This is a genomic window from Salinimonas profundi, assembly GCF_014750655.1.
Taxonomy (GTDB): Bacteria; Pseudomonadota; Gammaproteobacteria; order Enterobacterales; family Alteromonadaceae; genus Alteromonas; species Alteromonas profundi_A.
The window spans coordinates 115344-173014 of record NZ_JABBXD010000006.1; the positions used below are offsets into that span (position 1 = coordinate 115344).

50 protein-coding genes, 1 tRNA gene and 2 pseudogenes (2 of these 53 cut by a window edge) are annotated in these 57671 nt (G+C 48.3%); 16 read left to right on the forward strand and 37 right to left on the reverse strand.

Annotation, left to right across the window (positions count from 1 at the left end; translation table 11 throughout):
* Positions 1-3065: the 3' portion of a pullulanase-type alpha-1,6-glucosidase gene (pulA, locus tag HHX48_RS11705; RefSeq protein ID WP_191025309.1), read on the forward strand. 1087 nt of this gene lie to the left of the window's left edge; only the last 3065 of its 4152 coding nucleotides appear in the window; its start codon lies off the left edge, out of view; it ends in the stop codon at positions 3063-3065.
* Positions 3066-3125: 60 nt separating this feature from the next.
* Here pulA and HHX48_RS11710 read toward each other — a convergent pair whose 3' ends face one another.
* Positions 3126-4691 (reverse strand): phosphoenolpyruvate carboxykinase, encoded by a 1566-nt coding sequence (locus tag HHX48_RS11710; protein ID WP_191025311.1) that lies wholly within the window; start codon positions 4689-4691, stop codon positions 3126-3128.
* A 424-nt stretch (positions 4692-5115) separates the two neighbouring features.
* Here HHX48_RS11710 and HHX48_RS19150 point away from each other — a divergent pair.
* Positions 5116-5883 (forward strand): annotated as a pseudogene (locus HHX48_RS19150) (PAS domain-containing protein); the annotation flags it as partial.
* A gap of 177 nt (positions 5884-6060) precedes the next feature.
* Positions 6061-6408 (forward strand): methyl-accepting chemotaxis protein, encoded by a 348-nt coding sequence (locus HHX48_RS19155; protein ID WP_397541084.1) that lies wholly within the window; start codon positions 6061-6063, stop codon positions 6406-6408.
* Positions 6409-6508: 100 nt separating this feature from the next.
* On the opposite strand, the gene manD is transcribed toward HHX48_RS19155, so the two are convergent.
* From manD to HHX48_RS11745, 6 genes are read right to left on the reverse strand one after another with little or no spacing between them, the layout of a single operon-like run.
* A complete protein-coding gene (gene manD / locus HHX48_RS11720) occupies positions 6509-7717 on the reverse strand; it encodes a D-mannonate dehydratase ManD (protein WP_191025314.1) in 1209 nt (402 codons plus the stop codon).
* A gap of 21 nt (positions 7718-7738) precedes the next feature.
* Positions 7739-9016: a TRAP transporter large permease gene (locus HHX48_RS11725; protein WP_191025317.1), complete on the reverse strand. Its 1278-nt coding sequence runs from the start codon at positions 9014-9016 to the stop codon at positions 7739-7741.
* Entirely contained in the window at positions 9013-9480 is a 468-nt protein-coding gene (locus HHX48_RS11730; protein ID WP_191025319.1) for a TRAP transporter small permease, read from the reverse strand. Before HHX48_RS11730 ends, HHX48_RS11725 begins: the two co-directional genes overlap by 4 nt.
* Positions 9458-10501: a C4-dicarboxylate TRAP transporter substrate-binding protein gene (locus HHX48_RS11735; protein WP_191025321.1), complete on the reverse strand. Its 1044-nt coding sequence runs from the start codon at positions 10499-10501 to the stop codon at positions 9458-9460. The genes HHX48_RS11730 and HHX48_RS11735 overlap by 23 nt, the downstream gene beginning before the upstream one ends.
* Positions 10502-10512: 11 nt before the next feature.
* Entirely contained in the window at positions 10513-12672 is a 2160-nt protein-coding gene (locus HHX48_RS11740) for an alpha-glucuronidase family glycosyl hydrolase (RefSeq protein WP_191025323.1), read from the reverse strand.
* 56 nt (positions 12673-12728) lie between these two features.
* Positions 12729-15635, reverse strand: coding sequence for a TonB-dependent receptor (locus HHX48_RS11745; RefSeq protein WP_223858316.1), 2907 nt, complete (start codon positions 15633-15635; stop codon positions 12729-12731).
* Positions 15636-16049: 414 nt separating this feature from the next.
* Here HHX48_RS11745 and HHX48_RS11750 point away from each other — a divergent pair, with 414 nt between their 5' ends.
* From HHX48_RS11750 to HHX48_RS11770, 5 genes are all read left to right on the forward strand, one after another.
* On the forward strand, positions 16050-16772 hold the full coding sequence (locus HHX48_RS11750; protein WP_191025325.1) for a GntR family transcriptional regulator: 723 nt from the start codon (positions 16050-16052) through the stop codon (positions 16770-16772).
* Positions 16773-16903: 131 nt separating this feature from the next.
* Complete coding sequence (locus tag HHX48_RS11755) at positions 16904-17932, forward strand: LacI family DNA-binding transcriptional regulator (protein WP_191025327.1); 1029 nt, start codon at positions 16904-16906, stop codon at positions 17930-17932.
* Between the two features lie 90 nt (positions 17933-18022).
* Positions 18023-19441, forward strand: coding sequence for a glucuronate isomerase (uxaC, locus tag HHX48_RS11760; protein ID WP_191025329.1), 1419 nt, complete (start codon positions 18023-18025; stop codon positions 19439-19441).
* Complete coding sequence (locus HHX48_RS11765; RefSeq protein WP_191025331.1) at positions 19441-20904, forward strand: mannitol dehydrogenase family protein; 1464 nt, start codon at positions 19441-19443, stop codon at positions 20902-20904. Before uxaC ends, HHX48_RS11765 begins: the two co-directional genes overlap by 1 nt.
* 37 nt (positions 20905-20941) lie before the next feature.
* The gene (locus HHX48_RS11770; RefSeq protein ID WP_191025333.1) at positions 20942-21847 is read left to right on the forward strand and encodes a sugar kinase; all 906 of its coding nucleotides are present in this window, start codon (positions 20942-20944) and stop codon (positions 21845-21847) included.
* A 57-nt stretch (positions 21848-21904) separates the two neighbouring features.
* Here the strand turns inward: HHX48_RS11770 and HHX48_RS11775 are convergent, their stop codons facing one another.
* The 19 genes and pseudogenes from HHX48_RS11775 to mutY form a co-directional block, all read right to left on the reverse strand.
* A complete protein-coding gene (locus tag HHX48_RS11775; protein ID WP_191025335.1) occupies positions 21905-24010 on the reverse strand; it encodes a PQQ-dependent dehydrogenase, methanol/ethanol family in 2106 nt (701 codons plus the stop codon).
* A 173-nt stretch (positions 24011-24183) separates the two neighbouring features.
* Complete coding sequence (locus tag HHX48_RS11780; protein ID WP_191025337.1) at positions 24184-24870, reverse strand: sulfotransferase family 2 domain-containing protein; 687 nt, start codon at positions 24868-24870, stop codon at positions 24184-24186.
* Positions 24871-25178: 308 nt separating this feature from the next.
* Entirely contained in the window at positions 25179-25565 is a 387-nt protein-coding gene (locus HHX48_RS11785) for a hypothetical protein (RefSeq protein WP_191025339.1), read from the reverse strand.
* A gap of 160 nt (positions 25566-25725) precedes the next feature.
* Positions 25726-25833 (reverse strand): annotated as a pseudogene (locus HHX48_RS11790) (SDR family oxidoreductase); the annotation flags it as partial.
* A gap of 170 nt (positions 25834-26003) precedes the next feature.
* Positions 26004-26564: a hypothetical protein gene (locus HHX48_RS11795; RefSeq protein WP_191025341.1), complete on the reverse strand. Its 561-nt coding sequence runs from the start codon at positions 26562-26564 to the stop codon at positions 26004-26006.
* 443 nt (positions 26565-27007) lie between these two features.
* Positions 27008-27451: a hypothetical protein gene (locus tag HHX48_RS11800; protein WP_191025343.1), complete on the reverse strand. Its 444-nt coding sequence runs from the start codon at positions 27449-27451 to the stop codon at positions 27008-27010.
* Complete coding sequence (locus HHX48_RS11805; RefSeq protein WP_191025345.1) at positions 27448-28005, reverse strand: hypothetical protein; 558 nt, start codon at positions 28003-28005, stop codon at positions 27448-27450. The genes HHX48_RS11800 and HHX48_RS11805 overlap by 4 nt, the downstream gene beginning before the upstream one ends.
* A gap of 678 nt (positions 28006-28683) precedes the next feature.
* The gene (locus HHX48_RS11810) at positions 28684-28926 is read right to left on the reverse strand and encodes a hypothetical protein (protein ID WP_191025347.1); all 243 of its coding nucleotides are present in this window, start codon (positions 28924-28926) and stop codon (positions 28684-28686) included.
* Complete coding sequence (locus HHX48_RS11815; RefSeq protein WP_191025349.1) at positions 28926-29186, reverse strand: hypothetical protein; 261 nt, start codon at positions 29184-29186, stop codon at positions 28926-28928. The genes HHX48_RS11810 and HHX48_RS11815 overlap by 1 nt, the downstream gene beginning before the upstream one ends.
* A 30-nt stretch (positions 29187-29216) precedes the next feature.
* Positions 29217-29528 carry a hypothetical protein gene (locus HHX48_RS11820; RefSeq protein WP_191025351.1) on the reverse strand — a complete coding sequence of 104 codons (312 nt, stop codon included), beginning with the start codon at positions 29526-29528 and terminating at the stop codon, positions 29217-29219.
* A 133-nt stretch (positions 29529-29661) separates the two neighbouring features.
* A complete protein-coding gene (locus HHX48_RS11825; RefSeq protein WP_191025353.1) occupies positions 29662-29847 on the reverse strand; it encodes a hypothetical protein in 186 nt (61 codons plus the stop codon).
* A gap of 116 nt (positions 29848-29963) precedes the next feature.
* A complete protein-coding gene (locus HHX48_RS18750) occupies positions 29964-30509 on the reverse strand; it encodes a hypothetical protein (RefSeq protein ID WP_223858317.1) in 546 nt (181 codons plus the stop codon).
* Positions 30510-30608: 99 nt separating this feature from the next.
* Entirely contained in the window at positions 30609-30884 is a 276-nt protein-coding gene (locus HHX48_RS11835) for a hypothetical protein (RefSeq protein WP_191025355.1), read from the reverse strand.
* 90 nt (positions 30885-30974) lie between these two features.
* Positions 30975-31262, reverse strand: a complete 288-nt coding sequence (locus tag HHX48_RS11840) for a hypothetical protein (protein WP_223858319.1) — start codon at positions 31260-31262, stop codon at positions 30975-30977.
* 102 nt (positions 31263-31364) lie between these two features.
* A complete protein-coding gene (locus tag HHX48_RS11845; RefSeq protein WP_191025357.1) occupies positions 31365-33674 on the reverse strand; it encodes an AAA family ATPase in 2310 nt (769 codons plus the stop codon).
* Positions 33675-33829: 155 nt separating this feature from the next.
* Entirely contained in the window at positions 33830-34342 is a 513-nt protein-coding gene (locus HHX48_RS11850) for a hypothetical protein (RefSeq protein WP_191025359.1), read from the reverse strand.
* Positions 34343-34808: 466 nt separating this feature from the next.
* Positions 34809-34884 (reverse strand) — tRNA-Phe (locus HHX48_RS11855).
* Between the two features lie 138 nt (positions 34885-35022).
* Complete coding sequence (locus tag HHX48_RS11860) at positions 35023-35295, reverse strand: oxidative damage protection protein (protein ID WP_139754940.1); 273 nt, start codon at positions 35293-35295, stop codon at positions 35023-35025.
* 30 nt (positions 35296-35325) lie between these two features.
* Positions 35326-36369 carry an A/G-specific adenine glycosylase gene (gene mutY, locus HHX48_RS11865; protein WP_191025360.1) on the reverse strand — a complete coding sequence of 348 codons (1044 nt, stop codon included), beginning with the start codon at positions 36367-36369 and terminating at the stop codon, positions 35326-35328.
* Between the two features lie 83 nt (positions 36370-36452).
* Between mutY and HHX48_RS11870 the strand changes: the two genes are divergently transcribed.
* The 6 genes from HHX48_RS11870 to arcA all read left to right on the forward strand — a co-directional run bounded on the left by HHX48_RS11870 (position 36453) and on the right by arcA (position 43201).
* A complete protein-coding gene (locus HHX48_RS11870; RefSeq protein WP_191025362.1) occupies positions 36453-37160 on the forward strand; it encodes an alpha/beta fold hydrolase in 708 nt (235 codons plus the stop codon).
* A 92-nt stretch (positions 37161-37252) separates the two neighbouring features.
* The gene (gene trmB, locus HHX48_RS11875) at positions 37253-37972 is read left to right on the forward strand and encodes a tRNA (guanosine(46)-N7)-methyltransferase TrmB (RefSeq protein ID WP_191025364.1); all 720 of its coding nucleotides are present in this window, start codon (positions 37253-37255) and stop codon (positions 37970-37972) included.
* A complete protein-coding gene (locus tag HHX48_RS11880; RefSeq protein ID WP_191025366.1) occupies positions 37972-39054 on the forward strand; it encodes a class I SAM-dependent methyltransferase in 1083 nt (360 codons plus the stop codon). Before trmB ends, HHX48_RS11880 begins: the two co-directional genes overlap by 1 nt.
* 120 nt (positions 39055-39174) lie before the next feature.
* Positions 39175-40602: a glycogen synthase GlgA gene (gene glgA, locus HHX48_RS11885; protein ID WP_191025368.1), complete on the forward strand. Its 1428-nt coding sequence runs from the start codon at positions 39175-39177 to the stop codon at positions 40600-40602.
* Between the two features lie 102 nt (positions 40603-40704).
* The gene (locus tag HHX48_RS11890) at positions 40705-42348 is read left to right on the forward strand and encodes a sensor histidine kinase (RefSeq protein WP_191025370.1); all 1644 of its coding nucleotides are present in this window, start codon (positions 40705-40707) and stop codon (positions 42346-42348) included.
* A 145-nt stretch (positions 42349-42493) separates the two neighbouring features.
* Positions 42494-43201, forward strand: coding sequence for a two-component system response regulator ArcA (gene arcA, locus HHX48_RS11895; RefSeq protein ID WP_139754933.1), 708 nt, complete (start codon positions 42494-42496; stop codon positions 43199-43201).
* Between the two features lie 77 nt (positions 43202-43278).
* On the opposite strand, the gene pmbA is transcribed toward arcA, so the two are convergent.
* Positions 43279-44610, reverse strand: a complete 1332-nt coding sequence (gene pmbA, locus HHX48_RS11900; RefSeq protein ID WP_191025371.1) for a metalloprotease PmbA — start codon at positions 44608-44610, stop codon at positions 43279-43281.
* A 71-nt stretch (positions 44611-44681) separates the two neighbouring features.
* On the opposite strand from pmbA, the gene yjgA reads away from it, so the two are divergent.
* Positions 44682-45233, forward strand: coding sequence for a ribosome biogenesis factor YjgA (yjgA, locus tag HHX48_RS11905; protein WP_191025374.1), 552 nt, complete (start codon positions 44682-44684; stop codon positions 45231-45233).
* Positions 45234-45312: 79 nt separating this feature from the next.
* On the opposite strand, the gene tldD is transcribed toward yjgA, so the two are convergent.
* The 10 genes from tldD to HHX48_RS11955 form a co-directional block, all read right to left on the reverse strand.
* Entirely contained in the window at positions 45313-46755 is a 1443-nt protein-coding gene (gene tldD / locus HHX48_RS11910; RefSeq protein ID WP_191025376.1) for a metalloprotease TldD, read from the reverse strand.
* Positions 46745-47566 carry a carbon-nitrogen hydrolase family protein gene (locus HHX48_RS11915; protein ID WP_191025378.1) on the reverse strand — a complete coding sequence of 274 codons (822 nt, stop codon included), beginning with the start codon at positions 47564-47566 and terminating at the stop codon, positions 46745-46747. The genes tldD and HHX48_RS11915 overlap by 11 nt, the downstream gene beginning before the upstream one ends.
* Positions 47559-51437 carry a YhdP family protein gene (locus HHX48_RS11920; protein ID WP_191025380.1) on the reverse strand — a complete coding sequence of 1293 codons (3879 nt, stop codon included), beginning with the start codon at positions 51435-51437 and terminating at the stop codon, positions 47559-47561. The genes HHX48_RS11915 and HHX48_RS11920 overlap by 8 nt, the downstream gene beginning before the upstream one ends.
* A gap of 55 nt (positions 51438-51492) precedes the next feature.
* Positions 51493-52959 carry a ribonuclease G gene (gene rng, locus HHX48_RS11925; protein ID WP_191025382.1) on the reverse strand — a complete coding sequence of 489 codons (1467 nt, stop codon included), beginning with the start codon at positions 52957-52959 and terminating at the stop codon, positions 51493-51495.
* The gene (locus HHX48_RS11930) at positions 52956-53540 is read right to left on the reverse strand and encodes a Maf family protein (protein WP_191025542.1); all 585 of its coding nucleotides are present in this window, start codon (positions 53538-53540) and stop codon (positions 52956-52958) included. The genes rng and HHX48_RS11930 overlap by 4 nt, the downstream gene beginning before the upstream one ends.
* A 12-nt stretch (positions 53541-53552) precedes the next feature.
* A complete protein-coding gene (gene mreD / locus HHX48_RS11935) occupies positions 53553-54029 on the reverse strand; it encodes a rod shape-determining protein MreD (RefSeq protein ID WP_191025543.1) in 477 nt (158 codons plus the stop codon).
* Positions 54030-54040: 11 nt separating this feature from the next.
* Entirely contained in the window at positions 54041-54928 is an 888-nt protein-coding gene (gene mreC / locus HHX48_RS11940; RefSeq protein WP_191025385.1) for a rod shape-determining protein MreC, read from the reverse strand.
* A 39-nt stretch (positions 54929-54967) separates the two neighbouring features.
* On the reverse strand, positions 54968-56011 hold the full coding sequence (locus HHX48_RS11945) for a rod shape-determining protein (RefSeq protein ID WP_018984381.1): 1044 nt from the start codon (positions 56009-56011) through the stop codon (positions 54968-54970).
* Positions 56012-56267: 256 nt separating this feature from the next.
* On the reverse strand, positions 56268-56732 hold the full coding sequence (locus HHX48_RS11950; RefSeq protein WP_191025387.1) for a hypothetical protein: 465 nt from the start codon (positions 56730-56732) through the stop codon (positions 56268-56270).
* A 132-nt stretch (positions 56733-56864) separates the two neighbouring features.
* Entirely contained in the window at positions 56865-57431 is a 567-nt protein-coding gene (locus tag HHX48_RS11955) for a histidine phosphatase family protein (RefSeq protein ID WP_191025389.1), read from the reverse strand.
* Positions 57432-57461: 30 nt separating this feature from the next.
* On the opposite strand from HHX48_RS11955, the gene HHX48_RS11960 reads away from it, so the two are divergent.
* Positions 57462-57671, forward strand: the 5' end (the start) of a protein-coding gene (locus tag HHX48_RS11960) for a DapH/DapD/GlmU-related protein (RefSeq protein ID WP_191025390.1). Its footprint extends 342 nt past the window's final position; only the first 210 of its 552 coding nucleotides appear in the window; it begins with the start codon at positions 57462-57464; its stop codon lies off the right edge, out of view.

Genomic DNA, 57671 nt, shown 5'->3' on the forward strand with positions numbered 1-57671 from the left:
TTTACCAATACGAAATTGAAGTTTATCACCCTCGTACAGATGCTGTTGAAGTCCTGACCACCAGCGACCCATATTCGGTCAGCCTGTCAACCAATGGGCAATACAGTCAGTTTGTTGATTTAGCCGATACCGCATCACCGGATCTTGCTCCGAAAGGCTGGACCGAACGTATGCGCCCTGCGTTGCCCGCCCCGGAAGATGCGGTAATTTACGAAACGCACATTCGTGACTTCAGTATTCGCGATGAATCTGTCAGTCCGCAATACCGGGGCAAGTACATGGCGTTCACCGAGCAGGACTCTATGCCGGTAACCCACCTTAAATCTTTGACCGAAGCGGGGCTGACCCATATTCACCTGCTGCCCGCCAATGATATAGCCTCTATCAACGAAGACGAAAATACCCGAGTCGATTTATCCGATACGGTTGGCAAACTGTGCGGACAAGTTCCCGGTGCGCCGGTTTGTGGCGTGGAATCTGACAATGCGGTGCTATGGGATGTGCTGGAAAGCTATGATCCTGCATCCGGTGATGCCCAGGCATTGGTGAACAGTTTACGAGGGCTGGACGGCTTTAACTGGGGTTATGACCCGCATCATTTTGCCGCCCCGGAAGGCAGCTATGCCACCGATCCTGACGGTGAAGCCCGTATCCGTGAAATGCGCGAGATGGTGATGGCACTTAACAATATGGGACTGCAGGTGATTCTTGATGTGGTGTACAACCACACCGCGTCCTCTGGCCTGTTTGATACCTCGGTGCTGGATAAAACCGTACCCGGTTATTATCATCGTCTGAATGAAATAAGCGGCGGTATAGAGAACTCCACATGCTGTGAGAACACGGCTACAGAGCATCGCATGATGGCAAAGCTGATGAACGATTCGCTGGTGAGCTTTGCACAACACTTCGGTTTTGACGGTTTCCGCTTTGATTTGATGGGACACCTGCCAAAACAGGCGGTACTGGATGCGCGCGATGCGGTTCGCCAGGTTGATGCAGACACGCTGTTTTACGGTGAAGGCTGGAATTTTGGTGAAGTTGCTAATGATCGCCGCTTCGAGCAGGCCTCGCAGTTTGGCATGGCAGGCACTGAAATCGGTACCTTTAATGACCGGCTCAGAGAAGCAGTGCGCAGTGCTGAGCTGTTCAGGGAAAATGGCAGCCTGAACCAGCAGGATCTGATCCGGCTGTCTATGGCAGGCAGTCTGACAGATTACGAGTTTGTCACTGCAGGTGGAGAACTTACCCGCGGTGAAGCGTACGACTGGAACGGCCAAAGTGCTGCCTACGCCACCGACCCGGCTGACAGCATTCATTATATTTCCAAACATGATAATGAAACACTGTGGGACCAGCTTCAGTACAATCTGCCGGCAGATATGCCGCTGACAGAACGGGTACGCGTACAAAACGTGGCGTTATCCATTCCGCTGCTGAGTCAGGGTATTCCGTTTTTGCACATGGGCAGTGAGCTGCTTCGCTCCAAATCCATGGACAGAAACACCTACGATGCTGGCGACTGGTTTAATCTGGTTGATTTCACCGGCACGGATAACGCCTGGAATACGGGCCTGCCAATGGCACAGGATAACCAGAGTCGGTGGGATGAAATCCGTCAGGTCAGTGCCAACCCACACTCAGATATCGATGCGCAAGGCATGCAGGCGGCCAATGCCAGCTTTAAAGAATTTTTGCAAATCCGCAAAAGTTCACCGCTGTTCAAACTGCAAACCATGGAAGATATCCGCCAGCGTGTTGCGTTTCATAACACCGGGAATGAACAAACCCAGGGCCTGATTGTAATGAGCATTGATGATGGCACAGGTCTGCCCGATACTGACCCGCTGCATGATGCTATTTTAGTCGTCGTAAACGCGTCGGGTAACACGCAGACTATCGACGGCTTTGACGGTTTGTCGCTGCATCCGGCCCAAATGGCATCGGCTGATCCGGCGCTGACAAACGTAGTGGTGAATGACGAGAGTATCAGTGTGCCACCGCTGACCACTGCCGTATTCGTCAAAACTCAGCAAGGTGCTCAGGGCAGCGGTATTTCTGCACTGCCACCTTATGGTGACCAGCCTGTTTATTTACGTGGCGAAATGAATGGCTGGGGAACCTCAGATCCTTTTACCTACAAAGGAAACAATACCTACTCACTGGATATTTTTCTGGAAACAGGCACCTACGAGTTTAAAATTGCCGACGAAGGATTTGATAAAGCCAATATAGGCGGTGGATTTACGGTAACGCCCGGTGTGGATGCTACCTTACAAAACGGTGGCAATAATCTGCAGCTGACTGTTACACAATCAGCAGACTATCAGTTTGTGTTAACGGCTGATGATGCCAGCGCACCAATGCTGACAATTACTTCAGATGCTATTAATCCGCCAGACGATACTGGTCCTTATGCAGACCCGATATATATTCGCGGCATCATGACTGACTGGCAAGCCACTGCGCCCTACTCGTTATCTTACACAGCCAATGGTATTTACACCGCGTCGGTTACGCTAAGCGCAGGACAGCATACGTTCAAAATTGCTGATGCGAACTGGCAAAGCGTAAACATCGGTGCAACAACGTCCGGTCAGATTATCGAAGCGGACGTACCGTGGGATGTAATTAACAGCGGCAGCAGTCAGGATCTGGCGTTTGTCGCGGCAACCTCCGGCGCGTATGCGTTCCGGTTAGATGCGTCGAATCCGGCAAATCCCGTGCTGACGATTTATGCCGATGTACCACCAATGGCCGAAACCCTCTACCTTCGTGGCTCCATGAACGACTGGGGAACAACCAACCCGATGACGTATGAGGGACTGGGCGTCTATGCTGCCGATGTCGACACTCCTGCAGGCACAGCATATTTTAAAGCCGCTGTAGAGAACTGGTCGCTGAATTACGGCTCAGGCAATCAGTTTGACCTGCAGACCTGGTTCCCGGTGTACGAAAATGGTGGCGACTCTGTTATCAATGTTGATGCTGCCGGCACCTATCAGTATCGCATCGATACGTCTGCCACACCGGCACAGATGAAAGTGGAAGCGTTGAATAACTAAGCGTTTGGATCTTAATTTAACGTTGAAAAAACGCCCGCATCCGCGGGCGTTTTTTTATACTTATTGCAGGCGGGGACCGGCTGCTACAATGTCTTCGTCAACATCATATTTTTTGAAGTTATGATTAAACTCTGCAATCAGATTAGCAGCAAACTCCTCGTATTTTTGCTTATCGTCCCAGGTGTTTTTCGGGATCAACAGCGTATCGTCGACGCCCGGGACACTTACCGGCACATCCAGGTTTAGCCCGTCAATGTGTACGGTTTCCACACCAGCCAGATTACCATTCACAATCGCATCAATGATGGCGCGGGTGGTAGGAATATCAAATCGTTTGCCTGTACCAAACGGACCGCCAGTCCAGCCAGTGTTTACCAGATATACCTTTGCGCCAAACTCACGAACACGCTTTTTCAGAAGCTCTGCATATACACCTGCTGGTCGGGGGAAAAACGGCGCACCGAAACAGGTAGAGAATGTTGACTCAATATCCGAGGTGGAACCGATTTCCGTCGACCCTACTTTGGCTGTGTAACCGCTGAGAAAGTGATAGGCCGCGGCCTCTTCGCTCAGTACCGAAACCGGCGGCAGAACCCCACTGACATCACAGGTCAGAAATACTACCGCGCGTGGCTCACCGCCGCAGTTCTCAATGACCCGTTTGCCGATATGCTCCAGAGGATAGGCGGCGCGCGAGTTCTGAGTCAGACTGGTATCTGTATAATCCGGCGTGCGCCTGTCATCCAACACCACATTTTCTAAAATAGTGCCAAAGCGAATCGCATCCCAGATGACCGGCTCGTTCTTTTGCGATAAGTCGATACATTTTGCATAGCAGCCGCCTTCAATATTAAACACACTCCCGGGGGCCCAACCATGCTCGTCATCACCTATCAGATAACGATTTGGATCGGCGGACAACGTGGTTTTACCGGTGCCGGACAGCCCGAAAAATAACGTAACATCACCCTGCTCACCAATATTGGCAGAACAGTGCATCGGTAATACCTCTTTGGCCGGCAGTAAAAAGTTTTGTACCGAGAACATCGCTTTTTTCATTTCACCAGCGTAACGCATGCCTGCCAGCAGTACCTTTTTATGCGCAAAGTTAATAATAACGGCACCATCGCTGTTAGTGCCATCCCGCTCAGGTTCACAGCTAAAGCCCGGCGCATTCATCACTTGCCATGCCTGTTCATCATTTGGATTCCAGATATCCGGGCAGATAAATAAGTTACGGGCAAAAATATGCTGCCAGGCGGTTTCTGTACGCACCTGAAGAGGTAAGGCATGTTTGGCATCTGCACCGACTTGCAGGTGCGATAAGAAATGCTCGCGGGATGACAGATACGCCTCGACGCGGCTCCATAACGCATCAAACTTCTCTTCATCAAAAGGACGATTGACTGCTCCCCAGTCAATATCGTTCTGCGTGCTGGGCTCTTTTACGATAAAGCGATCGGCAGGAGAACGGCCGGTCCGGTGGCCGGTTTCTACAACCAGGGCTCCGTTGTCAGCGAGCTTTCCTTCTTTGCGCGCGAGTGCAATTTCCACCAGCTCAGCTGATGTTAAGTCCTTTTTGGGTTCATGTGCGGCGGTGGGGTCAAGCGCCTTGGCAGCAGTCATTCTGTAATCCTTAATTAACTATTTCAGTTTAACTTTCAAAAAGCAGCAATGTGTAGAAGTCTATATAAATTAAGCCATAGAGCAAGGCTGACCAGATTGGCGAAGCGCGTTGTTTATCAGGGAAATGTAAAATTATCAGTACTCAAGTAACCTAGAAAGGCTGTTAACAAACCCAAACACAAACAAGTAATTGATTTTAGTAGAATATAGAATCAGAAAAAACTGAAAGCAAAACCGATTGGTTACAAACAAACTTTCTATTAACTCGAAAACTGCTTAGTTATTTGGACATGGTTATCAAGCCGGATGTGGGCGCCACTTAGACTATACCAATGTTTCTTTACATATAAGCAATAAGCAATATTTATGATTGCGCTGATATTAGGCATTGGTATAACTTGTTCGAGAGTAAATGGAGATGCCGATGCTATTTTTAAGAAAAAAGGAACAACCACCCGCCCCCCGCGATACCCTGGTGCAAGAGCGAACGGAAAACTTTTTGGCCATTGTCGATCATATGGGAATGATTGCCTTTGAGCTGGATGGTACCGTACTGGATGTGAACGATGCGTTTTTAGGCGTGGTTGGATATGCACGGCACGAAGTGATCGGTAAGCACCACCGAACATTCTGCAAACCCGGTCTGGTTAACTCTGAGAAGTACAAAAATTTCTGGCAGGACTTAAAAGCCGGTAGATCGTTTAAAGGTCAGTTTGAACGTGTCAGCAAATCAGGCACGACACTGTGGCTTGAGGCAACCTATTTTCCGGTTAAGGACGAATTCGGTAATGTCACCCGGATTATTAAACTTGCTACCGACATCACCAAAGAACACCTTAAAGCTGTGGAAAACGAGGCACTGTTATCTGCCCTTGGACAGTCGATGGCCGTAATTACATTTACCACTGATGGACATATTCTTAATGCTAACGAGAATTTTCTTAAGACGATGAAAGTCTCGCTTAGCGATATCATTGGTAAACATCACAGAATATTCTGCGATGACGCGTTTTATATGGAACAACCGGACTTTTGGCGAAAGCTGGCCGCCGGTGAATACCAGGCCGGCAGATTTCGCCGGTTTAATGGTAATAAACAGGAAGTGTGGCTGGAGGCTACCTACAATCCAATTCGCGATAACGAGGGCAACATAGAACGTATTGTTAAATTTGCCGCCGATATCACACCGCGAATACAAGCTGCCACCAATGCTATTAACCTGGCGTCAGACACGTCTGCAACCACTTCACAATATACAGATGAAGCTATTTCTTCGCTCGCCGCAGCGCAGGATATTTCAGTTGCTATTCGTCAGCAGGTTACAGTCGCAAATGAAAGCAGCGAAAAACTTGCAACCCAGGCCACTGACATTCGCAACATCGTAGGCACCATCCGAAGTATTGCCGAGCAAACAAACCTGCTGGCATTAAATGCTGCAATTGAAGCCGCCCGGGCTGCTGAGGCCGGTCGCGGCTTTGCCGTGGTTGCTGATGAGGTGCGTACCCTTGCCGCAAGAGCCAGTGATGCCACGCAGGATATTGAAGACGTGGTTACCACGAATTCCGGGCTTATCGACGACATCAACGCACAAATGAATGACATCGACAAAAGCGCCGCTCAGGGGCATGACGCCGTATCCTCCGTTTCAGGCAGCGTTGAACAGGTTAAATCAGGGATGCAAATGCTGGTACAGGCGGTTAAAAAACTGGTCCAGTAACTTGCAACGCCTGTCATAGTCAGGCTTATTCCTGATGCTTATACTCATTCACACCTGTAGCTTAGAGGATTCAGATAAAGCGACACGTATTTATCAACATTTACCAATTCCAGAGCGTACCGTCTTCCAGCCGGTTAACCGGTAAGGCCGCGCGCTTGTAGGGATATTTACTTGCCAGCTTCTCGTCAATATCCACGCCATGCCCTGGTGCTTCTCCGGGAGTGAAAAAGCCTTTGTCAAACGTATAATCAAATGTGAAAACTGATTCCATTTCCTTTGAGTGCGGCATGTGTTCCTGAATCCCGAAATTTGGTACCCAGTAATCAAAGTGCAATGCTGCTCCCATGCAAACCGGCGATAAATCGGTGGCACCATGAAAGCCAGTGCGTACATTGAACAGCGCGGCAAAATCAGCGATTCGGCGGACCTGGGTTATGCCACCGGCGTGTGCGATGGTTGAGCGGATGTAATCAATGTATTGGTTTTGTATTAGCTCACGACAATCATGAACAGAGTTAAATACCTCGCCTACCGCCAGCGGCGTGGTCGTGTGCTCCCGAATAAGTCTGAAGCTTTCCTGATTTTCAGCAGGCACACAATCTTCCAGCCAGAATAACTTAAAAGGTTCCAGCTCTTTTCCTAGCCGCGCCGCTTCGATGGGAGTGAGCCTGTGATGAACATCATGCAGTAAGTGCACATCAAAACCATATTTGCTGCGAACGGCATCAAATAATTCAGGCATGAAATTAAGATACTTTTCGGTTGACCAGACGCTTTCTGAAGGCAAATCTGCATCAGCTGGTTCATATTTATGACCGTCTTTGGCAACCCCATATGTGCTGGCCATTCCTGGTATGCCGGATTGAACGCGCACAGCTTTGTAGCCGGCCTCTACCGCCTGACCGACAGCCTCCAGGGTCGATGCCATGCACTGTCCATTCGCATGGGTATAGGTCATAATCCGGTCACGACTGCGCCCACCCAGCAACTGGTAAAGCGGCAAACCCGCTACCTTGCCTTTGATATCCCACAACGCAACATCGACGGCTGCCAGTGCGGTCATACCGACCGGGCCACGACGCCAGTATGCACCGCGATAAAAAAACTGCCAGATATCTTCGATTCGATGTGGGTCTTTGCCAATAAGTGCCGGTACCACATAATCGCGCAGATAGCTGACTACCGACTTTTCACGTCCATTAAGTGTGGCATCACCAATTCCGTATACCCCCTCGTCGGTCACAATTTTTAGTGTCACAAAGTTACGCCCCGGAGAGCACACAATCACTTTGGCATCAATAATTTTCATGATGGATTTCCCCGTTTGGAGTTAGTAAATCAGTTCAGGCAAAAACAGGACGATAGAGGGGAAAAGAGCCATTAGCGTGATCAATCCCATTACCGCCAGATAAAACGGCCAGGCCGCGCTGACATATTCGTCTGTAGGGCACTGCATGATGTTGCACACCGAATACATCGCAATACCTACCGGCGGTGTTGTCCCTCCGAAGGTAACAATGATCATCATCAGTACACCAAAATGAATCGGGTCTATGCCCACCGCCTGGACGACCGGCACAAGAATCGGCGTCAGTAGCAGCACAATAACCGTTCCTTCCATTAACATGCCTACAAAGAGCAAAAAAATCAGACATAACAACAGCACAAGAATTGGCTGACTGGTCAGGTCACTGACAGCCTGCGCCAACGATACAGGGAGCTGCTGATAGGCGACAACATACCCCACCACCCCGGCGCTTAAAATAATCAGCATAATCATACCGATATCATCAATACTGTCTTTCAAAGATGTAATAAGGCTGTCAAACGTAAGCTCCCGATAGCACCAGAAGCCGATGATACCGGCGTAGACTACCGCAAAGGTGCCCGCTTCTGAGGGCGTAAAAATACCAAAGCGAATAGTGACAATCAGAATGACGGGGAACAACAGTGCCCATTTACAAGCGTTCATTGAACGCAATATTTGTCGCAGATCAGGTCGCTTCTCGCCCTCGGCTTGCTCCGGATAATGCTTTTTAACCTGGAAAAAAACAGTGAGCATCAGCGTCACTGTCAGCAAGATGCCCGGGACAATTCCTGCAATAAATAATTTGCCGATAGATACATTGCCCACAAAGCCGTACAAAATAAGGCCGATACTGGGTGGAATACAGGCTGTGATTAATGCACTGATGGTGACAATGGCGGCACTGAATCCTTTGCCCAGCCCGGACCTCTGCATTGGTGTTCCCAGTATACGAGCCTGCATCGCCGCATCAGCAATGGCTGAGCCCGACACTCCGCCCATCAGTGCGCTGAGAATAATGGTGACATGGGCCAGGCCGCCGGCAATCCAGGCCACCAGCAAATTTGAAAAACTTATCAGCCGCTGCGTGATGCCGGAATGATTCATAATATGTCCGGCCAGAATGAAAAAAGGCACTGCCAGCAACGGAAAGCTTTGACTACTGGCGACCAGCCGCTGCACAGCCACTGCCATGGGCAGGCTATCTGCGTTTACAAAATAGCTCAGCCCGGCAATGAGAAGACAAAATGCCAGGGGAAGCCCAATAGCCAGCAAAAGAAGAAACAGCAACAGCATCATCATAATCCTGCCTCCGGATTCTCACGATGATGACGCCCTGTCAGGCGGCTAACCAGAGTCAGAATCATTAGTACAGCGCCTACCGGTACACAAAGTGTTACCCAGCGATAGGCAATGCTGGTGCTCCCCAGTGTTCGCTGCGGATTTGCCATAAACAGCTCAACTCCAAACCAAACAAGAACACCAAGAACGACGATCATCAGCACATCCAAGCCAGAGAAAAGCAGTTCTCTGTAGGCCGGATGTAGACGCCGGGTAAAAATATCCACACTCGCGTGTTGTCCGTGATGAAATGTCTGATTGGCCGCAAGCATTGCCAGCCAGGCGAACAGTAACTGTGCAACATCTACCGACCAGATAATCGGATAGCCAAGTGTTCGCATAATGGCAGCGATAAACACCAGAAACACGATGGCAACCAGCAACAGCACACACAGCCAACGCTCAATGCGATGAATCATTTGCATCGTCAGCCTCCTGTAACAGTGTTTGGATATCCTGGAACAATGCTGCGTAGCCTAGATTTTTATAAACCACCTTGGCAGATTGCCGGAACGGCGCAGTATCAGGCTCTGCAATCACCACCCCGTGCGCTTTAAGCGCCTCTTCAATTTTTACCTCTTCAGCGCGTACCTGCTGCGACGCAAAACTGCCTGCCTCTATGGCCGCTCGCGTAACAATTTTTTGCTGGCGTGGAGTAAGTGACTGATACCAGCGCTCACTTCCCACCAGACCGGAGATGAGCTGGATGTGCCCGGTTTTGGTGACATGCGTTATAACTTCATATAAGCGCGCGCCCCACATACCGGTATATTGCGCCTCTGCTGCATCTATAACCTGCTGCTGAAGACCGCTGTACACCTCCGCCCAGGCCAGTGGTGTGGGTGTGGCGCCCATCGCTTCGATAGTTTGTATCCAGACCGGTGCGCCGATAGTGCGCATTCTTATTCCTTGCAAATCCGCTGGTGCAGACACCGGTTTTTGGGTCAGCAGATGTCTTGCACCCTGCCACCAGTTAAATGAAAAAATATGCAGTCCGTGGCGCGTAGCCAGGCTGTCTGCCCATTCAGAAAAAAGAGGCGAATCAACCAATACATTGAGCTGCCCGTAATCTTCAACAAGGTAAGGGGCCCCAAGTATGCCAAGCTCATTCTGGTAAACCGCCAGCCTTCCTCCATCGGCAAGTACGGCCACGTTGGCGCCCAGCATCGCCTGTTCGAGCATATCGCTGTCATTGCCCAGCTGCGATCCCACAAAAATGCGCACAGAAAGACGCCCCTGTGACGCCGTCTCTACCTGATTTTTAAATTTCACCAACCCTTCGTACATAGGATCGTTGGTACTTAGTGATGTGATGACATTCAGGGTAGAGTCAGCAGCCACAGGCATCGCTAACAATAAGAAGGCAGCAACACTCAGAACACGTTTGCGCAGACACGCGGTTACCCATGTTCTGAATGTTTTGGCGATTGATGCAAGTACGGACATACCTTGCTACGTTATCCCTGCCCGGGGGCATGAGGAAACGACATTTTTTGGTATTGCTTTAACGATTTTTCAGGTTTTGGCAGACCATCGGGAATCGGCATGTCAGAGAACTGCTGAAAATAGAGCACACACGCATTGCGCCACCACAGAGCTTCTTTTACATGAATATCCATCGCCATCTGTACCTGGTGAAATTGCAGCGGATCTATTTCTCCTTTGAGACTGTCCCACTGCTGCTCCAGCGCTTTAACATCGTCGGCGCCTTTGTAGTAGCGGTGTACCAACTCATTCCAAAGCGTGCGCCCGGATGATTTAATCTGATAGTCCCACGGCAGATGATGGAACCAGAGCAGGTATTTCTCTGGTGTGGTGGCGGGATCGGCCAATTGCTCTTTAAGCGGTGAGAAATACTGCTCCACCGCATTGACGCCGGAAGGTGAGCGGTCAAACCCGATGCCCTCATCGTCGGCGCGATGATAGTACACCGAATTCCAGTCAGCACGCCCCAGTGAGTCTACCCAGGGAGCGGGACCATAGTGGTGTCCGGCGCCCATGATGTGATGCAAACCTAGCGGAGTCATAGTATTAACTGTGATTTCGTGACTTTTCATCATCATGTCAGTCACTGTGGCAACCACCTCGTTATCATTGCTTAATGTCATGCGAACCCACTCGTCAGCAACCTGCTCGGCGGAAATTTCCGGGTTCCAGGCCATTCTGCCGAAGACGTACCAGTTCGATTGCAGGATAATGTGCCCGGTCCAGTTGCGATCGGAACCAATGTTCGCCACACCCGCCATTCCTGAGATATTGTTATCAAACAAACTACCATCAATCACTTTGGCTACTGTGGAGCCTTCTCCCCTGGCATAGGTATCAGCGCTAAGCACTTCCTCATACATGGGCCCCAGATAAACAAAGTGCGTGCTGAATCCCAGGTACTCCATGGTTATCTGAAACTCCATCATCAACGGGGTCTCAGGTGTCGCGCCAAACAAAGGACTGAACGGCTCGCGGGGCTGAAAGTCGATGGGCCCGTTTTTCACCTGCACCAGCACATTGTCATCAAACTTGCCATCCAGCGGTTTAAATTCAGAATAGGCTTGTTTGGAACGTTCTTCGTTCTTTTCATTGGCATACACAAATGCACGCCACATCACTGTGCCACCGTGAGGTGCAAGGGCACTGGCGAGCATGTTCGCGCCTTCGGCATGGGTGCGTCCAAAGTCACCCGGGCCAGGTTGCCCTTCAGAATTGGCTTTAACCAGAAAGCCACCAAAATCCGGAATGTGTTTATAAATGTCGTCAACTTTGGCTTGCCACCATTGCTGTACATCTTCATCCAGCGGATCGGACGTATCCAAGCCACCAATTAACTGCGGCGAGCTGAACTTTACGGAGAGATAAACCTTGATGCCATAAGGCCGGAACATATCTGCTAGTGCTTTCACTTTTTCCAGATAATGATCGGTTAGAATCAACGGGTCAGCGTTAACATTGTTAAGTACCGTCCCGTTGATGCCGATTGATGCATTCGCCCGAGCATAGTCAACATAGCGTTGATAGCGATAATCAGGCAGCTTATGCCAGTCCCAGATAGACTCCCCCGCATAACCGCGCTCTACATGACGGTCCAGATTGTCCCAGTGATTAAGCACCCGCAACTGGATATCTGGTTGTGACACAATTGCCATGTCTGCTAGTGGCTGACGGGTTTGCAACTGACGCAGCAACCGGTAGGTGCCATACAATGCCCCCACCTCTGTATTTGCCAGTATCATCACCTTTTCGGCATTACCATGCTTTACCTGATAAACCAGATACCCCTCATCGCCCGCCGCCTTTAAATCAAGCTTATGGCGGGCCGCCAGTGCACTTGCCTTATCGCCGGCCGCAACAATCAGCCCGGCCTGCGATGCGTTTACCTGCTTAGCCTGCGCAAGCATACCGTTAAGGGCAAAGATAAGTTCCTCACCAATGACCTTCATGGTGTCCGAATCGCCGCTAAGATAAAACGACGAGACCTGCTTGGCATAAGTTGCTTTGAGGTCATCGTCGTTAATCGGATCGTATTTTAGCCACAACCGGTAGCCGTCTTCGCCATCAACAATTGAAGCGCCAGCCGCGCCATAGGTGATTAGTAACAACCCAATCAGGAATATATATTTCATGGTTACCCTCTTACCGGGCCGGCATAAAAAACCGGCCCTTAGATTAAGATGTGAAGTTAAAATGACCCTCGAAGGCCCAGCGTATAAGTCGCTCCCGGATAGAAGGCATTAAACGCAATGCCCTTGTACTCGTGCCAGTTGCCGACCGGTTCGTTGGTCAGATTATAAGCGTCCAGCGTAACGGTCATATTCATATCCACCGGCAGGTTATAGCTTGCTGATACGTCAATCTGGGTGCGATCAAACGAAAAGACTTCTTTGCCTTGTGTATAGTAGCTTGCGGCCCCGTCCTGATGATTAACTGTCAGACGCGTCTGAAACGACTCATTTTCATAAAACAGCGTCCCGTTGTAACTTAAATCAGAAATACCGGTGATAATGGCATCATCATCGCTGGCGTCCTGACGGATTGTGGTGGCACTGATATTAAAGCCCATGCCTTCAAGCACGATATCCAGTGGCTGCACCCAGACCGCCTCAAAACCGGTAAGTGTGGTGGCACCGTCAATATTATTACGCGTATTCACCGTAGCGGTACATTGTGAAGGCCCACCGCACTCCAGCAGCGCCTGCTGACGGTCATCACCAATATCATTGATATCAATACCATACTGGCCAAGGTCTTCAAACGCGACGGTGATGCTGTCTGAGCGGGTAAACCCGGTCACTTCTTTTTCAAAGAAAGTCAGACCAATATAGCCAAGCTCAGAGAAATACCACTCACCACCGATATCAAAATTAGTCGCCTCGAAGGGGGACAGATAAGGATTACCCGCATTTACGGTTTCGATACCTGAACCACCCCACGAAGCATTGGGGAAAAGATCGGATGGATTAGCCCGGGTCAGGCTGCGTGATGCACTGGCCCGGATCTTCACATCTTCCATCGCGTCATACACTAAACTCAATGACGGCAATAGCTTGCTGTAACTGGTGCTGGTACTGCTTTCAGAGGTTGCCACGCTTTGCTCTGTATCCACCCAGCGAACGCCGGTATTTACACGAAGCAGTTTACCCGCCACCTCGGTTTCAGTATTGGCCTCAATATAGATTCCCAGCACTTCTTCGTTGATATCACCCACGGTGGCACCAAACTGGTCCCCCTGAGAGGGGACTGCCTCAAAACTGTCGTAATTGGTGGCTGCCTTGATGCGGTCCCAGTCAACCTGGGCAATGCCGGTATAGCCATTGTAGCCATCAATGCCCGTCCCCAAATCATCCACAATTGACGGCGACAGGTATTCCGCAAAATTACCGTAGGCAGCAGAATTCATCACATTATTTTCGGTAAACTCAGCGGTACCACCGAAGGCATCCATGTTGGATGTATTTTCATCCCAGGCAATACCAAACTTGAAGCCGTTATAATCAGGTGCTTCACCGTAAGCAAAATCCAGGTGGAAGCCTTTCGTTTCAGTTTCGCGATGGTTACGCTGGATACGGAACATGTCGCCAAACTTTTCATCCTCGCTGATCACTCCATCTTTATTTTGGTCATACTCCTGTTGCCAGGTATAGCCAATGTTCGGATCAGCAGGGTTTTGACTGAAATTGAAACTAGGCACATCGCCATTGGTAAATTGCATGGTGCCAGCAGGTGACATATACAGCACATAGGGCTCATCACGATCGAATTCTGACTTTGTTAAGCTGGCAGAAACATCAACAGTCAGCATATCTGATGCAATCCAGGACACACTGGGCATGATGCTGTAAAAATCCAGGTCTTCCTGATAATCGTGTGAACCAACCCAGATGTGGGAGTTATAAAATGTTCCGTCGGTCACATAACCGTTATTATCTACCGTTACATCTTCAGGGATGATCGCGCCACCCTGATGCAGATAGTTACGTCTTCCCCACCACATCGCTTCGGTTCTGACAAAATCTTTGGACGCTTTTGCATACATGGTATCCAGCACCGCATCTACACGATCATTAGGACGATACTGCAGTGAAATGATGCCCGATACGCGGTCCCGATCACCATAGGTAAACATGGGTCGGCCCAGATAAGGAAGTAAGGCTGTATCTAGCGTGTCAGCAGCCAGTCCGGATGTCGCAACTGGGTCCACCGGATCACCGACACTCACTCCCGGATTTGCCGCAGCGTAATCCGGTGTTGCTTCCGGGCTCCAGAAAAAGTGGTTCAAGCCCTGACTACCCTCTACACATCCCGACGCGGTATGCTCCGGATTATCCCACTGCGCCACACAGCCATCGGTAAACAGCGCCACCGCTTCATAACCGTCAACCCGTGACTTTGTATTTGCACCTGCAACGCCGACCAGCACACCGAATTTATCATTAACTGTCTTTTTATAGATGGCTGAATAACGCGGACTGATATCCCCACGCAAGTCGCCATAAGCGCCTTCAAGTGAGTATTTGAACGTCTGGTCACCTGCATCAAATGGACGTGCAGTGCGCATATTCACAAAGCCAGACACGCCGCCTTCAAGTTGATGGGCTTTGGCGGTTTTAGAAACAGACAGACTGCTGAACAGTTCAGTGGGGAAAATATCCAAATCCACCTCACGGTTACGGTTGCCCGATCCCAGACTTCCGTCAGAGGCAATGGAAATGGAGTTACCATTTAGCGCTATTTTGGTGAAGCTGGGGCCAAGTCCGCGCACCGAGATTTGTTGCCCTTCACCGGTCACTTCGCGGTTGATTTTAACGCCCGGAATCCGACTTAATGATTCAGCCAGGTTCTGACTGGGCATTTTACCGATATCATCAGCAAACACTTCATCTACGAATCCCTGCGAATCACGTTTAGCGACAGTAGAGTTAAACAGGCTTCCGCGATACCCCTTTACCTCAATAACTTCGGTTTCCCGCTCCTCTACCTGTGTGTCTTCATCTGTCTGCTCCTGAGCGCCTGCAGTACCGAAAGCCGAAGCCACTGCTAACATTAGAAGTCCGCGTTTACTCAGCGAAAAAGCCTTGCGTGTGTTCATACTTAACCCCTTGCCTATAGCATCGAACGGTATTGAAAGTGTCGATAGCTGACTCGCAATCAGAAGGTCGAACCGACACATGAATACTTGTATACAACTTGAATGTGGGCTTACTATAACGGTGAGAATTGAACGCGACTACCACAAATGATCTAAATTTTAACAATTATTAAAAATCATAAAGGCGGTGTAACTTTTGATTAACATGTAAGCACGTATAGCAGTGATAATGGGCCATGCAGTGTTAGATTTCTTATAACGACAGCTGGCAGTCATGCAGAGGTTTCAGGTAAGCATAGTGAAGCCGGAACACGTAGTATTGCTTTTGATGTCAGTTATCAGGCAATAATAAGTGGTTAATCAATTACAGATTATCAATAGCTGTTATCTAACTTCAGCTTTGGCGGTATTAGAGTGAATGTAAAGAAAAACAAACCAACAGTAACAGAACCAGATATTCAGCTTTCCTATCATCAGTCTACATCAGACCAGCTATTCGAGCATTTGCGCGATGAGATTGTAAATATGGCTATCGAACCGGGTTCGATAATGTCTGAAAATAAATTGGCCGCCAAGTATGGTGTCAGCCGTACCCCGGTCAGGGAAACCATTGCTAAACTCGTCACGCTGGGATTTGTTGAAGTCAGGCCTCAACGCGGTACATTTGTGTCGAAGCTGAGTATTTCAAAAATTGTAGAAGCGCGGTTTATTCGCGAAGCGCTCGAGGTAGCCGTCGTGGCCCACTGTGCACAACACGCCAGTGACTCACTCATCGCAACGTGCGAATCCCTGATAGACAAGCAACGCAATGCCGCCAGCCAGCTCAACGCTTTAGGCTTTCAGCAACTTGATGATGATTTTCACCAGACCCTCGCTGACTTTGCGCAATACAAACGAGCAGCCAGTCTTATTCAGTATGAAAAGGCGCATATGGATCGGGTAAGAAATCTAAGCCTGAAAGAGTTTGGCGGACAGTATGACAGCGTACTGGAGCAGCATACTGCAATCATTGATGCGCTGCGCGCCCGTGACCCTGTTGCGGCCCGTGAAGCTATGAGTAGTCACCTGCATCTGATACTACAGGTTTTAGAAAGTGTGAAAACCCGGCACCCGGCGTATTTTGAAGATGTTGAGTGAGCCACGGCTGGCGCTCACCTTTGCCCATCGGCGTTGCTATATGACAAGCCTGTGGGAAAAAGCTTTGTCTGAACAGCATTCGCACGATAGGCTTCTCCATTATTAATTTCTCTGGCGTGCTGCGGTAACCCATGAAAAAACGTCCCACTATCAATGACATTGCCCAACAAGCAGGCGTTTCCAAACGTACTGTATCAAGAGTGATTAACGGGGCGACAAATGTAAATGCGAAGACCCGTGAAAATATTCAGCAAATTATCAGGGAACAGGGATTTTCGCCGGATAAAAAAGCGCGCGGTCTGGCAGTGAGACGCTCTTACCTGCTGGGTATTATTTATGATAACCCGGGCACGTTCTATATTGATCAGGTCCAGGAGGGTGTCCTACAGGTAATCACCGAAAAAGGCTATGAACTTATCGTTCACCCCTGCAGCTATCAGGATGCCGGATTTGTTGATAACTGTACCGGATTCGTACACCGCTCAAATGTAGACGGGGTTATTGTACTGCCACCGGTTTCTGAGTCTGCAGCGCTCGCCGACGCATTTAATCGTCACAGTGTTAATTACGTTCGCATGGCCTCTGTCGCACTGGATGAGCCATACAGAATGGTTATTTCCGATGATCGCCACGCAGTGGCTGATTTAGCCCGCTATCTGGTGGCTCAGGGGCATAAAGACATAGCAGTAATCAGTGGCCCTAACGCGTATTCGTCGACCACCGAGCGATTAGAAGGATTTTGCCAGGCATTGCACAAACAAGGTATCCCCCTTCCTGACAACAGAATCATTGAGGGAGACAACACCTATGAAAGTGGTATTGCCTGCGGTCGGGCATTATTAACGCAGGATCCAATACTGGATACCATTTTTGCCAATAACGATGATATGGCTATTGGCGTTATCAGGGCTGCGCACGATCTGAAAATCAATATTCCGCAGTCGCTGTCAGTAGTAGGGTTTGATGACAACCTTATGGCCGCCCGTATGCTCCCGTCACTGACAACCATACGTCGGCCGGTGCGTGACATGGCCGCCATCGCAGCGCAAAAGCTTATTGCTCAGATTGAGAATCTGCCTGCCGACAACATCGCCACACAACCAGTTAAAGCGCAGTTAATTGTGCGCGAATCCACCCGCAAAAAGTCAGATTTCTCTTGATAAGGAATTTTTCTGCTCCTATTATGCCACCGGTGGCATTAATAATTATTTGATGCTTTTCCCCGCTTCACCAGATGATAAGAGGACGTGATGGAACCGATTTTATTGCATGAAGACAGGCTTTTTCCGGCAGATAAACCAACCCGCGATATCGCAAAAGCGCTGTATAACTCTGTGAAAGCGTTACCCATTATCAGCCCGCACGGTCACACTGATCCGCGCTGGTTTGCGTATGACGACAACTTTACTAACGCAACCGAACTGTTTATTACGCCCGACCATTACGTATTCAGAATGTTGTACAGTCAGGGGGTAAGTCTCGAGTCTTTGGGCATTGCGCGCGTGGACGGGAAACCATCTGAGCAGGATCCCCGTAAGGCCTGGAAAATATTTGCAGACCACTATTATTTGTTCGCCGCTACGCCTTCAAGACTGTGGCTGGATACAGTTTTTCATGATGTGTTCGGCATGCAGGAAATGCTTTGCAGTGAAAATGCGATGGCCTATTACGACCATATTACCGCAGAGCTTGCTACGGCGAATTTCAAGCCCCGTGCACTGATGGATCGTTTTAACATCGAGCTGATTGCGACCACCGAAGGGGCGCTGGACCCGTTAACACACCACCAGCAGTTACAGGGCTCTGGCTGGGAAAAGCGCGTAATTACAACATTTCGACCCGATGATGTAGTAGATGCCTCGCGGGATGATTTTGCAGGAAATATTGAAAAACTAGGCGCGCTAACCGGTGAAAACACCATGTCCTGGGCCGGCTATCTTAATGCGCTCAGAAAGCGGCGGGAAGTCTTCAGAGCGCACGGGGCTACCGCCACCGACCACGGCCACCCAACTGCACTGACGGCGGACTTGTCCACAAATGAATGCGAGACCCTGTTTGAAAAAGTGCTGACCCGACAAGCCAGCAGCGCCGATAAAGAACTGTTTCGCGCTCAGATGCTGACCGAGATGGCGGGAATGAGTGTGGAAGATGGCATGGTTATGCAAATCCATCCGGGATCCCATCGCAGCCATAATGTGCCTTTGCATCAACAGTTCGGTGGTGACAAAGGGCACGATATTCCTGTTGCGGTGAATTTTGTCGATGCTCTTAAGCCGCTGTTAAACAAATACGGTAATGAACCGGGGCTTTCGATTATTCTGTTTACGCTTGATGAAACAACGTACTCTCGGGAGCTGGCACCGCTGGCTGGCCATTACCCCTGCCTGAAGCTGGGCCCGGCCTGGTGGTTTCACGACAGTCCGGAAGGCATGCTTCGTTTTCGCCACCAGACCACTGAAACCGCAGGTTTTTTCAATACTGCGGGCTTCAATGATGATACCCGTGCGTTTCTGTCTATTCCAGCCCGCCATGATGTTGCGCGACGCATTGACTGTCGATTTCTGGCTCAGCTGGTCGCCGAGCACCGGCTAAGTGAAAATGAGGCGTTCAGGGTTGCTCGCCAACTTACTTACACGCTCGCCAAAAAGGCGTATAAGCTGGAGGCATAATGACCAGACTATCTTACCAAACTCTGAAGCAGCTACCTGATAATGTAGCCACTGCCAGTGTTGATCCTGCTTCTACACAAATCGGCATTGTCCACCTTGGTCCCGGCGCGTTTCATCGTGCACATCAGGCCATTTACACACAACAGGCTGATACAGAGGGACGCTGGGGTATCAGTGCGGTTTCACTGCGCAGTGCGCATTTAAAAGAAGCATTAGGCCAGCAGGACAATCTGTATACTTTAATGATCCTGGATAACATTCCGCAAACGATCGTTGTAAGTGCACTCAAAGAAGTATTGGTGCTGGAGCAGGAACGCGAGCAGGTGATGGCCAGAATGACATCACCGCAAACCCATATTATTTCGCTGACGATTACCGAAAAAGGGTATTGCCTCAACAATGATGGCACTCTTAACCTTAAGCACCCCGATATTCGTCACGATCTTGTCCAGCCTGACAAGCCTGTTTCAGCGGTTGGCCTGTTAACTGCTGCGCTGAAACAACGCATGAATAAAAACATCGGAGAATTAACGGTCATCAGCTGCGACAATTTACCCGATAACGGTGACAGGCTGCGCGGCGCAGTGCAATTGTTTGCCGACAAATCAGATCAGGCGCTCAGTGCGTGGATTACAGATACCGTCAGTTTTCCCAACACCATGGTGGATAGTATCACGCCGGCCTCGGATGACGATTTACAAAACGCCAGCCGGCAAGCCACCGGTCTTGACGATGCCTGGCCGGTCCAGCGCGAAGCGTTCAGCCAGTGGGTTATTGAGAACAAGTTCAGTGGCCCGCGCCCTTCCTGGGAGAACGCAGGCGCCATTATTACTGATGATGTCCGGGTGTTTGAAAAAGCCAAGCTTCGTATTTTGAACGGCAGCCACTCTGCCCTTGCTTACTTAGGCTCACTCTGTCATTTGAAAACGGTATATGAGGCAGTCTCCCACGACGCAATGTATACGTTTCTGAATAAGCTGCTGGAAGAAGAAATTTTGCCTACGGTTGATGCCAGTGATGCGCTGAACCCTGAGCACTATGTCGCACAGACATTGACGCGTTTTAAAAACCGGCATATTCAGCATTTACTGTCGCAGATTGCCTGGGACGGGTCGCAAAAACTGCCGCCCCGCCTGTTAAATACCGTGAAAGATAATCTGGCCGCCAACCGCAGCATTCATCTGTTATCGGCAACGGTAGCGGCCTGGATAATATTTGTTATCCGTTCAGTGCAGACGAACAAAAAGCTTGTGGATCCGATGGACGATATGCTTATTGGTGTCGTGAAAAATCATGACGGAGAGGCGTCCGGGGTGGCAAACGCCCTGTTGGACGATTCGCGTATCTTTGGTGATTTGACGCAGCATACTGATTTTCGCAAGACTGTATTAGCGCAGTTGGCAATTGTCGCGACCATCGATAAGCAGAATGCATCCACACAGCTGACCGCACTATGTCAGTAAACCTACACGCGTTTAAATGAACACCGGAATCCGTGCCATGAATCACATCGTTATATTCGGCGAATGCATGATAGAGCTAGTGACACAGTCCGCCCATCAGCTGGCTAAAAGTTTTGCCGGCGACACCTTCAATACTGCCGTCTATCTTAAACGCTGTGCACCTGTGTTAGAGGTGCACTACCTCACCGCTATCGGCAGTGATGAGCAAAGCGACGAACTTTATCATTTTATGCAACAGGAAAAGCTTGGTGTTGATTTGGTTCACCGCTCTGCCAGCCGGCATCTTGGTCTGTATATGGTGCATACCGATAACACCGGTGAGCGCAGTTTTACCTACTGGCGCAGTGAATCGGCAGCCACTCAAACCTTGCATAGCGTCGATGGCGAGTTACCTGATACTGATCTGTTTTATCTCAGCGGTATTTCCGTGGCCATCCTTGATGATACGCAACGTCATATGCTAGTGGATAAGCTGACAGCGCTGCGCCAACGCGGCTGCAAAATTGTCTTTGATCTCAATTATCGGCCTGCGCTGTGGAAAAGCCCTGACCACGCCAGGCAGTGGGCCGATCGCTTTTATGCTATGGCCGACATCGCGCTATCCGGTGTGGATGATCACGCCCAGCTATACGCCCACCAATCTGTCAGCGAAATTGTTACGCATTTGTCCCGGTTTTCTATTGATGAGCAAGTTATAAAGCACGGGGCATACGGAGTTGTCGTTAATACACAGAGCGATAGCTGGTCTGTGCCTGTTGAGCCAGTAGAAACTGTTATTGATACGACTGCGGCAGGCGATGCTTTTAACGCAGGCTACCTGGCCGCCCGCGGTAAGGGTGCAGATCCGGTCAGTGCTGCAAAATACGCCGCAAAGGTGGCTGCCTTTGTTATAGGTTATCCCGGGGCAATAACACCGCCTGAAAAAGCGTTACCCCGCCTTTAATTGTCAGTTTGTGCAGCAACAGGTAATCCGTTACCCGTCGTTGCACAAGCCTGCGCATTACCGGCTTGAGGGTTTATCGCCTATCTTCTGCTGCTGAAGCGTTTTAAGATAGCCACTCAGCGCCTCTACCTCACTGCGCTTAAGCTTGCCTTCAAACGATGACATTCCTCTGCTTTGCAACGCGCCATCAAGTATGACCACTGGCAAAACCTGCTTTTCAATCATGTGACTGGTTAGCAGATTTGGCGCTATCCCACCCCGGCTATCGTCAACCACATGGCACACCGCGCAGTTTGTATTGAAAACAGTCTCTCCCTGAAGGAATGTTTTTTTGGATATTGTTACCTTCGGCCCTGGCTGTATTGGCGCATTTTTGGGGGCATACCGATGAAAAGCTACCTGATTTTCTCCATGGAGCACTTTCACCTTGCTTTCTTTACTGTCGACAGCCAACCTGAACGTTAACACCAGGTCTGATCGCAACTTATCGGTAAGAATATTCTTCATACCGTATCCACCGCCCCAGCCGGCAGCTACGGTGACATACTGCGTACCATCGAGCATGTAGGTAATGGGTGGGGCCAGGATGCCTACCCCCACGTCATAACTAAATACCTCTTTACCGTTACGGCTATCGTACGCTTTTAAATGACCGTCAGATGTTCCCTGAAATACCAGGTTACCGGCGGTGGACAGAACCCCGCCATTCCATGAGTCGTGCTGGTCAATCGTCCAGGCGGGCTTTCCTTTAACCGGATCCCAGGCTTTCAGAAAGCCTCTTTTTTGGGGTGCCTTCTTATCATAAATATCCGGCTTGTCAGCCTGATTTCCCGTTGCCAGATTCCACCCGGCGCCAGTACCAAATCCACGCTCGTTGTATTTCCAGTCCAGATCCCGCCCGTAAAACGACACGGTATCCCGGCCAGGTATAAAAACATAACCAAGCTCAGGGTTATAAGCCATAGGGTGCCAGTTATGGCCACCATCATAGTTTGGGACTATCTGCGCATTGACCTCACTGTAACGCGCAAAATCCGCCTCTACCGGTTTTCCCGTTTGCTTATCAACGTGGGTAGACCAGTTCATGTAGGTGAACGCATCAGCACTGATCAGCTCTCCACTGACCCTGTCGATAACATAAAAATAGCCATTTTTAGGGGCCTGCATCAGTACTTTGCGAGTCAGTCCTTCAATTTCAATATCCGCCAGAATCATGTGCTGGGTCGCAGTGAAATCCCAGGAATCGCCCGGCGTTGTCTGGTAATGCCATTTCAGCTCGCCGGTCTTAGGTTCAATGGCAAGAATAGATGAGAGATATAAATTATCGCCGCCTTCAGGGCTGCGCTGGTGACGATCCCAGGGTGAGCCATTACCCGTTCCGACATACAACAGATCAAGCTCAGGATCATAGGCCATTGAATCCCAGACCGTACCGCCCCCGCCGTACTTCCACCATTGTCCGGTCCAGGTATCGGCGGCTTTGCGCATCGCTTCATTCTCAAAGCCTTCGTCCGGGTTTCCCGGCACCGTATAAAAGCGCCACTGCATTTCACCGGAGTCAGCATCGTAGGCGGAGAAATAGCCTCGCACACCAAACTCAGCACCACCATTACCAATAAACACCAGCCCGTTTACAACCCGCGGCGCACCTGTGATGGTGTATGGTTTACTATTATCAACCGTTAGCTGCTCCCACACTTTTTTGCCGGTCTTTCTGTCGAGCGCGATAAGTCTGCCATCGAAAGTGCCAAAAAATAGCTTATCGTCCCACGCAGCAACGCCACGGTTAACCACATCACAGCAGCCGTTAATTGCTGCCTGCCGGGGAACTTCAGGGTCGTAGGACCATTGAATTTCACCGGATTTAGCATCAACGGCGAAGACTTTACTCCAGGGGCCGGTGACATAAATTATGCCATCAATCAGCAGTGGTGTAGCCTCAACACCTCGCCAGTCCGGCAGTACCGTTTTATTCAGTAATACCAGATCCTTTACCGTGTCGGTATTTATCTGTTTCAGGGGACTATGACGGGTTTCGCTGTAATTTTTGCCGTGAGCGAGCCACTGATCATTCTTAGAGTCTGCTTCATTCAGTGTTTGTTGGTCGACTGAGGTAGCAGCAACGCCGCAGAAAACGATCCATGACGCTATCAAATCAGTCATAAATTGCATTGTAGTCACAAATCACCCTAACCTATTGGTCAGAAATACATTTGCCACAATTAATCACAAAAAAATTCGGGTCGCTACGAGAAGTGAAATTAGATAAGCTCAACCAGAAAAATCGGTATACACCATCATAAATCGGCGAAAGGGCTAATACCGTTAGTAAGGATTTACTGTACGGCTGACGGCAATTTCTCTGACATCATTTTTTTGCACAGATGAATAAAACGGGTGTCCTCCTCATACCATTCATTTAATGCACAAACCCCCTCTTCTTCGATAGACTTATCCAGATTGGCCGGGTTTTTATGTGCTTCAACGCCATCTTTTGGCAACGCAATGCCCTCGGGAAGCGCTAACAAATCTTTTAGTTTGTCGAAGTCACTGTTCAACGATTCCTGAAACCCTATGAACAAAATATCATCGGCGCGGGAGTTAAAGTAATCCAGGTCTACATACCAGTTATGGTAGTGACTAAAATGCTTTACGCTATCCATTGCCGCAACCGCTGAAGGCTGCTTTTGCGCAAGCGACATCGCCACATCGTTGGGTGTCGCGTATTGCTCAAATACTTTTTTTTCTTTCGGACTCCACTCAGAATAGTACCTTGGCTGACCTTTTCGTTGTCGGCTGTAAAACCCGCTGACGAACCTGGAGACAGGATCTCTTAGAAATAAGATTACCGCCTCGCCTTTAGGGATATCTTTTAAAGATACACTGTGTCCATGCAGTTCGATTGAGTATTCCGGTGTTTCCTGAAACTTCTTCAGCACGGATTTTATAGCGCTACCGCCGGTTTTTCCTACGTGTAAAAAATGAACTTTCTTTTTCTTATTTTTCCATAGAAATTGAAACATATCGTGCTCCCTGTGCCGTCCTGTGATGAATAACGCCGACTCGTTGATCAAGGAAATTATTCACCAGCAACTTGTATATTTTCTTTACCGCATAAACAAAACGTAGCCGAATATTCTGTTGAGATCCACAAAGACAGGCCTAGGAGGGAGGAAAATGTTGAAAAAATGTTAATTTACGTAAAAACTTATCGGAACAGCGTCTGACCGACATGACTGTGAGCAATGATATTTGTTGCATAACGGCATGATGTGAAACACAAACTGTATAGAATGCGTTCGTAGAGAGACGCTGGGCGTCTAATCACAGATTACGTTAAAAAACCGTTCACAAGCATTCCTGGCATGAGGAATGCCGCGGAAAGCACGACAGATCCGGTTAGCATAAAAGCGACAGAGCAAAACACTGCTTGCGTGAAATAAACCCTGGGTTTTGCAGCAGCACTTGACTGGTAAGTTACGATGGCGAGGGTTAGCGCTTGCCTGAACTTAAAGTAATAAGTCTGAATCTGCCTGAGGATAGGAATGAGGTAAAATGCCAGAAACGCAAAAACAACTTCAATCCCACCAAAATGAAACAGCAGCGCAATCTCCGGTGAAAACCAGCCCACTACACCGATAACAATCCAGAACGCCGCTTTTTGTTGCCAGCTCAAATCTTCCCATTTGATCATCGGATTTCCCTGTAAATTAATCATGCGAAGCAACTTTACGACCATCGCCCTGTTTTACAACAATATGCACTATTATTCATATTTCAAGCGCCAGCAGCAAAAGCTTGATGAGTGCGCTGAACAAGGACAGCTTCTGATTTACATCACACTTATAAAGTCACTGTTCACATCCGGGCATCACCGTTTATTTACCACCAGCAATTTCAATAAACGACCCTGTGACATACGACGCTTCATCTGACAGTAACCATGCTATTGCGGCGGCAACTTCCTCAGGCTCACCGCCTCGTTGTGTAAACCGAAAAACTTTAAAAAGGTATGTCGCTATTTTATGGGAGGTTTACATAGCAGCGAGTTCATCAATCGATACTTCAATATCAATGTTACTTCTAAGGGAATCTGACTTCTTGCTCACCGCACAATTAGGAGCGCAGCGAGTAATTTTCCGAGTGCAGCAATTTGTTATGTACTTCTGCTGGATAGCCCTGGAAACTCTGCTGCGGCCACCAAGGCAGTAAACTCGCGTTCGAACTCATAGTCTCCCACATATGCCTGGGCAATCGCACCCAACCACGTAATCCTGAATTGCATGGAGTTGCCAATCCGCTCAAACCTGATCCGGTGCTTACCGACCGCATCATGACCAAGCAGATAAATATGAAATGCAAGATCGTCCCAGTCCTTTAGGGTTTCGGGGGTCGGATCGACTACTACCTCAAGACCGTTCAGAAAATCGGGTGTGTATTCGGCGACGGTGCACACCCTAAATCCGCCTTTGTGCCAATAATTGGAAGACAGTGTGCATGAGTGATAATTACCCCAGACAATCGGCGCCGCCCAGTCAGATGGATAGTCGACATCCTCATCAACTTCTATATCGCGTTCCGCATAGTAATCAGCTGACTCAAGATGCAGATCGAACCACACATCTTCACCCACCACTTTCGCCGACCATGAGAACGCCTTGATTGGATGCCCTTCTGGCCAAGGATTGTCCTTGAAGTAAATTCTGTCAGATTCCATGTGCCAACCCTATTAATGCATTACGCCCGCGTAAAGCGCGCGACGTAGAGGAACGTTGTTTTTGCCGCGCTTGTTAGCTGCCGGACTCAAGCAAACTGCCTGATGAGACTGTTATATAGACTATTATCCTTTTTCAACGCAACATAATTGTCATGCGATATTTGCCGGACTATGAATTTGGATGCGAAGTGACCGATGTCGAATTCGATAAAGCACCTGTGATCCTTATCCTTGTAAATTAACCAGTAATCTCCGTAAAAGTAATCCAAATGATTTGCGTGCTTCTTCCATCTAGCTTCGGCCACCAGTTCATCTGTAGGATATACACCTTTTTCATTATGTATGAACTTACTCATCGAAATCTCCGACTCAAGGAAGCTAACATTTAAATGATGCAGACCCTGAGAACCGCATATTAATTTTTATGTCTTGCTACCGGTACTTTACTCAAGAGTCAACTCGCTATTACCAATAATCGGCTTACGATAATAATACCAATTGGCGGAGCGTGACCAGTGATGCTTTTTCTCATTGCATACCCCCCAGATACATCCAACCGTTTCAGTTGTGCTCGCCATAAATTTTTCGTCAGCAGCTTTCAGACGTTGTTTGTAAGGCGCTGTAAATTGAGATGGTGCTTGACCAGTAAATACATGAATAAGATGCCGACCATCAATATCATTCAAATAATCATCTATGGTCATTTGATAACCTTTAGAAACATGGGCGACAACCTTAACCCAGCCGAAGACTAAGCCCTCAAGATCACCTTGTACGACATGCTTCGCACATCCAATTTTATATAAAGTTTTTTGGGTATCAGAGTTCATAGACATAACTGTCCCAGCGCGCCAAGCGCACGTTTTAATTTTTTCGTTATAACTCATTCCCGCTTCCAGATTTCGAGGTTAGCACTATTTGCTATGGCAAAATAATCCCCACACCAAGAAAATCCATATGCTTCAATAAAATCAGTTAGAAGCTTGATACAATTTTTTTGAAATTTCTCTATTAATGGGTTTCCCTCGGGACCACAGAAGTACAAACTATGTTGAGGCCAATTCGGTGAGCAAAGCCTTAACGTTTCTCCAAGACATGTGCTATTCGGAAGTCCACCACCGTTTGGCCCTGCAATAAGAATTTTTTCTCCGGCAATCTCACCTATTCCTTCGCAAAAAATGCCAGAATCATCAACTCCTTTGAACTCCTCGTAGTCACGATCAATTTTCTCTGCAGAATCACAGTTGACGAGTGCTCTTCCAGAAGTAGAGACGACCAGAATTAAGTTGGTTTTACTTCTAGCGAAGCCAAAGCCAATAAATCCGCTGATCGCTATTTCACCTATCCGCTCCCATCCATCAGGGCTAGCCGCGAATGGAATATTAGCTAGAAGTTCAATGAGCCTATTTCTGTTTTCAATAAGACATTCTGACATATTCATGGGTTATATCGCCCGGCTAGGGCGCCGGAAAGGAGATGCTTTTTTTGTGCGGGCGTAGCGAAAAAGCACAAAACGAGCAACGCAGTGTAGGTCGGCTTGTGCCATATTTTACAAGGCATTTACAGCGGCCTCTATTTGTTCTTTGCGCAATGCCTCGTATTTTCCAAGCACTTCGTAAAAAGATTTTTTCCGAACGAACGGGAATTGTAGATAATAATGATTAGAGAAGCCATTGATATGGGCTTTATCTCTACCGAATATAGCTTGCTCTTCACTCTACTCATTATTCGCGCCACGTAATGTTGTTTTATAAACACTTATAGATTGATCTTTGATATCTAAGATATATGTGCCGAATGCACCTTTAAGGCATAAATAACGACTACATTTCGATTGTTCAATGCATTTCAAATAATCTGTATGGCCAATGAAAATAGGTACATCTTTAAATATATCAAAGTCGCCAAAATTTGTTTTGATAGAAATGCCATAAGCGTCACAACCCATTCGAATTTCTCCGAGAGGATTCAATTCAATATTTTCTAATACAGCTTCATGATGAATTATCTTATGCCTTGTATTGCCAACCTAAGAGGTGGAAACGTGTGCGCGAAAATGGCAAAGCCGCGCACATGTTTATGTCCAAATGCGGCTTAAGCGCCTTGTTAGGTATCGCGCTCACCAAAACTTCCACCTAGATTTTGGTTTGCGCCATTCACCTGACCAAAGTTCATAGTGCTCCAGCTTAGCGAGCTGTTCGAAGATAGCGTACTCACCAAGAGTATCAACGACTTTTGTTGGAATGGACACTCCAAATAAACCATTATCGAGGGGGAACACCTCAATTTGTGAAAAGGTCGCGCCCAAGGCTAATTCGATACTCTCAAAATTCGTAGTTTTTACGATTGCTTGGATTCCCATCAGCTTTTAAATTCCAGAGCACAGGCATGGCTGAGAGCTTCGCGAATTTGACTGATCACACTTTCTGATACCACTTGCCCCCGTATGTCATAGATGAGACGGCACCTTTGTAAGTGTGCTGGCAGTTGTGAGACTCCAAATTCGATGCGGGCACGATTGTAAGCAATGCTTAGCTCTATTGCTTCAGCATTCTCAAGACTGTGATTAGCGACAAGTGTGTACTCGCCTCGCTCTTCACTGACAAATTCAGGTGTAAACATAGTTTAGTACCTAACGCCTGCCGTCACTTGTTATAATCCGGGGGGCCAGGTGCATTGAATCTTGTTTTCTCTAAGATAATTGCTGGCTAGATCATTCCGGCCAACAATGTACTCAACACGACCATCCTTTATACCAACAGCCGGAATGCTGAATAGATGCTTTCCGGCGCAATAAACATCGATGATTCTATGAGTTCCAGTGAACTGAAGAAAATTAGCCTCTCCAATTTCCCTAGCCAGCTCCCAGACCATTGCCTTCTCAGGAATGTCTATTTCGATAGAAAGAGGGCCAGCCTGGTCATCTTGAGAACAGCAGGCCTCACGAATAACTTCAATTGTCATAGGAGCTTATAAAGCTAAGCTGAGGGGCGCGAATGTGCGGCGAAAACGGCGAAGCCGCCGTGCGCTTGCGTCCCAGCGAACGAAGTGAGCGACTTGAGCGTTTTATTAGGTGCATGCCTGTGACTCTCATATATCATTGTTCCAACCTCAAAATAACTTCGTAGGCGTCTTGCTCTGAAACCTTAGCTTTTTGCATTTGCTCATGTGATATTTCTTTTTCAATTGATGAGGCTCCAGCGGATTGACCACTGTCAAACCGGATAAAAAAACGGCCTTCTCGTTCAAGAATTTCACACCCATAATTTGAGAAGATTTTCATATCCCAAGCGTACCTAACGCCAAGCTAAGGGTCGCGAATGCGTGGCTATTATGCCGAAGCCGCCGCGCGTTTGCATCCCAGCGATTGCCGAAGGTAATTGCGATTTAAGTGCCTTATTAGAGTGCAAGCGCACTGTTGACAACATTTTCATATTCGGTGGCAGTAAACTTGAAGGGGCCGATCTCCTTGATTGGTTGTGGTTCTTCGTACCCATTCTCATATGCAAATTGACTCCAAATATACTCTTGGCCCACCTTGGAAATTTTGCATCCATAAGCACCACAACCTATATCAGCGCACTCTGGACAAACATAAATAAGACTTCTACCAGATTCAGTTTCAGGCGGTTGCTGAAGTAAAAGCTGTTTTAAACTGTGCTTATTCAGTTTATCCCAGCCTTTTGCGAAGCAACCCATAAAATCGCGGTGGCCGTCAGCCTTAGTTACTAAAGTTGTCAGTAGGGATTGTCCTTCAATAGTGAAGTCAGAAGAATAACATTCATGGATACCCTTACTCTCTTTTCGATGAAGAATATTAAATCCTAATTGTTTCATATTTAAATCTACTTCTGTTACTTCACCACAGGAAGAACATACGTAATATTCAACTTTATCAATAACAGCCGAATCTCTAAGTGATTCTCCGCAATTTCTACATTTCATCACTGCACCCTAACTTTAAGCTAAAGGACAAAAACACAATTCTACAATCGCGGCGCAGCATTGTGTTTTTGTCCTAGCAACCCGCCCTGCAGGTTGCGTTTAAAGCATATTGTTAGTGGGAGTCACAGGTTTATAAAACGATGAGCTGTTAGTCCAAAATTTATCGTGTATATCTACTTTTTTCTGAAGTAATGAATCAAGGCGTTCATCATCAAACCCCACTTCACTTACTATTTCTGCTTCGATTTTTCCAATTTCGTAAAGTTCATTGTAGTAGCGATGAATAACACCGCAAACAGCGGCCTCAACGTTATCGTAAAACTCTGGTAGATTTCGGATCCTGTCTACCAGAATCAATGCTTCGTTTATTTTCATAGCTCCCTCTAACACCCCGCTAAACGGCGAGCGGTAGCGAGTTCGGTAGAAGCCACGCTTTGTGTGGCTGGAACGAATTTAAGCGGCTTGTTATGAGTTTTGGTTAAGTTCAATACGGGCCTCCTGCCATTGCTCCCAAGCATACTCTGGGTTTAGGTCTGGATACCCTCGTGATTCTTCCATTTTATCTCGTGCTGAGATTGGCAACATCATACATACAGCATTATCGCGAATCTCAAGCACTTCACTTTCAGTTAATGGCGAACCTTTTTCTCGCTCTTTGTTTAAGAGAATCGCTAGCAAAGCTGGGGTAGGAGTCGGCACTAATTCCTCTTCGGGTTCTTCGAGTTTTCTTTTCTTGAATAGATCTTTAAACATCCGATGTACCTTATGACTCATAACGCCTAACTCACCGGAAATTTGGGAGCGAAGCGAGCAAAGTTTCCGAGTGCAGTGACTTGTTATACGGTTTTACACCAATCATGCAACAACCTCGAGCATTTCGTTGTAATGAATGTCATCAACTTCCTGAATCCATGTAAATATATCACCAATGACATTTTGGCTTTCACCTAATAAGTTTTCTGATGAATCCTCATTGATTTCAATCACAGCGCTATGAGAATATTTATTTATGAAGCGATAAATCTTTTCTTTGGTTGCTTCATCTGTGATTTTACAACCGTTCAAGCCACAACTCATTAGCTGTGCAATATCACTTCGGTACTTTGGAAACTTGAAGCTAAAAAATGATTCAAGTAATTTCCTTGCAAGATTCGCTGTTAAAAAAGCTTCGTCACGTGAAAGTGACGGATTGTCTTTGTAGAAATTAAGCTTTGAAAATATATAATGGTATTCTGAATTGTATCTAACCAGAGTAGAGTCAGCGTCTTTAAATGTTGATTGGCGTGGAACGACTGTTGACGCTTCAATTGTATAAAAGAACGCATTGGGTTCTTTAGGTGGATTCTTTCTCCTTATATTACGGTTTACACCTTCGAACCAATCACGTATCAATTTGAAGTAAGTAAAGTTGTGCGTAAATACGAATAGCTGTTTCGCCTTGTCACAATTGCTACGAAGAAACGAATACGCATGAAACAAGTGGTTCGAGTCAAAGCTTGAAACAGGATCATCGACAACAACTATAGTATTTTCCATCTTGTTATCGTTTTCTTTTAGTTTGGTCACAAAATAAACAAATGCAATAGCGGTTTTTTCACCTTCACTCAAGTTTCCTTCTGCCGGAACGGAATCGTTCCGCAATATCTCATACCCTTTTTTAACCGGATTGAAACGAAGAGTTAATTCACTTCGTCCAAGAAATTTATGAAGTGATTCATTGAACTGGTCAGCGCCCAGACCTTCATTTGATAGTGAATCTTCAAGTGTGCGAATCTCTGTGTTTCTTGAGTCAATTTTTGTTTTTAGTGTTTGATTTGCGGCTATTCGATCAACCACTTCTTTTTTCTTGTCGTGATAACCGAATGACTTTACTTCAGTGGTTGAATAGTGAAGTTCAAGCTGCCTTTTAGCTTTGTCAGTTTCTTCTTTAAAATTCCCTGACTTGTGATTGTGCTTGTCAATAGCTGCACCAATAGCGGTCATGGCATCATTGAACGCCTTCACAGATGATTCACTGATAACTTCAATCGTTAGACCAGTCTTAAGTGGATTAGCTGTCTTAGCCTTTAATACAGTGTGCCAAACAGTTATTTCTTCGTTCAGGTCTGTAATCGCTTTTTCCAACGTGGTACATGCTTCGCTGTAGCGCTTTTTGAATTCGTCATAAAAATCACTTACGGAAGGTAGCATTGGGGGTTGAATATATTGGCTGGAAAGCCAGCCATCAGCACTTTGAAGCCGGGTTTGAAAGGCTTTGTAGTCGTCATTAAAGTGGGCTTCAAGCTGTTTGGTACGTTCTTCGGTTATGGTGTTGCCACAAAATTCACACTGATTTGTATCGTGGCGCTTATGAAGATCAAGACCAATTTCAATCCAAGACTTTATATCACTATGATCGACAAGTCGCTGAATAGTTTGGCTGACAACGCTAGTTTTCAACAGATCATCAAGACGTTCTTTAGCTTTGTTGAAAGTTTCTTGGTTAATGGAATGTTTATTAAAGGTAATCGGTGACTTTTGATCAGGCTTGGCCGCATTGGTCAATTCAACAATTTTTTGATCATCAAGAAGCGGGGTATCTGACTTGCTTGCTTCAAGGTTGTCGGTAATAAATTTTTCAAATTTCCGTTTGTCGTAATTAAGATAGTAGCGGTCTGTAGTATCAATTGACTGAAGGCTGCTTTTCATGTGCCGTGCGCTATCAGTTCCAAACTTTGAAATAGCACCTTCGAGTTTTCTTATTTTCTCAGCTTCTTTGCTGTGTGCTGTAGTATCCGCTTCCTGTTCTTTTTTTAGCTTTTCTAATTTTTCACGCTCTTCAATTTTTTCTTTATCGACAAGCAATATGCTTTTTACGACACTATCCCATGAAATGTTTTCGTCAATAAAATCATGGTTGAAGGTATATATATTCAGATCAGCATTTCCCACGTTCGCTTGTGTGATAAGCGTTCCGTTGTCTATGCTTACCGAGAATTGCGAAGAAGGAAATTTACTTGAAGTGGATTTATTTTCGATACACCTAAACAACCCCGAAAGCGTAGACTTACCGCTCCCGTTCCAACCATAAAACAGGTTGTACTTCCCAAAATCTTTAGCATAGGCGTTTGTGTGATCCTGATAGATACCGAACTGTTTTAGTTTTTGTATGCTTTTTATTGACATAACATCCTTGCTCTAAAAGTCACGCGGTGTTCAATTGGCGTATAACACCCCGCTTAGGGGCAATAACACGTGGGCTAAAATTTGGAGCGAAGCGACTGAGCCCACGTGTTATTGTCCCAGGGAGCTTGCGACCGACTACAGCGGTTTGTTATGCGTTAACGCCGATGATACAAAATACCAAGTGAACCACGAATCCAGACTTCCTTGAACTCTGAACCAACTTCAAATGTATTGAAGTGCGCTTTTGATACATCCAGTTTCACCGGCTCATTTGAGTTCGGAAGTGAAACGTACACGTAGTAACTCATACCGCCTTTTGTACTTTTATATGTATCAAGTTCGACGACAGTACCTTTTAGATAAACTTCATCTTGGCTACCCACATAAGCATTAAAGAACAAAACATAGCCGCCACTAAACAGTAATAGTAAAGCTGCAACCATTGAAGTCCATGCAATACCTTTAAATTTTCCAGCTTTACGTCGAAATCTTGGTAGCTTATAAAAATAAACGTAGAAAGATATGCCAAAGATTGGAATAGACAGATATTTAAAGGCCCAGTGATAAGGCGCATTCAAAACCGTGTCAAATAGAAAGTTGGGTACTATGGCAACAATTGCTACAAGAATAAAAAGCCAGTCTCCATACTTTTTTAGATAAAACTCCAAGGTCACTCCTTTGACGCATAACATATTAATAGATCCCCAAATAATGTGATTCCCAGCCCCACTTTGGGATATTTACTTTTATTCTTTCTCAAAGATTACGCGATAAGCCGTTCTGATAAAAGTGAAAAGACAAAGTGGTGTATTTCACGCTACTCATCAAATACAACAAAACGCCTATCCAATAGAGATGGTAGTTTTTGCGCATAAGCGTAATGGCAGATACAAATAAAATTTATATTCTTGGTCGGATTTCGGCGTCTATCAGCAGATTGATGAAAATTTGAATTGGCGTGGAATACAGAAGAAAACAGAACGGCTTAAGCGAAGCAGAGTCGGATGAATATTAAGCTGGGGAAAATGAGCGATGTGCGTTAAACCATGCATAGACAACATACCGCCAGCACCATACTGACTAAACGAACGCATAAACAAAAAAGGCCTCGCATTTCTGCAAGGCCTTCAATGATGGTGCCCAGAGGCGGAATCGAACCACCGACACGAGGATTTTCAATCCACTGCTCTACCGACTGAGCTATCTGGGCAAAACTGGTTAGCGTTTTGGCGTTAACTGCCTCTCTCGCTGTGGGTGCGTATTAAACGGATTTCCGCGTTCCAAGTCAACACCTTTTTTGAAAACTTTGTCTGTTTGCACAGACTTTGCACAAAATAGGCTTTTTTGCTTATTTTTCAGGCGGAACATACCCTTCAATGGTTGGTTCCTGCCCTTCAAACAAATAAGCAACCATTTGCTCTTCAAGGAACTTTCGTGCATTAGGTTCCATCATATTCAGCTTGTTCTCATTTATCAACATCGTCTGCTTTTTCTGCCATTCTGCCCAGGCTTCTTTGGAAATGTTGTCATAAATGCGTTTACCCAGTTCACCAGGGTATAGTTGAAAATCCAGGCCTTCTGCGTCTTTTTCCAGTCGCTGGCAATATACTGTTCTGCTCATAGTTGTTCCTTCACTGGCTGCAAGTTTAACTTACAGCATGGTTTGAATTTGGCTGATAATCTTTTTAGTCGGGGCGGCCAGCCCAACTTCAATGGGTTCATGCAGGGAAAACCACTTTACCTGTCGCGCTTCATCGACCTTGCGCGTTTTTGCAGCCGCACTGATAATCACAAACGGTGATATATCCAGATGGAAATGACTGAAAGTGTGCCTGAATTCTGGCAGGGCTTCTATCTGATAATCATCCACGCCCAGCTCTGCTGCTACCTGTTGATGATCGCTTTCGCTTTCCACTAATCCATATAAGCCACCCCACAGGCCCTGTGATGGCCGCTGCACCAGCATAACCGCCGGTCCGTTAAGCACGGCAAACATATTGGTGGTTTTTACCGGTAATACTTTTTTAGGCTTCTTCCCCGGAAACTCTGCCTGCCTGCCCTGTGCGTACGCCAGGCAGTTATCCTGAAGCGGGCAGTGATCGCAATCGGGTTTGCTTCGCGTGCAAATCATCGCCCCTAAGTCCATCATCGCTTGCGTATAATGATTACATCGCTGGGCTGATGTATTGCGCTGCGCATAATCCCACAGCGTGTTTTCTACCGGCTTTTTGCCCGGCCAGCCTTCCACCGCATAATAACGGGCCAGTACACGCTTAACATTGCCATCAAGAATAGGATGCTCCTGCCCGCACGCCAGTGAAAGTACCGCACCTGCCGTCGAACGTCCTATCCCCGGTAGCGCCATCACCTCGTCAAGCGTTGTCGGAAACTCGCCGCCGTGATCATCCACTATAGCCTGCGCGGCTTTATGCAGATTACGGGCTCGTGCGTAGTAGCCCAGCCCCGTCCAGTGATGCAGTACCTCATCCTGATCGGCTGCCGCCAGCGCCTGAACATCCGGAAAGCTTTGCATAAAGCGGGTAAAGTACGGAATAACGGTGGTTACCTGGGTCTGCTGCAACATAATTTCTGACACCCAGACTTTGTAAGGCGTTACCTGTTGTTGCCAGGGCAGATGTTTGCGTCCGTGTAAATCAAACCAGGCCAGTACCTTGTCGGCAAACGATGAGCTCATGAATCGCAAAACCTGTATCACTGAAGTAAAGAAGCGGTATGATACCATGCCTGCATGATCAGTTAACAAGAACGGAGTAAGCGGTGTTTGAAGAACCGGTTTTATTTTTACCCGGAACCCTTTGTGATGAGCGCGTCTGGTTACCGGTCTGGAAACAGCTGTCGCTGGCCCAGCGCCGCTATGTGCCGCTGCAGTGGGCCACTTCCCTGGATGATATGCTTGCACTCACCGCGGACCGGGTACTGCCTGACGAAAAAGTGCATATTGTAGGGTTTTCAATGGGCGGGTATATTGCCAGCAAATGGGCCTTAGAAAACGTATCGCACGTCGCATCACTAACCCTTATCGGTTACAACCCTCAGGGTCTGGGCGTAGAGGAGCTAAAACGCCGCAAACAATTACTTACCTTTTTAAAAAATGGCCCCTTCACGCCACGTAGCGCCAAATACCTGGAAAAATTTGTGCATCCTGACGCCCTCTCGCGGGACGATGTCGCTGGTGTTGTCGCCGACATGGGCGAAGATTTGGGTAAAGGTACGCTTTTAGCACATACCCATGCCACCACGCCGCGTGAAGACCTGGTTGCAGGATTACGAAATGCGCCTTTCCGTACGCATATGCTGGCGGCAAAACAAGATATGATTGCGCCGTTTGACGTCGTCAGCGCCGTTGCCGCACAGCTAAATGACTGCACGCTTTATCCCATTGAAGATGCCGGCCACATGATGCTGCTGGAAAAACCTGAGGAAACCGCCTCGGCGCTGCAACACATTTTGCATAAATCGGTGTAAAATACTCGCGCGCACGGCGAATTAATTGCAAAGTTGCAGTCAGGCTGGATAATGCGCGCCATCTTATATATTAACCGTTGTTGAGTGCGGATATGGGTCAGTATAAAAGTCAGGAAGAAGCAGAAGCGGCTGGTGTATACGTCAGCAAAGTAAAAAGTTTTGTTAAGCGTGAAGGCAGAACCACCAAAGCACAGGCCAGAGCGCTTGAGGAATTCTGGCCCACGATGGGCATTGAATATACCGGCGAGCCTGTTGATCTGAAAGAGATTTTCGGACGCGATGCACCGGTAGTGCTGGAAATCGGCTTTGGCATGGGTAAATCTCTGGTAGAGATGGCTGCCAATGCGCCAGACATGAACTTTATCGGCATTGAAGTACATCGTCCCGGCGTCGGCGCCTGTTTGTCAGAGGCGGGTGAACTGGGTCTGACAAACCTGCGCGTGATGGAGCATGATGCGGTTGAGGTATTCAATAACATGCTGCCTGATAACAGCCTGTCGCGAATTCAGCTTTATTTTCCGGACCCGTGGCATAAAAAGCGCCATCATAAGCGCCGTATTGTGCAAGCTGAATTTGCACAAACCGTACGCAGCAAGCTGGCCATTGGCGGGCATTTTCACATGGCGACCGACTGGGAAAACTATGCTGAGCATATGGCCGAGGTAATGAATAACGCTGCCGGCTATAAAAATACAGCTGATGAAGGCGATTATGTCCCTCGCCCTGATTACCGTCCTATCACCAAGTTTGAAACCCGCGGTCAGAATCTGGGCCATGGGGTGTGGGACTTGATTTACGAACGGATTAGCTAATGTTATCTGCACAAAGCCAGTTGCTGGAGCGCAACCTTACCCTTTTTGATGAGGGGCAGTGGTTAATCATCAATCCCACAGATGCCTATTTCTGCGATTTAATTGCTGATAGAGAAACCGACATTCTGCATCAGTATTTCGATATTTTTTCTGAAAGTGCGAAGGTGATTCAGTCGCACGAGTTAGATAGCCGCGATGTTGCCTCACAGTCTACTGGCTTTTCAATCGAGCAAAAGGTGAGCAAGCACTTACATACTTTCTCACCCTTCGTAGATACCACCAAAACATACTCGCATGTCCTGATTTACATACCTAAATCCAAAGCACATCTGGCGATGTTGTTGCAGATGGCCAGTGCGGTATTGCCTGCCGATGGACAAATTTATCTGGTGGGTGAAAACAAGGGCGGCATTAAAAGCGCGGGAAAACTGGCTGAAAAGTATGGCACGGTCAGCAAGATTGATTCTGCCCGTCATTGCAGTCTGATAAATATTCACGTTGATGAGCCCGGTGCGTTTTCCATCGAGCCGTGGCTTGATACGCAGACATATGAATTACAAGGCAATGAGTGGGAAGTAACCTCAATGCCAGGGGTATTCAGTTACAAAGAGCTGGATGCTGGCACCCGCTTGTTGCTGGAAAAGCTCCCCTCTACACTGCGCGGTGATATTCTCGACTTTGCCTGTGGCGCCGGTGTCATTGGTGCCAGCCTGTTAAAGCAGTACCCACACCTGTCGCTGACGCTGCTTGATGTTAATGCGCTTGCTTTGTTCTGCGCAGCCAGAACGCTGCAGGATAACGGGCAATCCGCTACACTAATTGCAGCCAACGGGCTGCACGGCGTAAACGGTAAATTTCACCATATTGTGACTAATCCGCCCTTTCATACCGGTGTGAAAACAGATTACAGCGTAACCCGTCGCTTTATCACAGACGCCAAGCAGGTTTTAACCGCAAAAGGCAGCATGCACATGGTTGCGAACCGCTTTTTGCCTTATCCGGGGCTGCTGTCTGACACTTTCGGGCAAGTGCGGACACTGGCACAAACTTCGCAGTTTTCGGTTTATCTTGCGTTGGTCTGATAGCCGCAGCGCACGGGGTGTGTTAGTTTTTATCCACATGTAACAGGCCGCTGACTCGCTTTTGTCAGTATTCGGTGATTTTGGTGGCATACGTCCTGCCAGAACATGGAGTGAAGCCAGATGAAAATTGTTTTTGCGATATCAGAAGTAGAAGAGCTGGTTAAAACCGGTGGATTGGCCGACGTTGGCAAAGCGCTGCCTCTGGCACTCAAAGCATCAGGTCATGACGTAAGTATCGTTATGCCCTATTACAAAGCGATAGCCGAAGAATATAAGCTGGCTGAGTCGCTGCCACAACAAACGCTGTTTGCTGAAAGTCAGGTGTATCATTTTAAAGTCCGGCAACTGAGCTGGAATGACATCACTATTCACTTTATCGATTATCCTGAATACTTTGACCGTGATGGTCTGTACAGCAATGCCTACGAGGCTTATCAGGATAACGGTGAGCGCTTCAGCTTTTTCTGCGGTGCAGCCCTGATGGCGATGCAATCTCTGGCACTGAACCCGGATGTGGTGCATTGTCATGACTGGCACACCGCGATGCTACCGTTTATGCTGCGCACCGATAAAAGTGGTTATTTTGATAACACCCGCACCGTTTTCACTATACATAACGCTGCTTTCCAGGGCGTTAACAAATTAGACGATATTCCGTTTTTACGCCATCACCCGTCAATACTCAGTCAGGTACATGGCGGATATATCAATATGCTGCAAACGGGGATTGAGTTTGCAGATAAAATTACTACGGTAAGCCCGAATTATGCGCAGGAGCTTCTGACTAACCTGGGCAGTCACGGCTTGCACGATCGACTTGTTGGCCGCCAGCAGGATTTGGTCGGTATTTTAAATGGTTGCGACTACGGGCAGTGGAACCCGGCCACGGACACCTACCTGCCGGCAAATTTTGATGCTGAAAATCTGACACCCAAGTCGCGTTGTAAAACAGCCCTTCAGAAAGTCGCAGGGTTGCCGGAAAAAGACGAGGTTCCTGTACTGGGCATGGTGTGCCGTCTGACGGAGCAAAAAGGGTTTGGTTATTTGTTACCCATTCTCAACGACCTGATGGACCACAATATTCAGTTAGTGATTGTTGGCACGGGTGATCCGTCGGTGTGCATGGATTTAAATGAATATGCACATAAGCATCCTGACCAGTTCGCGTTTATCAATGGCTTTAGCACTGAACATGCGCACCTGGTTGAGTCCGGCGCCGACTTCTTTTTGATGCCTTCTCAGTTTGAGCCTTGTGGTCTGAATCAAATGTACAGCCTCGCCTATGGCACCATTCCTATTGTGCGGGCTGTGGGCGGATTAAAAGACACTGTTTATGACCCGCTCAATTATGGCGAAAATGCTACCGGCTTTGTCTTTACAGAGCCGACGCCTGAAGCGTTACTGTCGTGTATACGCCGCGCGCTACTGTTCTATTATGAGCACCCGGAGCGCTTTCGCGCAATGCAGGTTCGCGGCATGCAAACACGCTTTACCTGGCAAACAGCAGCTGACGAATATAGTAAACTGTATCAGACACTTATACGGTGATGCCCGCGCGGGCTTTTGGGGCCCGCGCTTTCTTTTTCGGCCATATTGGGCCACTATAGTTCTATTCGCTGCTTTCCACTCTATCGCGGTTAAACGACAAGAATGACAGCCACATCGGCACGGCTTTCCATACGCAGTTTGTTTCTGTGGGTGATAATGGCAATCGCCACCATTACGCTGGTTCTGGCAACCGGTTTGTCCCTGTATCTGCAAATTAGCTCATACCGCGAAGATCTTGAAGAGACCGTGGTGATGCTGGCCAATATCATCAGCGAAAATGCCGCGCAGGATATTGCCAGTGGTGATGAACAGTCCACCATGCGCCACCTCAGCAGTGCTGCCCAAGCAGAAATTGTCGCCCATGTTCACGCCTATTGGTATAACCCGAACCGCTCTGATGACTTAAGTTTTTTATCCAGTTATCACAAACCCGGTGAGCCGCCTATACAGGACCAGTCACGTCGTATACATCTTCTCAAAACGCCGTCCATGGGCGATGGTACCGTCGAAGTTGCCCGCCCGGTGACCTACAACGACAATTATGTCGGATATATTTATCTGAGCGCCTCTGCAGCCAAATTCAACAGCCTGGTGGGTCAGGCTATCTTGCTGAATCTGGGCGTGATGTTCGTCATGATGATACTGACACTTATACTGGCGTTGCGGCTGCAAAGCGTGATCGTCGGACCTATCGAGTCAATGGCGGATTTTCTACAGCGCACCGCCCGCTTACGGGATTATTCAGCGCGTACTCCTACCTCCAGCATCAATGAGCTGAACATTCTCACCGATGCAGTTAATGTTTTGCTGGCGCGCATGCAGGATTATGTGCAAAAGCAACATGAGGCTGAAGAGCAGCACCGCCAGTTAAATGCCAGCCTTGAAGATATTGTCAGTCAGCGCACGGTCGCGCTTAAAGAGGCGAACCAGGAGCTGATTCAGACGCTGGAGAAATTACACCAGTACCAGCGCCAGATAGTGGAAAATGAAAAAATGGCGTCATTGGGCGACATGGTGGCAGGCGTAGCGCATGAGGTAAATACGCCAATAGGTCTGGGTGTGACGGCTTCCACGATGATGTTGGATCAGATTGGTGACATTCAGAAGGATTTTGAAAACCGGACGCTAAAAGCCAGCGCGCTGGACCGGTTTTTAAGCGACAGCCAGGAAAACCTCAATATTATTTACCGGAACCTGAACCGGGCCGCTGAACTGATTTCCAGTTTTAAACAGGTTGCAGTCGATCAAACAACTGAATCCAGCCGAACTTTTTGCGTTTCACAGTTAATTAATGAGATACTACTATCTCTGAGGCCTCAGCTTAAAAAGCACCAGCATAAAATCAACGTTCACTGCGACCCTACCTTACACGTTGAAACAAAAGCGGGCCCGATAAACCAGATACTGATCAACCTGATTGTGAACTCCGTAGTCCACGGCTTTGAAGACACAGAAAGTGGCACGATAGATATCACGGCGGATCTGATGACAACCAGTACACTGAAACTGGTGTATAAAGATAATGGCAAGGGAATTCCCGACGAAATACGCAAGCGTATTTTTGCCCCCTTTGTTACTACCCGGCGCGGGCAAGGCGGTTCGGGGCTGGGTATGCACCTGGTATACAATCTTGTCACGCAGGGATTAAACGGTTCTATCACACTTTCCAGCGAAGAAGGAAAAGGCGTGGAATTTCTTATCGTTTTTCCTGTCGAAACAGCAACCGCCGGAAATGAAAACGAATAGTCGTGAGTCCGGGCCTTGTAATTTTATTACAAACCCTTATACCGTAGGTCAGGTTTTATTCGTCACAAACTTGAAAAGAAAGTAACGAATAATACACTTAAACCAGAATATTGCTTTAACCGATTGTAAAAGAGTGCGAAACACCATGCAGACGCCAAATGTATTAATTGTTGAAGATGAAGTGGTCACACGTACCACCCTCAAAAGCTTGTTTGAAGCTGAAGGCTATAACGTTTTTGAAGCCGAAAATGGCGACCAAATGCATGATTTTTTCGAGAATCACTCCATCAATCTGGTCATCATGGATATCAACCTGCCAGGAAAGAATGGGCTGATTCTGGCCCGGGAAGTGCGTGACCGTAAAAATGTCGGGTTAATCTTCTTAACCGGCAGAGATAACGATGTTGACCGTATTTTGGGCCTTGAAATCGGCGCCGATGATTATCTGACCAAGCCGTTTAATCCGCGTGAGCTGACCATTCGTGCCCGCAACCTGTTATCACGTACCACCAATACAGCAGAAGATGACGACTTACCAAGTCGTGTCAGCTTTAATGGCTGGACGCTGGATGGTGACAGTCGCTCGCTGATCTCGCCTAACGGCAAAGAGTTCCGCCTGCCGCGCAGTGAGTTCAGAGCCTTGCATCTGTTCTTAAGCAATCCGGGCAAGATTCTTACCCGTGAGCAACTGATCATGGAGATGACCGGCCGCGAGCTGCGTCCCAATGACAGAACAGTTGATGTAACGATTCGTCGTATCCGTAAGCACTTTGAATCTGAGCCGAGCGATGAGGAATTGATTGTAACCATCCATGGTGAAGGTTATCGCTTCTGCGGTTCCGTTGATGGTTAATTCGCCAGCATGAATAAAAAAGCGCAGTCATTACTGCGCTTTTTTTTGTTTTAACGTTTCGTTCTTAGATAGCCGGATTAGCTTCCTGCCACCTTCATATTGTCGATAAGCACAGAACCTGTTTGCACGCCACCACGCACATCGCGCTCTTTACCTATTGCGCGAATATTCGCGAACATATCTTTAAGATTACCGGCAATGGTAATTTCATGCACCGGATACTGGATAACGCCGTTTTCAACCCAGTAGCCTGCTGCGCCGCGTGAGTAATCTCCTGTCACTACACTGACACCCTGCCCCATCAATTCGGTTACCAGCAGCCCGGTTCCCATCTCTTCCAGCAATGCTTTATCATCATGACCGGTATGCCCGACAATCCAGTTATGGATACCACCGGCATGACCGGTAGGGGTTGTATTTAACTTGCGCGCAGAGTAAGTGGTATAAAGATAATGTGCCAGCTTGCCGTCCTCTACAACCTGCAAATCGCGGGTTGCCACGCCTTCAGCATCAAAATTCGAGCTGGCCAGCCCGCCTTTCAGGTGCGGTAATTCTTCAATGTCCAGCCACTTAGGAAATACCTGCGCACCCAGCTTATCCAGCAGGAAACTGGAGCGACGATACAGGTTGCCGCCACTGATGGCACTGACGTAGTGACCAAACAGCGAAGAGGCGACATCTTTGTGCAGAAGCACAGGTACATTCGCCGTATTGATTTTACGGGAGCCAAGTCGGGTAACAGTATTATCAGCCGCTTCCTGACCTACCGATACCGCGCTTTTCAGGCCATCCGGACGACGGCTGACGGTATAAGCATAATCGCGCTGCATATCGTCATCTTCTGCCGCTATCGTCATACAGCTTAAGCTGTAGCGGCTGCTAGGATAGCCGGCGTTGATGCCGTGGGTATTACCATATACACGCATACCGTGGTTAGCGTTGTAATTCGCGCCGTCTGAATTCACCACCCGGGGATCATAATCCAGTGCAGCGGTTTCTGCTTCAATGGCAATCTGCATGGCTTGTTGTGGATCCAGCTCCTGCGGATGATACAGTTCAAGATCCGGAAATGATGTTGCCATTAGTTCAGCGTCGGCCAACCCGGTGCAAGGGTCCTCGCTGGTATAGCGGGCGATATCAATGGCCTTTTCCACCGTCAGCTTTAATGCCTCTTTGCTCAAATCGGCGGTAGAGGCACTGCCTTTATGTTTGCCCACATAGACGCTGATGCCCAGGCCACCGTCATTGGTAAACTCGACATTTTCGACTTCTTTCATTCGGGATGACACCGCAATACCCTGCACTTTCGACATGCTGGCTTCAGCCTGCGTAGCCCCTTTGGCTTTTGCCATGCCAAGTACATCATCAACAATATTTTGTATTTCTGCGATTTGCTGGTCAATTTGCATAGTCAGTTTCGCTATCCCGAAGTTGTGTGTCACAATTATAAGTATTATCAGTGTAACACTTAGAGATACCAATGAGCGACCATAAGCATCATTCACCTGAAGATTCTGACTTTGATGATATCCAGGCAGATGAATCTGAAGAGTGGGTCAGTAAAACTGAGCTTAAGCGTCAGTCAGCGCTTATGCAAAAACGCGGTGAGGAACTTATTTTGTTGTCACCGGCGCACCTGCAAACTATCCCTATGGATGAACAGCTTGAGGAAGCTGTCATGCAGGCCCGGGCGATGAATCGTAAGAAGGAAGGTTACCGTCGCCAGATTCAGTACATTGGAAAATTGCTGCGTCAGCGCGATGTTACGCCCATCAATGAGGCGATGGACAAGCTGACTCATCAGCATCAGCAAACCAACGCGGCGTTCCATGCGATGGAAAAAGCGCGCGAAGACATTATCGAACAGGGCGACGATGCCATTCAGCCCTTAATTGAAAGCTATCCTGAAATGGACAGACAAAGGTTGCGTCAGTTACATCGCCAGGTAAAAAAAGAGCGCGAAAAAAATGCGCCACCCAAAGCCTACCGGGAACTGTTTCAGTACCTTAAGTCGCATATGGAACCTGAGTAACGCTCTTTCGCTGCATAAAAAAGCCCCGCTGTTTAAACGCAGCGGGGCTTTTTTTGTCAGTCAGAGTACAGCCGCTATGTCAGGCTGTACCGCCTACCGTCAGCTCATCAACTTTCAGGGTCGGCTGCCCTACGCCCACCGGTACGGACTGACCGTCTTTACCACAGACGCCAACACCACGATCCAGTGCAACATCATTACCAATCATTGACACTTTCTGCATCACTTCCGGGCCGTTGCCAATTAACGTTGCGCCTTTTACCGGCGCAGTAATTTTACCGTTTTCAATTAAATACGCCTCAGCGCTTGAAAACACAAACTTACCGGATGTGATATCCACCTGGCCACCAGCGAAATTAGGCGCATAAATGCCTTTATCGATAGTCTGGATAATTTCCTGAGGGTCGTATTGACCGGCCAACATGTAGGTATTGGTCATGCGTGGCATTGGCAGATGCGCAAAAGACTCACGACGGCCGTTACCGGTTGGTTTAACACCCATCAGACGCGCGTTCATTTTATCCTGCATGTAGCCGGTCAGAATACCATCTTCAATAAGCACGTTACGCTGAGTAGGCGTTCCCTCATCATCCACTGACAATGAGCCACGACGATCCTGCAGGGTGCCATCATCTACAATGGTTACGCCCTTTGCGGCTACCCGCTGCCCCATCTTACCACTAAACGTAGATGCGCCTTTTCGGTTAAAGTCACCTTCCAGACCGTGACCTACTGCTTCATGCAGCAACACACCGGGCCAACCACTACCCAGTACCACGGGCATCGTACCGGCCGGCGATGCCACCGCCTGCATATTTACGCGGGCCATGTGAAGCGCATCATCAGCCAGCTGCTCATAAACCGGTCTGCCGTTATCATCAGACTGAAAAAATGAATAGCTGTGACGGCCGCCCGCCCCCGAGCTGCCCCGTTCACGCCGGTCGCCATTTTCCATTAATACAGAACAGTTCAGCCTTACCAGAGGACGAATGTCAGTCGCAAAGGTGCCGTCGCTGGCGGCCACGAGGACTTCTTCGTATACCCCGGTGAGACTAACCACAACCTGATTGATATCAGGCTCCTGGCGTCGTACATAGGCATCAACAGCTTTAAGTAAGGCGACTTTTTCGGCTTCTTCCATTCCCAATAACGGATTATCAGCCTGATAGCGGTGCGGATACTGCTGTTCACCGAACCCGCTGACTGCGGTTTTGCCACCGGCAGGAGCGATAGTCCGTGCAGCTTTACAGGCTTTGGTTAAGGCTTCAGTGCTGATCTCGTCAGAATACGCAAAACCGGTTTTCTCACCACTGATGGCTCGAACGCCAACGCCGCGCTCAATGTTATAACTGCCTTCTTTTATGATGCCGTCTTCCAGCACCCAGCTTTCATGCTGACTGGACTGAAAGTACAGGTCAGCGTAATCGGTATCATGACTGTGAATCTGCCCCAGCGCTTTTTCCAGCGAGGACATGTCCAGTCCCGAATCCGTCAGTAAATGGCTAGCTACGTTATTTGACAAAATCGCTCCTGAATTGGTTATGTTGGCTTACCGGCATGCTCATTTTGATCGCTTCTCTGTCGCTGACAGAAACCTTCGCGTGAGCGGTACCTAATTGTTCGCCAAGCTCGGCCAGCGTCTCGCCCCACGGCGAATAAATAACGCTGTGCCCGAATGTCTGGCGCCCGTTAGCATGTTCACCGGATTGATTCGGTGCCACAACAAAGCATTGCTTTTCTATTGCCCGCGCCCGGACCAGTGTATGCCAGTGCGCATTCCCGGTATGCCGTGTAAATGCGGCAGGTAATACCAGAATATCGACATCACCCATAGCATTAAACAGCCCGGTAAAGCGCACATCATAACACACTGCCAGCCCGATACGCCCTATTGGCGTGTCGCAAACCACAACCCGGTCACCGGCCTGGGTGTATTTGGACTCCTGATAGCTGCCGGTATTGTCCTTGATGGCGACGTCAAACATATGAATTTTCTTGTATTCATCTATAACATTGCCATCCGGCCCGACTAAAAGGCAGGACGCTGTAAATTTGTCAGGATCCTCAGATACCAACGGGAAGGTACCGGTAACCAAATAGACACCGTGTTTTTTCGCCATCGCCTGCATGGCCTGTCCAATTTTGCCGGTGTAGCGCGGCTCAGCCACATCAAGCAACTCGCGATCGCGGGTTCCAAACCGTGCAAAGCATTCCGGTAACACTACCAGTGTCGGTTCGCCGGTATCCAGCGCATCCAGTTGTTTTTCTACATACGCCAGATTTTCGTCTATATCAGGCTGACTTGTCATTTGTACGGCGACCAGATTAACCATCTTGTACCTCCAGATTGAGTCTTTCCAGGTCGGGTTTGGACAGCGGTGCCGGTTTTTCCTTGTCATTTTTCTGTCTTGCCGGCAGTGTCACTTCTTTACTGTCTCGCCCAACCTCGATGAATTCAGGATTGTCCCAGGTACCTGTTACCTTGTAATTAACATTGGAGATTACTTTGGCCGACGTCAACACCTGGTCGATGGCAAGCGCAGCAAGCGCAGTAGGCGGTGACGCCAGAAAATAGACAAGAACCGGCAGGTTACCGGTGACATTAGGGGTAAAAGACACATCATAATTTAATTTTTGTGCGGCCAGATTGGTCACCCCTTTAATGGTGATCTCACCGGCGCCACCATCAATAATCGTATCGTCTGTTGTCGCTCTGCCATCAGCAATCGAAAGCGTGCCGCTCATGTCATCGTAGAAAAAGCCTTTAGCAAACACATCCCTGAAATCCAGGCTGAGCTTACGAACTAACGAGTTAAGGCTGAATAAGGTAAATATGCGAGAGCCTTTGTCACTGAGCTCACTTAAATACCCGTCGGTCAGTCGCCAGTTTATATCGCCGTTAAGCTTTTCCAAGGAAAAATCCATGGGAGAGTCTGGCCAGCCAAGCGTAAACGCTATTGAGGCCGCGGAGTCCTTTATCCCTGAGTTAACGTTAAGGTCCTGTAGCATACGCCCCACATCATCACTTTTCAGCGTTCCGTTCAAAGTAGTGGTTTGTGTCTGCGTATTCCAGTTTCCGCTGGCATTTACCTGCGTATGTTTATTACTGGTGCTCAGTTGACGAATAACCATACCGCTGTCGCCGCGCACCACGTCGAGCGTGACCTGCCCCAACGCATTGCCCAGCAATGTACACTGCTGACAAAATGCGTATACCGGGGGCAAGGTCTCGGCCGACCATTTTACCGCCGGAGCTGTTTCTGCCGGGTCAGATGCAGTCCAGGTGGGCAGATTTATATAATCAGCCTCTATGCGAATCCCTCTTTTCAGAAAGTCTTCATAAATACTGACATTGGCCCGCGCCTGCGTTGTATCGATATCCAGCAACCAGTTATTACTGTTTTGTTTGGCGGTGATATCCACATTGGTCAATGTCTGACCGGCTACGATCAGCTCATCGGTGTTAATAAAAAGGCGCTGGGGAACAGCGAACAATGCTCGCTGCTCATCGTTAACTTCTTGCTGTTGTCCGATTAACTCATCAATGACCGTGTACCAGCTACCAGCATCTATGCGCGGCAAATTTGCCGAGACGCTTAAACCGATACCTCGTCCGGTAAAATCACTTTTGCCCAATGCCAGGTGTGCTCTGGAAAATTGCATCTCCTGGTGCGGGAGTATGCCGTCAAAGGCAACATCGTCACCGAACAGGGCTTTTATCGTGGATGCTTTTTCATCTCCCACGCTGGAAATAGCAAACCGTTTTACTGCATCGGCAGGTTTATTAAACGGCGCGGGCAAGCCGGACTGCACATTTTCAAGGGTTGAGGTAATACTGGCGTTATAGGAGAAGCCATCTTCAGGAAGCTGCACCGATACATTTGCCTGCCAGTCACTGGAACCGCTCAGGTAGCTGCTAAGCGTGTCACTGAAACGCTCGGAAAGCGCTGCAACATCCCATTGTCCGTTAGCCCCGATATCTACACCATAGCCATCATCTGTTTTTCCGCCTGTAAGAGCCAGCGAGACCGGCTGCCCTAGCAGCCAAGCCTGCAAGGACTCTGTATTAATATTTTCATTCAAAAAAGCAATTTTTCCCCGCGCATCTTCAAGCGTCATTTTCAGCCGGGGCAGTTTGACCACATTTCCTTTCAGGCTGGCAGTACCTTTGGCAACCACATTCGCATCGTTCAACGGAATTGTCAGAGTCAGGTCAGTGCTGATGGGGCCGCTGATTTGAACTTCTTCGGATAGCACATTGCCCAGGGATGCAGACAGCGAGCTTTGCATCATCAACGCCGCTAATTGTTCCCCCGTTCCCCTGCCGCCAGCCGCGATGTTCAAATCGGCTGAGCCGGTCAGCGGAATAATCGAGGCAGTGACATCAGTTAGCTCGATATCGGCCAGCGACGCATCGGGTGCAATCATCGTTAGCCCGTCATTTTCAAATTGCAGCGCCATGTTCATGTTGTTCAGAGCAGGCCAGGCATCTGAAAATGCAAAGTCTGTATCGTGTAATGACGTAAAGGCCTGAAAAATACCGCGGTTAGCATTAAACGGAAAGTCGCCGGGATTACCGTGCCATAAAATTCGTGTTTCAGAGACCTCTCCGGCGCCGGTCAGGGCGCGGTTTAGATACGCGGTAGTGTTTTCACCCATCAGCGAAGCCGGAAACAGCTTTTTCGCATTTTCTACCGGCATATCACTCACGGTGGTGAGCAGACTTAAATCAGCATCAGAAAGGTTTAGTCGCAGGCTTTGCGTCACTGTTGCCAGTGCTGTGTCAAGCACCAGGTCATCGTAACTGAGCATCCAGTTCTGCTGCCCGTCTGATTGCAAGGGGTAAACATAGATGGTGGCATCAAGCTGATTAAGGCCTATATTTTCTGGTAAGAGCGTGTCAGTGAGCAGCATGGTGTCACGGCTTTGTACCTGCACAGCCCCCTGAGCATTAGCCCAATTGATATCAATATCCAGTTTTTGCAGTCCTGGAATGCCATTGTGCTGCTGCCAGCTAACACCGAGTAATTTGGCCGTTAACGCCAACCCGCTTTGGTCAGCCCTCATCTGTAAGGTGGCAAGCTGGCCGGTGGGTGCTAACTCTCTGACATCATCATCAGCGGTGTCATCGGTAAATAAGGGCAACAATACCAGGAACGGGTTAACCGGTGTGGGTTTGATGGTATTAATTATTAAACCGTTATCGGGAGACCACCGCCCCACCAAATCAGTGACCAGACGCTGATTATTCGACACCACTTCTAACTGATCGACACGAAAATACCAGTTGTTATTCCTGGGCAGAGCCTGAAAGCTTCCGTCCTGAATACCCGTACTCACTGTGACGTTGTCCTGCCCGCCCCAGGTCAGGCGACTATCATGTAGCTGCGTAAACACCGCGCTAATTTTGCTATTTTCCACCTCAGCCCAGGCTTCCAGATTGGCCCGGCTTTCTTTCAGCGGCCGGCGGGTTTGCAGCATGCCGCTTACCCATGGCGAAATATCAACATCTTCGGCCTTTGCGTAAAGGGTGCCACGAAGGTTGTCTTTACCACCCTGAAGGTCAATAAGAAACGTAGCGGCATTACTGGCCAGCTCCTGTACGCGGAATGCGCCGGCCCCGCGATGCTGACCGTCACGGTTCAGCCAGGACAACTCGCTTATTTCAATGACCTGTTCAGTCTCTTGTTTGAGCAGCGTAACCACACCATTGCGCAGTGAAAACCGCTCAAGCTGCTCAAGAAACAAATCGTTGAGGGCATCTATAACGGGAAATTGCGCTTGCTGCTCATCACCACTTAAACGCGTGGTATCTACGGTAAGAGCGACACCATCAAGATTGAACTGTTTAGAAGAAAGCTGTGCGGTGGAAAGTGACTGCCAGAAATTCAGCTCGATATCGATATTATCGACATTAAGCGCAATAGGCGATTGTGCGTTGCTTCGAAGTCTGACGTCTTCAAGCACGATACTTGGGCCGCTTTGCAGCCAGTCCGCTTTGAGGGTACCAATGGAAAGTGCGACCCCATATTGCTGGTTAATGTAGTCTTCCAGCAACGGCTTTTTGTTATCAAGATAAGGCAGTGAGTAGCGCAGGACACTAAGCAGCACAGCAAAGAGTACCAGAAACACCGCCAGTCCCAGCCATAGCTTTTTTGCCGTCCAGATGACGACGTTACCTGCTATTTCTCTTTTCTTTCCCACGCGATTTTTTCACTTACTGCTAAAGGACTGGCCGTAATTAACGGCCACATATTCACTACATCATGACAACGTCGTATTTGTCCTGATTATAAAGCGGCTCGGTCTGCACCTTAATTTGCTTAGAGACAAACACTTCCAGCTCGGCCAGCATGTGTGACTCCTCACCTAACAGCGCTTCGGCAACATGCGGAGAAGCATAAACCACAAACTTGTCGGCGTCGTAAGCCCGGTTAACCCTGACGATTTCGCGCATGATTTCAAAGCAGATCGTCTCTATGGTTTTCATGGTCCCGCGCCCTTTACAGACCGGGCAGTCACCACAAAGCACGTGCTCCAGACTTTCACGGGTACGCTTACGGGTCATCTCAATTAGCCCTAATGCGGTAAAACCGTGAATATTAATCTTGGCGCGGTCCTTACTGGTCGCCACTTCCAGACTATGTAAGACCCGTCGTTTATGATCAGATTCAGTCATATCGATAAAGTCGATAAGAATCATCCCGCCCAGATTGCGCAGCCGTAACTGTCGGGCTATCGCCAGCGTTGCTTCGATATTGGTGTTAAAAATAGTTTCTTCGAGATTTCTGTGACCAACAAACGCACCGGTGTTGATATCAATTGTGGTCATAGCCTCAGTCTGGTCGATAATCAGATAACCACCGGATTTCAAGTCGACTCTGCGCTCGAGAGCCCGCTGGACCTCGTTCTCGACATCATACAAATCGAATATAGGGCGATCACCGCGATAGTAATCCAGCTTGTTGCTTAACTCAGGCACATATTCTTTGGTGAATTCCTCAAGCTCGTGAAAAGACAGTTTTGAGTCAATGCGAATGCGATCAAGTTCGGTGCCCACAAAGTCACGGATGACCCGTCTTGCCAGTGGCAGGTCTTCATAAAGCACATTCGACTTTTTCTTTTTCATCCGCTGCTGAATTTTGTTCCACAACCGACGTAAGAATGCCGCATCCTGAGAAAGCTCAGTTTTACTTACGCCTTCTGCCGCAGTGCGCAGAATAAAACCACCATCATCATCACAAAATTCTTCCATCAGCGTTTTCAGACGCTCTCGCTCATTCTCATCTTCAATGCGCTGAGATACCCCTACGTGGGTCACACTGGGCATAAATACCAGATATCGTGAGGGAATAGTTATATCGGTGGTCAGGCGCGCGCCCTTGGTGCCGATAGGATCTTTAACCACCTGCACCACAATTTCCTGCCCTTCGCGGACCAGTTCGCGGATATCCTGCTTTTGAATATGGTTGGCAGTCACTTCGCCCACAATCTCGTTGTGAAGAACAATATCGGATGCGTGCAAAAACGCGGCTTTTTCCAGACCGATATCGACAAATGCCGCCTGCATACCCGGCAATACCCGACTGACCTTGCCACGGTACATATTACCTACCAGACCTTTTTTGGTATGACGCTCTACATGTATTTCCTGCAATATGCCGTTTTCAATCAGTGCCACCCGCGACTCTGATGGTGTGACATTTATCAGCAACTCACCACTCATGCATCCACCCCGAATTCGTTTAACAGGCATCGTGTTTCATATAATGGCAGACCAATCACTGCACTTACACTACCTTTAACAGATTTTACAAACTGGCCGCCTATCCCCTGAATCGCATAACTGCCGGCTTTATCTGCCGGCTCGCCGGTGGCCCAGTACTGACGGCTCTGGGCCTCACTTACCGGAGCAAAGTGTACCTGGGTGATAATTGTCTGGGTCACCTGACGCTGCGCATCCAACACGCTGATAGACGTCAGTACCTCGTGCACCTGACCGGACAGTCGTTGCAGCATGGCAACGCAATCTGCTTCATCGGCCGGCTTTCCCAGACTTTCTCCCTCAAAGGCAATTAATGTATCTGATGCAAGGATAATAGCATCACGCTTTTGCTCATCATCTAAACGTTGATACGCTGTTAGCGCTTTTTCAGCCGCCAATCTTTCCACCAGTATTTCAGGTTTTTCACCGGCTTTGGGAGACTCGTCAATGTCTACCGGCATTTGCGTGTGGGCAAATCCCATTTGATTTAACAGTGCGGTACGGCGAGGTGAAGCGGAAGCAAGGATAAGCGTCATAATAATAGAAGCCCTGATTCAGGTAATGGTTAGCTGACGGCGTAGCTTTCTGAGTAGCCAGAAAATCCATGGCCACAAGATCATTGAGCTGAAAATCGGCCATAAATAGGCAAACTGAAACGGGATATCGGTCAGCAAATGCTGCAACCAGAACAACACCAAATGATACAACGAGCAAAGCAGCCCTATTATGATGGCCTGTTGCCATACCGAGTAATTGCGCAAACGCTGATAGTTAGCCGCCAGAACATACACCGACGCACTGAGGGCAAGACTGTGAATGCCCAGCGCTGTCCCCAACAGAATATCCATTGCCAGCCCGGCTAAAAATGCCACGCCAACATTCACCCTGTGGGGCAACGCCATTGTCCAGTACGCCAGTACAATGAGTACCCAGTCAGGCCTGTATAAATCAGCCTGGATAGGCAACGGCATAATTTGTAAAACCAGTGCAACAAGAATGGTTGAAGCGATAACGTAGTGGCGGGCCCGCAACATAATTCTGTCTACTCTCCCTGCTGCGAGGCAGCACTTTGTGGTTCCTGCGCCTGCTGCTCAGTATCTGCATCAGGGCGTTGTTGCGGCCATAGCAGCAACAAATGCTTCAGACGATCAAGTCTGGCTAGCGGTTGTGCGGTAACAGTGGCAAAAGGCCGGCCCTCATCGTGTACGACGGATGAAACGCGCGCCACCGGATAGCCTTCAGGGAAAACCTCGCCCAAGCCTGATGACACCAGCATATCGCCTTCCTGCACATCCACACTGTGAGGAACATGCTCTAAAAACAGCTCATCGAACGCGCCGTTACCGGTTGCCACAAAGCGAATATTGTTGCGAAGTGAGCGAACAGGAATAGCGTGAGTGACATCCGAGATAAGCACCACCCTACTGTTCGTCGTGCCTACTTCCATCACCTGCCCCACAATCCCCCGGTCATCTAAAACAGACTGTGACAGATAGACACCATCCAGGGCGCCCTTATTAATCATAATTTGCTGACTGAACGGGTTGTTGTCCACGGCCATCAGCTCTGCAACCATTTTGCGAACCTGAGGTTTTACCGGTACATCCAGTAATTTTCTCAACTCAGCGTTTTCAGCCTGCAACACATTAAACCGCTGAAGTTGCTCGCTCATTTTAAGGTTCTGGTTTGTCAGCCGCTCGTTATCCGCCAACAAGGCCTGGTGTGAAGTAAGCCGCTGCGCACTTTCGTTAAGCAAGACTTTCGGTAAGTTCGCAATGTACTGCAGCGGACTCATAATAGAGTTCAGGTACACGCGGGTTGACTGAAAGGCATCAAGTTTGTGGTCTGCAAAGATCAACAAAACCGACAAGGCTATGGCAAGCGCAAGTCGGTTGTTCAGCGATGGGCCGCGGGTAAATATGGTATCCATTAAGAACCAACAGGCAGCGTGATTGCTGCCTGCCCGATATTATTCGTAAGTGAAAAGATCGCCGCCGTGGAGGTCGATCATGTCAAAGGCTTTACCACCACCGCGCGCAACGCAGGTAAGCGGGTCATCTGCAATCACAACCGGAATACCGGTTTCTTCCATCAGCAGGCGGTCAAGATCTTTAAGCAACGCGCCACCACCGGTAAGCACCATGCCGCGCTCTGAGATGTCTGATGCCAGCTCAGGTGGAGACTGCTCCAGCGCAACCATTACCGCAGATACGATACCAGTCAGCGGCTCTTGCAAGGCCTCTAAGATTTCGTTGGAGTTAAGCGTGAAGCCGCGAGGCACACCTTCTGCCAGATTTCGACCGCGTACTTCAATCTCACGCACTTCCTCGCCAGGGTATGCTGCACCAATCTCGTGCTTGATACGCTCAGCCGTCGCCTCGCCAATTAACGAGCCGAAGTTGCGGCGTACATAGTTGATAATGGCTTCATCAAATTTATCACCACCGATACGCACCGATGAGGAATAAACCACGCCATTCAGTGAAATGATGGCAACTTCTGTGGTACCGCCACCGATATCGACAACCATGGAGCCCGTCGCTTCTGAAACCGGCAGACCCGCACCAATGGCTGCAGCCATCGGTTCATCAATCAGGTAGACTTCACGTGCGCCTGCACCCAATGCCGATTCCCGTATCGCACGACGCTCTACCTGTGTTGACCCGCAAGGGACGCATACCAGCACACGGGGGCTGGGACGCAGAAAATTATTGTCATGAACCTGTTTGATGAAGTGCTGAAGCATTTTCTCTGTAACAAAGAAATCAGCGATAACCCCATCTTTCATGGGGCGGATAGCGCGAATATTTCCAGGCGTACGACCCAGCATGCGCTTGGCTTCTGCACCCACTGCGGCCACACTTTTCGGACCACCGGCGCGTTCCTGGCGAATAGCAACAACTGAAGGTTCGTTTAACACTATGCCCTGATCTTTCACATAGATCAGCGTATTAGCTGTTCCGAGGTCGATGGACAAATCATTAGAAAACATGCCCCGAAGCTTTTTAAACATGAAATACAAATTCCTGTAACTGTACGCTGGCGGTGGTGATAGGTGAGGTGAGTACGCACCAGCAAAGACGTCGTTAATTATCACCACACTTTAACAACGGGGGGTGGTTTGGGCAAGTCAAGACCACTCTCAACACGCCTTTTTCCCCATTAAATTTGCTTTGTCTCAGGCTAGTGACAACTTACCTTTCCAGACAACAGCAAAATAAGACCGGGCCATATTTTTGTTAATTTTTACCACGCAGGCAAAACCACGGCTACCAGTCAATTTTTCCGGTGCGAATAATATAATCAAACCGGTCACCACAGCTAATAGAAAATCGACAATATGCGTTCACCGCCTCCCCGTTTTCCAGGTCGCCGCGTATATATCGTCCTTTCACTCTGAACCCTTCGACTTCCATAGGTGCATCCAGAAGCTGCATCCACAGTGTATCGCAGGCATCTTCATCGTCTGCGACTCTGGGGTAGCCGAAACTGGCCATGGCCAGTGGGCGTCTGGATTTTTCCCTGTCCTGCGCATCATAATGAACCATCATTATACGTGGTGGCTGTTTTTCTGACTGCCACTGCCAGTGAGCATACCCGGCATTGTTTTGCAGACGTGTCGCCATTTTTTTCAGAGCCTGGCGATGAAATCCGGGATCGGCCTGATCGAAATACCAGATAAGTCCTGCCAATACCGAAGCAAAAATGATGGCGATGAGCACATTTAACTGCACTCCTCCGCGTGAACAGGCTATTGCATAATGTCTGTTATTCACCAATGGCGACTTCACTCTATCAGCTATAATAGGTTATGTATCGGCGTTACTGACACATAAGTTTAATACTATGTCATGGTACAGCATACTTTAGTGCTGTTGCGCCCGTTTGCGCAGCACAATAACGCCCCAATACCGATGATCTTTTTCGATAACCTGCCAGCCGCGGCGCGTTAAGTAGCGACATAAAAAACGGTTGGTCATAGCATGAGCAAACAGTACAACGCTTTGATGCGTTGTTGCTCTCTCTACAAGCAAGTCACATGCCTTCTCAATTCTGCGCCTGGCCTGTGAAAAAGATTCGAACGGACCACCCCTGCCAGCAATCCACATCGCGCGGTTCAGGTATACCCAAGTCCAGGCATTGAGCCTGACGGGTAACCGGTAGCGGGGAATTTCCATCTCGTTAAATAAAGAATTGGACTCTGCGACTGGTTCACCGGTATATCGATGCGCCGATAATCGTGCACGATGCAGGGCACTGGAGATGATATAGTGATTGGTAAAGTCGCGCTGACAGTGTGGCTGGCTGTCAGGGTGTAAATCGCAACGATTGTAGTTTTTTACCCAGCGGGCAAATCCGGAGCTGGACAACCTGTCGTTATTTTCAGACGCAGGACGCCCATGACGCACCAGCACAATTTCCCTGTCAGACATTAATGTATCGATCTATTCGGATAATTCGTCATGCACCATAATCAAAGCGACGCTGTAGCGCAACCGGAACGTCGGCACGGCGATATCCAGTATTTTATGGCGACCAGTCATAATCAGCAGATCGTTGATAAACACCGCAGACTGCAACAGGAAATCACTCAGTCCGGCGAGCAAAAACGCAGTAGTGTGTTTCGTCGCTTGTTTACTGAGCCCGCCGCATTTTTTGTCGAGCCTGATTTT

Bases quoted from the DNA above. Each gene is read 5' to 3' on its own strand.
- HHX48_RS11710 (WP_191025311.1), bottom strand. From the start codon at position 4,691: ATGACTGCTGCCAAGGCGCTTGACCCCACCGCCGCACATGAACCCAAA.
- manD (WP_191025314.1), bottom strand. From the start codon at position 7,717: ATGAAAATTATTGATGCCAAAGTGATTGTGTGCTCTCCGGGGCGTAAC.
- HHX48_RS11725 (WP_191025317.1), bottom strand. From the start codon at position 9,016: ATGATGATGCTGTTGCTGTTTCTTCTTTTGCTGGCTATTGGGCTTCCC.
- HHX48_RS11730 (WP_191025319.1), bottom strand. From the start codon at position 9,480: ATGCAAATGATTCATCGCATTGAGCGTTGGCTGTGTGTGCTGTTGCTG.
- HHX48_RS11735 (WP_191025321.1), bottom strand. From the start codon at position 10,501: ATGTCCGTACTTGCATCAATCGCCAAAACATTCAGAACATGGGTAACC.
- HHX48_RS11740 (WP_191025323.1), bottom strand. From the start codon at position 12,672: ATGAAATATATATTCCTGATTGGGTTGTTACTAATCACCTATGGCGCG.
- HHX48_RS11745 (WP_223858316.1), bottom strand. From the start codon at position 15,635: ATGAACACACGCAAGGCTTTTTCGCTGAGTAAACGCGGACTTCTAATG.
- HHX48_RS11755 (WP_191025327.1), top strand. From the start codon at position 16,904: ATGAAAAAACGTCCCACTATCAATGACATTGCCCAACAAGCAGGCGTT.
- uxaC (WP_191025329.1), top strand. From the start codon at position 18,023: ATGGAACCGATTTTATTGCATGAAGACAGGCTTTTTCCGGCAGATAAA.
- HHX48_RS11765 (WP_191025331.1), top strand. From the start codon at position 19,441: ATGACCAGACTATCTTACCAAACTCTGAAGCAGCTACCTGATAATGTA.
- HHX48_RS11770 (WP_191025333.1), top strand. From the start codon at position 20,942: ATGAATCACATCGTTATATTCGGCGAATGCATGATAGAGCTAGTGACA.
- HHX48_RS11775 (WP_191025335.1), bottom strand. From the start codon at position 24,010: ATGACTGATTTGATAGCGTCATGGATCGTTTTCTGCGGCGTTGCTGCT.
- HHX48_RS11780 (WP_191025337.1), bottom strand. From the start codon at position 24,870: ATGTTTCAATTTCTATGGAAAAATAAGAAAAAGAAAGTTCATTTTTTA.
- HHX48_RS11785 (WP_191025339.1), bottom strand. From the start codon at position 25,565: ATGATTAATTTACAGGGAAATCCGATGATCAAATGGGAAGATTTGAGC.
- HHX48_RS11795 (WP_191025341.1), bottom strand. From the start codon at position 26,564: ATGGAATCTGACAGAATTTACTTCAAGGACAATCCTTGGCCAGAAGGG.
- HHX48_RS11800 (WP_191025343.1), bottom strand. From the start codon at position 27,451: ATGAGTTATAACGAAAAAATTAAAACGTGCGCTTGGCGCGCTGGGACA.
- HHX48_RS11805 (WP_191025345.1), bottom strand. From the start codon at position 28,005: ATGAATATGTCAGAATGTCTTATTGAAAACAGAAATAGGCTCATTGAA.
- HHX48_RS11810 (WP_191025347.1), bottom strand. From the start codon at position 28,926: ATGGGAATCCAAGCAATCGTAAAAACTACGAATTTTGAGAGTATCGAA.
- HHX48_RS11815 (WP_191025349.1), bottom strand. From the start codon at position 29,186: ATGTTTACACCTGAATTTGTCAGTGAAGAGCGAGGCGAGTACACACTT.
- HHX48_RS11820 (WP_191025351.1), bottom strand. From the start codon at position 29,528: ATGACAATTGAAGTTATTCGTGAGGCCTGCTGTTCTCAAGATGACCAG.
- HHX48_RS11825 (WP_191025353.1), bottom strand. From the start codon at position 29,847: ATGAAAATCTTCTCAAATTATGGGTGTGAAATTCTTGAACGAGAAGGC.
- HHX48_RS18750 (WP_223858317.1), bottom strand. From the start codon at position 30,509: ATGAAATGTAGAAATTGCGGAGAATCACTTAGAGATTCGGCTGTTATT.
- HHX48_RS11835 (WP_191025355.1), bottom strand. From the start codon at position 30,884: ATGAAAATAAACGAAGCATTGATTCTGGTAGACAGGATCCGAAATCTA.
- HHX48_RS11840 (WP_223858319.1), bottom strand. From the start codon at position 31,262: ATGTTTAAAGATCTATTCAAGAAAAGAAAACTCGAAGAACCCGAAGAG.
- HHX48_RS11845 (WP_191025357.1), bottom strand. From the start codon at position 33,674: ATGTCAATAAAAAGCATACAAAAACTAAAACAGTTCGGTATCTATCAG.
- HHX48_RS11860 (WP_139754940.1), bottom strand. From the start codon at position 35,295: ATGAGCAGAACAGTATATTGCCAGCGACTGGAAAAAGACGCAGAAGGC.
- mutY (WP_191025360.1), bottom strand. From the start codon at position 36,369: ATGAGCTCATCGTTTGCCGACAAGGTACTGGCCTGGTTTGATTTACAC.
- trmB (WP_191025364.1), top strand. From the start codon at position 37,253: ATGGGTCAGTATAAAAGTCAGGAAGAAGCAGAAGCGGCTGGTGTATAC.
- HHX48_RS11880 (WP_191025366.1), top strand. From the start codon at position 37,972: ATGTTATCTGCACAAAGCCAGTTGCTGGAGCGCAACCTTACCCTTTTT.
- glgA (WP_191025368.1), top strand. From the start codon at position 39,175: ATGAAAATTGTTTTTGCGATATCAGAAGTAGAAGAGCTGGTTAAAACC.
- HHX48_RS11890 (WP_191025370.1), top strand. From the start codon at position 40,705: ATGACAGCCACATCGGCACGGCTTTCCATACGCAGTTTGTTTCTGTGG.
- arcA (WP_139754933.1), top strand. From the start codon at position 42,494: ATGCAGACGCCAAATGTATTAATTGTTGAAGATGAAGTGGTCACACGT.
- pmbA (WP_191025371.1), bottom strand. From the start codon at position 44,610: ATGCAAATTGACCAGCAAATCGCAGAAATACAAAATATTGTTGATGAT.
- yjgA (WP_191025374.1), top strand. From the start codon at position 44,682: ATGAGCGACCATAAGCATCATTCACCTGAAGATTCTGACTTTGATGAT.
- HHX48_RS11915 (WP_191025378.1), bottom strand. From the start codon at position 47,566: ATGGTTAATCTGGTCGCCGTACAAATGACAAGTCAGCCTGATATAGAC.
- rng (WP_191025382.1), bottom strand. From the start codon at position 52,959: ATGAGTGGTGAGTTGCTGATAAATGTCACACCATCAGAGTCGCGGGTG.
- mreC (WP_191025385.1), bottom strand. From the start codon at position 54,928: ATGGATACCATATTTACCCGCGGCCCATCGCTGAACAACCGACTTGCG.
- HHX48_RS11945 (WP_018984381.1), bottom strand. From the start codon at position 56,011: ATGTTTAAAAAGCTTCGGGGCATGTTTTCTAATGATTTGTCCATCGAC.
- HHX48_RS11955 (WP_191025389.1), bottom strand. From the start codon at position 57,431: ATGTCTGACAGGGAAATTGTGCTGGTGCGTCATGGGCGTCCTGCGTCT.